A 55,909-nucleotide genomic window follows, 5' to 3' on the forward strand; every position below is an offset into this window, starting at 1 on the left:
CAGGCGCGGCGCCTGACCGGCTCGGCGCGCTGCGGCAACAGGACGATCAGCGCCAGCATGCACGCGCCCAAGGCCGCCGAGGCCGAGAACCGGTCCATCGCCAGGCCGCCGTTCGCCACCGGCTTGTCGAGGAAGTCGCCGACCGTCGCGCCGAGCGGGCGGGTCAGCACGAAGGCGGCCCAGAACAGGACCGTATGCGACACCTCCGTCCAGAAATAGGCAGCGGCGACCAGCGCCAGGCCGGCCGCGAACAGCAGGGCGCCGTCCTGGTATCCGAGGCCCAAGCCGGTCAGCGGATCGGCCACCCAGTCGCCGAGGGCGGTGCCGAGCGTCTGCGAAAACAGGATGGTGATCCAGTAGAAGATCTCGGCTTGTCGCGAATCGAGCTGTTCGACCGCCACGCTGCCCAGCGTCCGCTGCCAGGCCAGCAGGGAGGCCGCCAGCAGCGCCGCCAGGATCGCCGAGCCGCCCAGGTAGCCGATCCCGAGCGAGCGGTCGCAAAAATCGGCGAGCGTGGTGCCGACCGTGGTGGTGGCGACGATGACGCTCCAGAACAGCATCGGCTGGAATCGCTCGGCCCGCAGCTGCATGCCCAGTGCGCACAGCAGGATGACGGCGAACACCAGGGTGCCGACCAGGTAGCCGAGGTTCATCGACATCGTCAGGGCGTCGCCCGCGGTCTCGCCCAGCGTGGTCGCGGCAATCTTGATCAGCCAGAAGCCGAACGTCAGGGCCGGCACCTTGCCGAGGGCCGGCGCCGGCGCCGCGTATCCATGATGATCGTGTCTTGTCATGCCTTGTCCTCGATGGTGGTGGCCCGGCTGTCCCCGTTACCGCGCTTGCGTACCCAGGCGATCAGGCCCGGCACCAGGGACAGCGCGACAATGCCGAGCATGACCAGGGTCAGGTGCCCGCCGAGCCAGGGCAGCTTGCCGAATGCGTAGCCGGCACCCAGCAGCGCCGCCACCCATGCGGCGCCGCCGATGGCGTTGTAGGCCAGGAAGCTGGCGAAGGGCATGTGGCCGAGTGCCGCGACGAAGGGCGCGACGCTGCGCACCACCGGCACGAAGCGGGCCAGCACGACGGTCTTGCGCCCATGGCGCTCGAAGAAGCCTTCGGTGCGCGTGAGGTATTCGCGCTTGATCAGGCGCAGCCGGTGCCCGTCCGCCACCCTTCTGCGCAGCAGGGTGGCGGCCGCGATCAGCAGCGGCACCAGCACCGGCAGGGCGAAGCTGCCCTGGGCCGCCAGCGCGCCCGCCATGCGCGATCCGCGTAGCTCGAATATCGTTCCTGCCCTGGCATGTCGTGGATGGTCCTCGTCGTTCGTCCGGTCCGCCAAGGATAACGTCCAACCGGGAGCGCACGGGCTATGTAACGGAAATTTAATGTTCAGGACGGCATGCCCTCATCCGCCCGGGGTCGATGGGTGCAATTTTCCGCTCTTCGGTACACAATGCTCGTGTTCAACCGGGAGACCAGCATGCGCGATGCGATCGTTGTCGGTGGCGGCCATAATGGCCTGGTGTGCGCCTTCTACCTGGCCCGCGCCGGGCTGAAGGTCACGGTGCTGGAACGGCGCGGCGTGGTCGGCGGCGCGGCGGTGACGGAGGAATTCCATCCGGGCTTCCGCAACTCGGTGGCGTCCTACACGGTGTCGCTGCTGAACCCCAAGGTGATCCGCGAGATGGACCTGGCCGCCCACGGGCTGCGCGTGGTCGAGCGGCCGCTCTCGAACTTCCTGCCGCTCGACGATGCGCGCTACCTGAAGCTCGGTGCCGGCCGCACGGCTGCCGAAGTGGCGAAATTCTCGCAGCGCGACGCCGACCGGCTGGACGCCTATGCGCAGCACCTCGATGCTGCGGCCGACCTGTTGCGCGCCCTGGTGCTGGAGACACCGCCGAACCGGGTAGAGGGTGGCTGGCTCGGTGCGCTGCCGGAGCTGCTCAAGGCCGGCAGGATCGGCAAGCGGCTTGCCAGGCTGCCGCTGCCGGCCCAGCGCGGGCTGCTCGACCTGTTCACCAAGTCGGCCGGCGATGTCCTCGACGGCTGGTTCGAGAGCACGCCGATCAAGGCGGCCTACGGCTTCGACAGCGTGGTCGGCAACTATGCCAGTCCTTACACGCCGGGTTCCGCCTACGTGCTGCTGCATCATGTGTTCGGCGAAGTGAACGGCAAGAAGGGCGCCTGGGGCCACGCCATCGGCGGCATGGGCGCCATCACGCAGGCGATGGCGAAGGCGGCGCGGGCGCGCGGCGTCGAGATCCGCACCGATTGCGCGGTCAGCGAGATCCTGCTGGACAAGGGGCGCGCCACCGGCGTCGTTACGGCAAAGGGCGAACGCCTCGCTGCGCGCGTGGTGGTGTCGAACCTGAATCCGCGCCTGCTGTACACCCGCCTGGTCGACCCGGCCGCGCTGCCCGACGATTTCCTGCGCCGCATGCGGGCCTGGCGCTGCGGCTCCGGCACCTTCCGCATGAACGTGGCGCTGTCCGAGCTGCCGGACTTCAGCTGCCTGCCGGGCACGGAGGCGGCCGAGCACCATGCCAGCGGCATCATCATCGCTCCCAGCCTGCAGTACATGGAGCGCGCCTACCACGACGCCCGCGCGCACGGCTGGGCGCGCGAACCGATCGTCGAACTCCTGATCCCGTCGACGCTGGACCCGACCCTGGCGCCGGCCGGCCGGCACGTGGCCAGCCTGTTCTGCCAGCACGTGGCGCCCGAGCTGCCCGGCGGCGCCAGCTGGGACGATCACCGCGAGCGCGTGGCCGACCTGATGATCGATACCGTGGACCGTTATGCGCCGAATTTCAAGCGCGCGGTGCTGGGACGGCAGATCATGAGCCCGCTGGACCTGGAGCGTAGCTTCGGCCTGGTGGGCGGCGACATCTTCCACGGCGCGCTGGGGCTCGACCAGCTGTTCTCGGCGCGTCCGATGCTGGGCCACGCCGACTACCGCGGCCCGGTGGCGGGCCTGTACACCTGCGGCGCCGGCACCCATCCGGGCGGCGGCGTCACCGGGGCGCCGGGGCACAACGCGGCGCGCGAGGTGCTGCGCGACGTCGCCCGCCGCGCCCGGCGCCACGGCGCCGGGAGCTAGCCCCTACATGCCCATCTCGACGAACTGCGGCGGCTTCCACTTCAGCAATCTGTTTTCGACGGCCGTCAGCAGATATTCGGCCGCCAGCGCCACGACGGCCAGGACGATCATGGCTGCGAACACGCCGGCAGCGTTGAAGGTGCCCTGCGCCGTCGAGATCAGCAGGCCGATGCCGTGGCGCGCGCCGAGAAATTCGCCGACCACGGCGCCGACGAGCGCGAAGCCGAAGCTGACATGCAGGCTGGCCAGGATCCAGCTCAGCGCCGAAGGCAACACGACCGAACTGGTCACCTGGCGCGCGCTGGCGCCGAGAATGTAGGCGTTCGCGATCATGTTGCGGTCCGCTTCGCGCACGCCCTGGAAGGCGTTCCCGAACACCACGAAGAACACCATCACGACGGCCAGCGCCACCTTCGAGCCCATGCCGAGACCGAACATGATGATGAAGATGGAACCCAGCACCACGCGCGGTATCGCATTGGCGACCTTGATGTAGATGCTGAAGACGTCGGCCGCCAGCTTGTTGCGACCCAGGGCGATGCCGCAGACGATGCCCAGCACGCTGCCGATCAGGAAGCCAAGCACGGTTTCCTCCATGGTTACCAGCAGTTCGCTCCACAGCGGACCCTGTCCCGTTCCTTCGGTGAGCCAGGCGGCCAGCTGCTGGTAGATCGCACTCGGCTGCGAAAAGAAGAAGGGGTCGAGCCAGCCGATCCGGACCGAGAGTTCCCAGGCCGCGATCACGGCCACCGCCAGGCCGGCCCGCAAGCCGAGCACCAGGCGCCGGTAATGCTGTGCGCGCTGCACTGCCCGGCGTTCTTCCGCGCCGGGCATCGCCGGCGTACTTGTAGATATTGTCGTGTTCATGTTGTGCTTCGCTTAGATGCTGACTTCTGCCTTCAGATCGGCCCAGATCTGCCGGGACAGGGCGACGAACTCGGGGGTGTAACGCGCTTCCGCGGCGCGCGGACGCGGCAAGGGAATGTCGTACACGCTCTTGACGGAACCCGGCCCCCTGGTCAGGACGACCACGCGGTCGGCCAGTGTGATCGCCTCGTCGATGTCATGGGTGACGAAAACGACCGATGCCTTGCGCTCCGACCACAGGCCGAGCAGCTCTTCCTGCATCATCGCGCGCGTCTGCACGTCCAGGGCAGAGAAGGGCTCGTCCATCAGCAGGATGGCCGGTTCGTTGATGAAGGTCTGCGCCAGTGCCACGCGTTTGCGCATGCCTCCCGACAGCTGGTGCGGATAATGGTGTTCGAAGCCGGCCAGGCCGACCCGGCGCACCCAGTCGGCCGCCTTGTCGCGCGCGGCGCTCGGGTCCAGGCCGCGGAAGACCGGGCCGCTCGCCACGTTGTCGAGCACGCTCTTCCAGGGGAAGACCGCATCGGCCTGGAACACGAAGCCGATCCGCGGGTCGATGCCGGTGACCGGCTTGCCGAATACCTTCACCGAGCCGGACGAAGGCGGATTCAGCCCGGTGATCATGCCCAGGGTGGTCGACTTGCCGCAGCCGGTCGGGCCGACGATGGCGCAGAATTCGCCTTCCTTCACGGTCAGGCTGAAGTCGCGCAGGGCCTGCGTGACTTCGCCCTTCGGGCTGACGAATTTGCGTCCGACATTAATTAGTTCGATGACGGGCATGCTCATCACTTGACGGCTTTCACGAATTCCGTCGTATAGGTGCCGGCCAAGTTGATCGACTTGCCCTCGACTGCCTTGTCGAAGCTCGCCAGGACCTTCAGCACGGTCGCGGGACCCTCGGCCGGCATCACGCCGTCGGGGGTGAACATCTGCTTGCCCGTCTCGAGCGCTTCGATGTAGAGCTGCTTGTTGCCCGCATAGTATTCCGGCGGCAGTTTGTCGGCGATCTCCTTGGCGCTGTGGGTGTTGATGTAGCGGAGCGTCTTGACGAAGGCCGTCGCGATCTTCTGCACCTGCTCCTTGTGGCTGTTGACCCAGGAGGTCTGCATGTACAGCGAAGCGGCAGGGTAGGGGCCGCCCAGCGCGGCCGTGGTGCTCTTCAGGCTGCGCAGGTCGACCAGTACGCTGGCCGCATTGGTCGATACCAGACGCGCGATGGTCGGTTCGGTGGTCATGCCCGCATCGATCTTGCCTTGTGCCATGGCGGCAATGAAGGTCGAGCCGGCGCCTACCGGCAGCGTCGTGAATTCGCTGTACTTGACGCCGGCGCGCGAGGCCAGGTACTGGGTCAGGAAATTGGTCGACGAACCCAGGCCGGTGACGCCCAGGGTCTTGCCCTTGAAGTCGGCCGGCGACTTGATGCGCCCGGCCGCCGCTTTCGACACCAGGATCACTTCGCCGGGAGCCTGGCTGAACTGGACCACCGACTCCACCATCTTGCCGCGCGCCTGCAGGTCGATCGTGTGATCGTAGAAGCCGATCACACCCTGGGCCGCGCCGGACAGCATTTCGGTTTCGGCGTTGACACCGGCCGGCTCGCTCAGCAGCTCGATGTCCAGCCCGGTCTCCTTCAGGTAGCCGAGTTGTTCGGCCAGCTTGGCCGGCAGGTAGATCTGCTTTTCCATGCCGCCCACCATGATGGTGATCTTCTCGGCGGCGCAGGCCTGTCCGGCCAGCAGTGCGAAGACGACGGCGGGCAGGATCTTGTACGGAACGTTCATGATGTCTCCTTATTCATTATTCTCGAGGCCGGGATGGCGTGCGCCGATTCTGCCGCCGCCCACCCAGCCCGTCTATACGTAAATACCGTCGTCTCAGAAGCGGAAGCGCAGGCCGGTTGCGAGTTCGAACTGGGAATCGGCGCCATGCGCCTGCGACGCCTTGTAGCTGCCGTCGGTGTTGAGGTAGTCCGAGGCCAGGTACAGTTCGGTACGCTTGTCGAAGTGGTAGAACACCGAGCCGTACCAGGTCTTGCGCTTGCCGGTCGCCGTCTTTTTGGCGGCCGAGGTGTCGGCATAGGCATTCAGGACGTAGCCGCCGCCGTTGACGGCCGCGTTGGTGGCGTTCATCGTCTGCCAGCCCAGTTCGTAGTCGAAGTGGCCGCCGGGCGCGAACTTGGCGGAGATCGTGTAGGCATTGTCATGGCGGTCGCCCAGTGCCGCCGGCTGCTCGGCCGTGTAGTGGACATAGCCGGTATTCAGGCGCACCATGCCGATCTTGTAGTTGCCGCCGATCGACCAGGAAGTGTGGGTGAAGTCGCTGACCACGGCGGTGTTGTAGAAGCCGGAGACATTCAGGTCGCCGCCGTTGTAGGCCAGGGCGATCGACTTGGTGGTGGCCTCACGGTTGTTGCCTGGTTCGCCGCCCACCTGGTAGGCCAGGCCCGCCATCAACTTGCCGTAGCTTTTCTTCCACACGATCCCCTTGTCGTAGCGGGTACCGGTGGCACTGCCCGAATAGAAGATGAATTGCTTGAAGTTGTTGTTGTTAGTATAGCCGCCCTCGTCGTAGGTCACGCCGGCGCTGCCGTAGGCATCGCCGTAGATCTTCGAAAATTCGCGCGCCAGGGTGTTCTGGCGGCCAAAGGTCAGCTTGCCCAGGGTCGGGCTTTCCAGGCCCAGCCAGGCGTCGCGGTTGAACAGGGTGCCGGGCGTGTCCATGTCGCCGGTCGGGAGTTCGAATTCGCTTTCGAGCTTGAAGATCGCCTTCAGGCCGCCGGTATCGGGCAGCAGGTGTTCGCCCTCGAGACCCCAACGGTTGCCGCTGAACCAGGCCACGGACATGTCGTTCTGGGTGTGGCCGGCAGCGTCGGCGTTGGTCTTGCGGCTCATGCTGAGGTCGATCAAACCGTACAGGCGCACGAGGTCGCCGCCGCGCCGATAGACCAGCCCTGCGGATCCCGCGGAGCTGGCGCCCAGCGGGTCGCTCTGGCGGCCGGTCTCGTCGCTGGCGGTGGCGGCACCGGTCGTTGCGGCCGTGTGGCCGGGAGCCCCGTTGTCGGCGACCGCATGGCTGTCATGCGCGGCCATGGCTTGCTGCACCTGTACCAGTGCGTCCTGGGCCTGCTTTGCCGCGAACTGCGCATCGGCGGCCGCCTTTTGCGCCTGCGCCAGGGCAGTCTGCAATTCCTGAACGGATTGGGTTTGTGCCTGCGCGGCGGCGCCCAGCGTACCGAGAACGGCGATTGCCATCAGCTTTTTCATACGGACTCCATCGTTGTTATAAGGTGAGCAACCGACTATAGAGATGGCAACCCTACTAAATGCCTACAATCAACTTCCTTTCAAAAAAGTAATGTTCAGCAGCTTGCTGCAAGTGTCCGTAAGCTGGATGATTGTCGAGATGAAGCTCTTACTCACCGAAGACAATCGCGATCTGTCGGCCTGGCTGACCCGTCTGCTGAACCAGTCCGGCTATGTCGTGGAGCAGGCGTTCAGCGGCGAGGAAGCCGACCTGCTCCTGCGCACGCAGACCTACGACGCGATCCTGCTCGACCTGACCCTGCCACTGCTGAGCGGGCAAACCCTGCTGCGCCGCCTGCGCAGCGAGGACAATGGCGTGCCGGTGCTGATCATCAGCGCCCAGGATTCGCTGCAGGACATCGTCGAGCACCTGAACCTGGGTGCGGACGACTATCTCGCGAAGCCATTCGACATCCAGGAACTGGAGGCACGCCTGCGCTGCCTGCTGCGGCGGGCCAGCGGCAAGGCCAATCCGGTATTCAATTGCGGCAGCCTGTCCTACGACAGCAATTCAAAGATCTTCCGGGTCCGCGAACAGGTCCTGCAGCTGACCCCGCGTGAACATGCGGTGCTCGAGACACTGATGCGCAAGGTCGGCAAGACGGTATCGAAGCGCGACCTGGCCGATAGCCTGGTGATCCTGAACGACATGGTCACGCCGAAGGCGCTCGAGGTGTACATGGTGCGCCTGCGAAAGAAACTTGAGGACAGCGGTGTTGCCATCATTACCTTGCGCGGGCTTGGCTACATGCTGAGCGCGGTCGAGGCCTGAAACGATGCACAGCCTCAAATCTCGCCTGGCGGCATGGATTTTCGTGCCGATCCTGGGGTGTTCGGCGATCGACCTGGTGGTCACCTACCGCAGCACCGACCGGGTCGCGGCCGAAGTCCAGCGGCAGTTGCTGAAAGGATCGGCCCGCATCATCGCCGAGCAGGTGGCCGCTGACGGCGGCACCAGCCCTGCCGGAGTTCCGCCGGCCGCGTTCGAATTGTTCGCCGACGAACATCAGGACCGTGTGTTCTACGCGGTGCGCAGGGCGGACGGCCGCCTGATCGATGGCGACGCCGCGCTGGCTGCGCCTTCGCAGCTCGGCCAGGGCGAGCAGGAAAGCTATTTCAAGAGCAGGGTCCGCGGCCAGCCCGTGCGCGTCGTCGCCTACGCCCAGGACCTGCGCGACGGCGGCCGCATCACGGTCGAAGTGGCGCAGACCATGCGTGGCCATGCCGCATTCCGCAAGCGCCTTTTCCTGATCACCGCGCGCGAACACCTGATACTGCTGACGCTGGTGCTCGCGGCACTGGTGGTCGCCTTCCGGTCGACCTTGCGCCCCCTGATGCGTTTCAGCGAACGGGTCGCCCAGCGCCAGCCGGGCTCGCTCGAGCAGCTCGACGCCGAGGCCGTGCCGAGCGAGCTGCTGCCCGTCATCGGCGCCCTGAACGGCTACGTGGTGAGGCTGGACCAGACCTTGTCGGCCTATGAGCGTTTCGTCGCCAGCACGGCGCATCATCTGCGTACCTCCTTCGCCATCCTCACCTCGCAGCTGAATTACGGCATGCGCGACGAGCGCGTGACGCCAGAACAGAAGATGCTGCTGGCCGCGATGCAGAACACTACGCTGCAGGGTGCCAAGGTGATCAACCAGCTCCTGATGCTGGCCAGTATCGAACAGGGGCGCCAGCACGCCGCCCGTGCGCCGGCTTCCAGCACCACCGCGCTGGGGGAGATCGTGACCTCGGTGATCGAGGAACTGGCCCCGCTGGCACAGCGCTTCGACGTCGAGCTGGGCCTGGACGCATCCGACGACAGCCTGGCGCTGTCGACACCCTCGCACCTGCTGCGCGAGATCACCTTCAATCTGATCGACAACGCCATCAAGCACATGGGCGGGCCAGGACTGGTCAGCGTGCAGGTACAGCGCGCCGGGGAGTTCGCACTGCTGCGCATCGTCGATACCGGCCCCGGCATCGCGCCCGTGCATCTGGACCGTGTGTTCGAACGCTTCTACCGTGCCGATCCGGAAAAGCCGAACAGCTTCGGCCTCGGTCTCTCGATCGTCAAGGAGATATGCGATTCGCTGCAAGGCGATATCCGCCTGTGCACCCCGGACCAGGGCCGTGGACTGCAGGTCGACGTGCGGCTGCCGCTGGCGGCTGCCATGGCGGCATAGTCAGGCGCGCAGCCGGTCCAGGCGCAATCGTTGCCGCTCGTCGCTCAGCGCCCGCACCGCCAGCAGCGCCGCGCCCACCGACGCCAGCCCGCTGGCGCCCGCCAGCAGGAACATCAGCAGGATCTGGTACTTCACCGCTTCCATCGGGTCCATCCCCGCCAGCAGCTGGCCGGTCATGATCCCGGGCAGGGTGATGATGCCGGCGGCCGACATCTGGTTCGCCACCGGGATCATGCCGCGCCGCGTGGCATTGCGCACTAGCGGGCCGATCGCTTCGCGGAAGGGCGTGCCCAGCGCCAGCCGCGCCTCGATGCGCCCGCGCTCGCGCACCACGCCGTCCAGCACGCCGTCGAGCGCGAGCGAGGCCGCGTTCAGCACACTGCCCAGCACGATGCCCATCAGCGGGATCGCATAGCGCGGCGCATACCAGGGATCCGGCCGCACCGCCGTCGTCAAGGCCAGCAGCACGGTGGCGAAGCCGGCGCAGGCGACCACCGCGGCGCTGATCTGGTAATTCATGTGGCGCTTCAGGCGCTGCTTCGGCCGGGTCGCGACTTCGCGGGCCGCGGCGGCGATCATGAACAAAATCACGGCGGCGGTGGCGCCGGCGGAGGCGCTGGCGAACACGGCGCGCAAGACCATGCCGACGATCGCCAGCTGCACCACCATCCGCACGGCCGCGACCAGGATCTGGCGATGCACGCCGAGCCGCAGCGCCAGCGACAGCGCGGCATCGAGCAGGATCAGCAGCGCCGCCGCCAGCAGGTCCCAGGGGCCGAGGTGGATCGCGTTCATGTGCTGCTCAGTCTTCCGTGTTCGAGCCGGAAGATCCGCTGCGCCAGGCGCCGCGCCTGCTCGGCGGAGTGGGTCACGATCAGCACCGCCATGCCGTCCGCCAGGCGCGCGGCCAGCAGGGCTTCCGCGCGCGTCACGGACTCGGGGTCGAGCGCGGCGGTCGGCTCGTCGAGCAGCAGCACGCGCGGCGCGCGCGCCAGCGAGCGCACCAGGGCCAGGCGCTGGCGCTCGCCGGTGGACAGGCGCTCGATCTCGGTGTCCAGCAGCGCGGGCGCCAGCCCGAGCGCGGCCATCGCGCCGGCCACGAAGCCGCGCTGCGCGGCCGTGAAGTGCGCGCCGGCGCTCGCTTCCCACCACGCCGGCTCGGCCGCCTGGTAGACCACCTGCGCGCGCCATGCGGGCGCCGGCATCGCGCTGCTTGCCTGCCCGTCGAGCAGGACCTCGCCCTCGTGCGGATCGAGGTCGGCCAGCATGCGCAGCAGGACGCTCTTGCCGGCGCCGGACGGGCCCTGGATCGCGACGCATTCGCCGGCCGCGAGTTCGAAGTCGAACGGGCCGCCAAAGCGCGAGCGCAGGCCGCGCGCGGACAGGCGCGCGCAGGCAGCCCGGTCCGCGTTCAACGCAGCCATGCGCGCAGCACGTCGGCGCTCTGCTCCATGCCCGACTTCAGGCGGCGCTCGGCGAGTGCCGCGCATTGCTGGGGACTGCCGCCGCCCTGGTCGGACGCCTTGGCGGCGATCGCCTTGGCCGCGATCCCGAAGGCCAGGATGGCTTCGTCCCAGCTCAGCCCCGACGCCAACGCGTGTTCGACGACGTGCGCCGCCAGCGCGCCGAGGCGTTCGACCCGCTCGGCATCCATGTTCCCAAGTGTGAGCATCTGCTTCCCTCCGGTCAAAATGGGGCGGACCCCGACCGTGCCCTTGTATCACGGCGCGGCCCCGCGTTCCGTGCGTTTCAGCGCGTAGGTGCGCAAGCGCGACTTGCCTGCGACACCCCAACCCAGGATCGCGCTGTTGTCAGCCGGGCTGCGCGCACTCGTGCGGCGCCGGCAGGAACCAGTTCATCAGCACCGCGCAGATGCCGCCGGTCGCCACGCCCGATTCCAGCACATTGCGCAGCGCCGACGGGATGTGGGCGAGGAATTCCGGTACCTGCGACACGCCCAGGCCCAGCGCCAGCGAGACGGCAATGATCAGCAGGGCGCGCCGGTCCAGGTGCACGCTGGCCAGGATGTTGATGCCGGCCGCGGCCACCGCGCCGAACATGACCATGGCGGCGCCGCCGAGAACCGGCTCCGGCACCGCCTGGATCACCCCGGCCACGCCGGGGAACAGGCCGAGCACGACCAGGAACAGGGCGATCCACATGCCGACATGGCGGCTGGCGATGCCGGTGAGCTGGATCACGCCGTTGTTCTGGGCGAAGATCGAGCTGGGGAAGGTGTTCAGGAGCCCGGCCAGCAGCGAGTTGGCGCCGTTCACCAGCACGCCGCCCTTGATGCGGCGCATCCACACCGCGCCTTCGACGGGCTCGCGCGAGACCTTGCTGGTCGCGGTGACGTCGCCGATGGCTTCGAGCGAGGTGACGAGGTAGATCACGATCATGGGAATGAACAGCGACCACGAGAAGCTGAGGCCGAAGTGCAGCGGCCGCGGCACCTGGAACCAGGCCGCCTGGTGCATGCCGGTAAAGTCCAGCCGGCCCAGCGCGCCGGCCAGCGCATAACCGACCGCCAGCGCGATGATGATGGCGGCGCTGCGCATCCACACCACGGGAACGCGGTTCAGCGCGACGATGATGGCCAGCACGACGCCGGACAGCAGCAGGTTCTCGCCGTTGGCAAAGGTCCCGTTCGACATCGCCGCGAAGCCGCCGCCCATGCTGATCAGGCCGACCTTGATCAGGGTGAGGCCGATCATCAGCACCACGATACCGGTGACCAGCGGCGTGATCACGCGCTTCAGGAAAGGCAGGACGCGCGACACGCCCATCTCGATGAAGGAGCCGGCCACCACCACGCCGAAGATCGCGGCCATCACGGCTTCGACCGGGGTGCCCTGCTTGACGAGGAGTGTCCCGCCGGCGATCAGCGGGCCGACGAAGTTGAAGCTGGTGCCCTGCACGATCAGGAGTCCGGCGCCGAAGGGGCCGAAGCGGCGGCACTGGACGAAGGTGGCGATGCCGGACACCACCAGCGACATCGAGACGATCAGGTTGGTGTCGCGCGCCGACACGCCCAGCGCCTGGCAGATCAGCAGGCCGGGGGTGACGATCGGGACAATGATCGCCAGCAAGTGCTGCAGAGCGGCAAGGATGCCGATGGTGGCGGCGGGACGGTCTTCGAGTCCGAGCACCAGGTCGGGGACGGCGGGCGTGGAGGCGGGCAGCGGCGGGCGTGTGGTCATGGGCGCGAGCAGGGCAAAAAGCGGATTCTACCGTGATAAGCGCGCCGGCAGGTGACGGGCTTTCGCGTGATCAATTTCCCAGACCCGGGCCAGCGCACGCTTGCAGTGTTCAGCTGACCGGAAGTTCTGGATGTTCTAGAATTGTCTGCCTGCCGGTGTCCGCCGCCCTGGAGGATGACGCATGAACCTGCTTGATGCCATCGATGATCCGGCCGCGCTGCGCAAGCTGCCGCGCGCGCAACTCGCACCCCTGGCCCGCCAGCTGCGCCAGTTCCTGCTCGATTCCGTGTCGCGCACCGGCGGCCACCTGTCCTCGAACCTGGGCACGGTCGAATTGACGATCGCGCTGCACTACGTGTTCGACACCCCGCGCGACCGTCTGGTGTGGGACGTCGGCCACCAATCCTATGGCCACAAGGTGCTGACCGGGCGGCGTACGCGGATGCACTCGCTGCGCCAGCAGGGCGGGCTCTCCGGCTTCCCGCGGCGCGCCGAGAGCCCCTACGACTGCTTCGGCACCGCACACTCGTCGACCTCGATCTCGGCCGCCCTAAGCATGGCCGAGGCCGCGAAGCTGGCCGGCACGGATGTGCTCTCGGTGGCGGTGTGCGGCGACGGCGCCATGAGCGCGGGGATCGCCTTCGAGGCCCTGAACAATGCCGGCCACGACAAAGAGCTGCGCCTGCTGGTCATCCTGAACGACAACGGCATGTCGATTTCCCCCGCGGTGGGCGGATTGAGCCGTGCACTCGGCCGCGTCTCCGATCCCTCGGGGCCGGCGCCGGCCCTGTTCGCCGAACTCGGCTTCGAGTACAGCGGCCCGCTGGACGGCCATGACCTCGACGCGCTGGCTCCGGCACTGGAAAGCATCGGCCGGCGCATGGGCCCGCAATTCCTTCACGTGGTGACCCGCAAGGGCAAGGGTTACGGCCCGGCCGAGGCCGCGCCCACCCTGTACCACGGAACCGGCAAGTTCGACCCGCTGCAGGGCCTGCCCCCGCCGGCGCGCGGCAAGCCGACCTACACCGAGGTCTTCGGCGACTGGCTGTGCGACATGGCCGCCGCCGACGGGCGGCTGGTCGGGATCACCCCGGCGATGCGCGAGGGCTCGGGCATGGTGCGCTTCGAGCAGCTGTTCGCGGATCGCTATTTCGACGTCGGCATCGCCGAGCAGCATGCCGTGACCTTCGCCGGCGGGCTGGCGGCCGAGGGGATGAAGCCGGTGGTCGCGATCTACTCGACCTTCCTGCAGCGTGCCTACGACCAGCTGATCCACGACGTCGCCCTGCAGAACCTGGACGTGACCTTCGCGATCGACCGCGCCGGCCTGGTGGGGGCGGACGGCGCCACCCATGCGGGCAACTACGACATCGCCTTCCTGCGCTGCATCCCGAACATGGTGCTGATGGCCGCTTCGGACGAAGGCGAGTGCCGGCGCATGCTGAGCACCGCCTACCGCCACCCCGGCCCGGCCGCGGTGCGCTACCCGCGCGGCAGCGGGGCCGGCGCCGCGGCCGGAGCGGAACTGGACGGGATTCCGTTCGGACAGGGCGAGATCAGGCGGCGCGGACGCGGCACCGCGATCCTCGCCTTCGGCTCGATGGTGGCGCCCAGCTTGGCCGCCGGCGCCGAGCTGGGCGCGACGGTGGCCAACATGCGTTTCATCAAGCCGCTCGACCTCGAGCTGCTGGCGCGGCTGGCGCGCGAGCACGACCAGCTGGTGACGGTGGAAGAGGGCGCGGCCATGGGCGGTGCCGGCGCGGCGGTGGCCGAGGCGCTGGCGGCTGGCGGCATCGTCAAGCCGCTGCTGATCCTGGGCCTGCCCGACGTCTTCATCGAGCATGGCGACCCGGCAGACCTGCTGGGCGCGGCTGGCCTGGACGCGGCCGGCATCGCGGGCGCGATCCGCCGGCGCTTCGGGGTCGGCGCCTCGCGCCTGGTCGCCAACGCCAACTGAGGCCAGGCCATGCGCACCGATACCGAGATGGCCAGCCAGCGGGCAGCGCGCCGCGCCAGCTCCTTCGACATGGCGATGCGGATCCTGGCGCCGCCGCAGCGCGCCGCCATGTTCGATATCTACGGCTTCTGCCGCGCGGTGGACGACGTCGCCGACGGCGACATGGCGCCGCAGCAGAAGTGCGCCGCGCTGGAGCGCTGGCGCGAGGAGGTCGACGCCTGCTGCGCGGGGGCGGCGCCGGCACACCTGCGCTCGCTGGCGTGCCACATCAAGGCCTACGGACTGGCGCGCGAGGACTTCCACGCCGTGATCGACGGGATGCTGATGGACGCCCAGGCCAGCCCGATCTGCGCGCCGCCGGCGGCCACCCTCGACCTGTATTGCGACCGCGTCGCCAGCGCCGTCGGGCGGCTGTCGGTGCGGGTGTTCGGCATGCCCCCCGGCGACGGCATCCTGCTGGCCCACCACCTGGGGCGCGCGCTGCAGCTCACCAACATCCTGCGGGACATCGACGAGGATGCCGCCGTCGGCCGCGCCTACCTGCCGCGCGAGCTGCTGCTGGACGCCGGGATCGGACCGATCACATGTTCCTGGGGCGCCCGGGCGATCGCCGCCCATCCATCGCTGCCGGCCGCCTGCACGGGCCTGGCAGCCCAGGCATGCGGGCACTACGGCGAAGCGCACGCGATCCTGCGCCGCCAGAGCGCCGCGTGCGCGCGGGCGCCGCGCCTGATGGGCGCGGTCTACCAGGCGCTGCTGGCGCGGCTGGTGGCGCGCGGCTGGGATCATCCGCGCGCCGCGGTCAGGGTCGGGAATATCGAGCGCATCGGCATCCTGCTGCGCCATGCCTTCGTATAGGCATACCGGATCGAGCGGTTCGGGCGCGAAGGCTAGTTCGACTTGAGCGCCTGGCTGCGCCCCTTCCACTGCCCGCCGCGGCCGTGCAGGTGGCGCCAGGCCGAGGCCAGGGTGGCGCCGAGGTAGAACAGGGCGACCAGCGGCAGCGCCGGCGCCTGCAGCAGCGGGCGGCCGTAGTAGCGCAGCATGGGGCAGTAGATCGCCGCCATGATCAGCCAGGCCGCGCCGGCCATCGCGCCCGCTGGCGAACCGGGGCCGAGCAGGAGCAGCAGCGCCGGCGGCGCGGCGTACAGCAGCAGCATGCCGGCCGCGGTTGCGGCCAGGCGCCAGGGCGAGTGCCGCAACTGGGTGTAGGCGCTGCGGGCGATCATGTTCCAGAACGCGCGCCAGCCATAGGCGCGCAGCGAGCGGCTGCTGTCGGCCAGGTCGAGCCGGATCGGCCCGCGGCGCTTCAGGGCCGCGGCCAGCGCGCAGTCGTCGATCAGGGCGCCCCGGATCGCCGCCAGCCCGCCGATGGCCGCCAGCGCGTCGAGGCGCGCGAGCATGCAACCGCCGGCTGCCGCCGCGCTGCGCGAGCCCGGCTGATTGACCCAGTCGAAGGGGTACAGCATCGCGAAAAAGAACACGAAGGCCGGCACCAGCGCCCGTTCGGCCTTGGAATCGCAGCGCAGCCGCACCATCAGCGAGCTCAGTACGCGCTGCTCCGCCTCGGCCCGGGCAAGCAGTTGCCGCAGCATTGACGGCGCGTGGGCGATGTCGGCGTCGGTCAGTAGCACGTAGACCGTGCCGGGAAAGCGCTCCGCGAGCACGGCCATGCCCTCGGCCTGGGCCCACACCTTGCCTGCCCAGCCGGGCGGGAGCGGGCGCGCGCGGACCACGGTCAGGCGCCGTTCGAGTCCGAGCCGGCGCGCGGTCGCGCCGGCGACGGCGGCGGTGCCGTCGCTGCTGTGGTCGTCGACGACGATCACGTGCCATGCACCCGGATAGTCCTGGGTCAGCAGCGAGCCGAGCGCGGCGCCCAGGAGCTCGGCCTCGTCGCGCGCCGGGACCACGGCCACGACCGGGGGCCAGCGGGCCGGTTCGGAGCGGGGCGCGGGCAGGCGGACCCGCCAGAAGCCGCCGCGCAGCAGGGCCAGCACCAGCCAGGCCAGCAGGATCGCGCAGGACAGCGCCGCCATCGCTCAGCGCCGTATGAAGGAACGCATCAGGCGCAGGGCGCCTGGTACCAGCTGTTTCACATCGAACACATCGGCGGCGTACGCATCCATGCTGGCTCCCGGCGGCACTTGCGGATCACCCGGCGATGATACTCCCTCAGTCCTCGGGGGCGCGCGCGACCGGCAGGTGCCAGTCCCAGCGGATCGCCGCCATGCGCAGGCAGAAGCACAGGGCCGCGCCGGCGCAGGCCATCGGCGTCGACGGCAGGCCCAGGACGTGGCCGATCACGACCACGCAGGCGCCGGCCAGGGCCGCCACCGCGTAGACGTCGGCGCGGAGGACCGTGGGCACTTCGGACAGCAGCACGTCGCGCGCGACGCCGCCGCCGATGCCGGTCAGCATGCCGAGCAGGGCGGCCATCTCCGGCTCCAGTCCGAACACCAGGGCCTTCTGCGCGCCGGCGACGCAGAACAGCGCCAGGCCGGCGCCGTCGAACACCAGCACCAGACTCTTCAGGTGGCGCAGCTTCGGGTACCAGAAGAAGATCAGCAGGCCGGCCAGCACCGAGACCGCCAGGTAGCGCCAGTCGCTGATGGCGGCCGGCGGCTTGGCTCCGATCAGCAGGTCGCGCACGATGCCGCCGGAGTTGGCGGCGACGAAGGACAGCACCAGCACGCCGAAGATGTCCAGCCTCCGTTTGACCCCGGCGGTCGCCCCGCTCAGCGCGAACACGAAGGTGCCGATCAGGTCGAGCGTCAGGACGAGCGTCTTCAGGGCCGCCGCCACGTCGAGGGAAACTGCCGGGAACATCGGATGTCTTTACTCTGCAATGAAAGTGACCGGACAATATAGCACCGGCACCGCGAAATCAAGCGCCGGCATAGCCATGCGGCCGTGTTTCGTCGTACACTGGTCAGTAAGACAAGAATTGCAGCCGGCAAGCCTGCCAAGACCCATGATCATCTCATCCGCAACCGATTTCCGCGAAGCCGCACGGCGCAAGCTGCCGCCCTTCCTGTTCCACTACCTCGACGGCGGCGCCGGCGCCGAACAGACCCTGCGCGCCAACGTCGGCGACCTCCAGACCGTCAAGCTGCGCCAGCGCGTACTGCGCGGCTCCGAGCAGCTCGACCTGACGACCGACTGGTTCGGCCAGCAGCATTCGCTGCCGATCGCCCTGGCCCCGATCGGCCTGGCCGGCATGTATGCGCGCCGCGGCGAGGTCCAGGCGGTGCAGGCGGCGGGCCGCGCCAACATCCCCTTCATCCAGTCGACGGTGTCGGTCTGTTCGCTGGCCGAGGTGGCGGCCAAGGCCGCAAAACCGATCTGGTTCCAGCTGTACGTGCTGAAGGACCGCGGCTTCATGCGCGACATCATGCGCCGCGCCAGCGAACTGGGTGCGACCACCCTGATCTTCACGGTCGACATGCCGGTGCCCGGCAACCGCTACCGCGACCTGCACAGCGGCATGAGCGGCGACGCCGGCCCGCGCCGCCGCATCCTGCAGGCGATGATGCACCCGCGCTGGGCCTGGGACGTCGGCGTGCACGGCCGTCCTCACGACCTGGGCAACATCTCCACCTACCGCGGCTCCGCGACCGGGCTCGAAGACTATATCGGCTGGCTCGGTTCGAACTTCGACCCCGGCATCAGCTGGCAGGACCTGCAGTGGATCCGCGACGAGTGGAAAGGCAAGCTGGTCCTGAAAGGCATCCTCGACACCGAGGACGCGCGCGACGCCCTGGCCTTCGGCGCCGACGGCATCGTGGTCTCGAACCACGGCGGCCGCCAGCTCGACGGCGCGCCGTCCTCCGCCAGCGTGCTGCCGGCGATCGCGGACGCGGTCAAGGGCAAGATGACGATCTTCGCCGACGGCGGCGTGCGCACCGGCACCGACGTGTTCCGCATGCTGGCGCTCGGCGCCGACGGCGTCCTGATCGGCCGTGCCTTCATCTATGCGCTGGCCACCAGCGGCCAGGCCGGCGTCGAGCGCCTGCTGGCGATCATGGAGAAGGACATCCGCACCAATATGGTCCTGACCGGCGTGAAGTCCCTGCGCGAGATCGGTCCGCAGGTCTTGGCGGCCTGAGGCGGAGCGGCGATGCTGCTGCTCGTGGTCTTCCTGGCCGGTCTGTGGGCCGGCGTCCAGAACACCCTGGCCGGCGGCGGGTCCTTCGTCACGCTGCCGGCGCTGATCCTGTCCGGCATGTCGCCGCTGGCCGCCAACATCACGTCCACCGTGGCGCTGTTTCCCGGCCAGATCACCGCGGGCTATGCCGGCCGCAAGCTGGTGAGCGGGGCGGCGGGCCTGTCCTTCCGCACGCTGTTCGTGCTGAGCATCCTGGGCGGCGCGGCCGGCGGACTCCTCCTCCTGCATACCTCGCCCAAGGTGTTCGCACGCCTGGTGCCTTGGCTGGTGCTGTTCGCTACCGCCGTCTTTACCTGGGGCAGCTTTTTCCGCAAGGCTTCCGCCGAGAAAGCAGCGCACCTCGGCCAGTTCACTACCGGCGCCGCGCAGTTCCTGATTGCGGTCTACGGCGGCTACTTTGGCGGCGGCATCGGCATCCTCATGATGGCGGCGCTGACCATGGCCGGGCTGTCGGCACGCAACGCCGGCGGCACCAAGAACGTGCTGGCGGGGGTGATGAACGCCTCGGCGGTGGTCCTGTTCATCACCTCGCCCGAGTTGCATTGGCTACAGGCGGGGGTGCTGGCCGTGGGCGCCATCCTCGGCGGCCTGGCCGGCACCTGGGCCTTGCACCGCGTCAACGAGAAGGCGCTGCGCGTGGCGATCGTCGGCATCGGCATCGCCCTCACCGTGGGCTTGTTCCTGCGGCCTTTGTAGATGGCTGCGGGGAGCCGCAGGTCCGCCTTTCGGAGCCGGCTTGTTGCTGCGTGTCTTTTGAAAATCTAATATTTAACAATCTCGGTAGAATTGCCTTTCATTGCAAAGGAGGGCGTATGCCAAGGAAAGACGTACCGGGAATCGGAGAATACGGCGGCCCTGCGGGCGGCTGGGGCGCACTGCAGGCGGTAGCCAAGGCGCTGCGTGGCGAGATGTCGGCCAACCGTACCACGATCATGCTGCAGGTAAACCAGCCTCAAGGATTCGACTGCCCCGGCTGTGCATGGCCCGATCCGCGCGAAGGATCGTCGTTCGAATTCTGCGAAAACGGCGCCAAGGCGGTATCGTGGGAAGCGACCAATAAACGCGTGACGCCCGAATTCTTTGCCCGGCACAGCGTCAGCGAACTGTGGGAGAAGGAAGATTTCTATCTTGAGTGGGAAGGACGGCTGACCCACCCGATGGTCTACGATGCGGCCACCGACCACTACGTGCCGATTTCCTGGGACGACGCGTTCCGCCGCATCGGCGAGCAACTGCGCAGCCTCCCGGACCCGAACATGGCGGAGTTTTATGCCTCCGGCCGCGCTTCCAACGAGTCTGCCTTCCTGTACCAGTTGTTCGTGCGCGAATACGGCACGAATAACTTTCCCGACTGCTCCAACATGTGCCATGAGGCCACCAGTGTCGGCCTGCCGCAGTCGATCGGCGTCGGCAAGGGCACCGTGACGCTGGAAGATTTCGATCATTGCGATGCGATCTTCTCATTCGGCCATAATCCCGGCACCAACCACCCGCGCATGCTCGCCACCCTGCGCGAAGCTTCGCTGCGGCACGCTCCGATCGTCGTCTTCAATCCGCTCAAGGAGCGCAGCCTGGAGCGCTTCAAGTCACCGCAGAGCCCGGTCGAAATGACGCTCGGTAAGGCGGTGCCGATCGCGAGCCATTACTACCAGGTGAAAATCGGCGGCGACGCCGCGGTGCTCAAGGGCATGATGAAGACCGTGCTGGCGATGGATGCGGTGGACCACGACTTCGTCCGCGAGCACACCAGCGGCTTCGAAGACCTGGTGGCCGACCTCGATGCGACCTCGTGGGACGAGATCGTGGATGTCGCCGGCCTGTCGCGCGCCGACATCGAGGCCGCCGGCGCCATCTATGCCAAAGCCGAGCGTCCGATCATCTGCTACGGCATGGGCATCACCCAGCACCGGCACGGCACCGGCAACGTGCAGCAACTGGCCAACCTGCTGCTCCTGCGCGGGAATATCGGCAAGGAAGGCGCCGGCATCTGCCCGCTGCGCGGCCACTCCAATGTCCAGGGCGACCGCACCGTCGGTATCACCGAGATCCCGAGCCAGGACTTCCTGGATGCGCTTGAACGGGTGTTCGGTATCGAGGCGCCGCGCGAACACGGACATGGTGCGGTTCATGCGGTCGAGGCGATGCGCGACGGCCGCTCGAAGGCACTGATCTGCCTCGGCGGCAACCTGCCGACGGCGATGCCCGACCCGCAGGTCTGCTATGAGGCGATGCGCAATCTCGACCTCTCGGTACACATCGCCACCAAATTGAACCGCTCGCACCTGATGGTCTGCAAGAACACGTTCATCCTGCCCTGCCTGGGCCGTACCGAACTCGACATGCAGGAAACCGGCCCGCAGTCGGTCACGGTGGAAGATTCGATGTCGATGGTGCATGCCTCGCGCGGCAGCCTGCCGCCGGCCTCCGAACTGCTGAAGTCCGAGCCCGCGATCGTGGCCGGCATTGCGAAGGCGACGCTGCCCGAAACCAAGGTCGACTGGGATTACCTGATCGCGGATTACAACCGCATTCGCGACGCCATCGAGGCGGTCTTCCCCGACTTCGACAATTACAACGAGCGGGTGCGCGTACCGCGCGGCTTCCGCCTCGACATCCCGGCCGGGCGGCGCGAGTGGCGCACGGCGTCGGGAAAGGCCAACTTCATCGTCTTTGACAGCAAACGCCAGCGCCCGCTCGCGCGGCAGGATGCAAAGGACGCGCTGGTACTCGCCACGGTGCGCAGCCACGACCAGTACAACACGACCATCTACGGCAAGAACGATCGCTACCGCGGCATTACCGGCCGGCGCGACGTCGTCTTCGTCAACGAGGCCGACCTCGCCGAACGCGGCCTGGAGCACGGCGACCTGGTCGACATCGAGGCGGTGGCGGAATGCGAGAATGCCAGCGAGCCGCGGATCGTGAGGAATTTCGTGGCAGTGGCTTTCGACATCGCGCGCGGGTCGGTCGCAGCGTATTACCCGGAAGCGAACGGGCTGGTCGCGCTGGCCAACTACGACAGGCAAAGCGGGACGCCGTCGTACAAATCCGTGCCGGTGGTGCTGCGACGCGCGGCGTCCGGGGGCAAGGCGAGCCACGTCGACCGGCAGGAGGCTGAAGCATGACGTCGTACAGCTTGAGATCGCGAGCCCCGCTTTCGCGAGCTTGAAGGAGCGGCGCCGCAGCCTGGCCGGACGCGCCGGCTGCGGCCTATGTGGCGTCGCCCTACCAGGTATCCAGCCAGTCGAAGACCGCCGGCCAGATCCTGGCATGGGCGGTGCGGCCGACCAGCACGCCGACGTGCTGCAGGTTGACGCCGACGTCGCCCTCATAGTGCAGTACCTGCTTGCGCGGACTCGCCGCCGCTTCGTGGAAGGGCAGCACGGCGGCCGGCGGGATCAGCTTGCTGCGCGGGTCGATCACGCTCAGCAGCGGCGTGCGCAGCCCGGCCGGGCCGACGCGGCGGCCGCCGATGTCCAGCTGGCCCTGCATCAACTCGTCCCTGCGGTACAAGGATTCGACGAGGTCGATGAAGAGCCGCCCCGGCAGCGCGAACTCGTCGTGGGTCCAGCGTTCCACCTGCATGTGGGTGGCGAGGGCTTGCGGGTCGCCCAGCGACAGCCAGCGGTCGGTCCAGCGCTCCCACTGGAAGGCCTGCGGCTCGGCCATCGCGCTCATGGTGTTCAGGAACACGCCGGGGACGTGGCCGAAGGTCGCGGCGATGTCGCGCGCATCGGGCGCGGCCCGCACCAGCCGGTTGAAGCAGCAGGAACCAGGCTCGAAGTGCAGCGGCGATTCAAGCAGTATGGTGGCGCGCAACTGCTCGGGGTACAGGCAGCTGTGGATCGCCGCCAGGATGCCGCCCAGCGAGTGGCCGGCGATGACGGGCCTGGCGTGGGCTTCGTCGGCATCGGCGGCGATGGCCTGGCGGCAGGCGCCGAGCAGGCGGTCCGCGTAGTCGGCCAGGCCAAAGTCATGTTTCTCGTCAGAATCGTCCAACGGTACCCATTCCGCCAGGTAGACCCGGTAGCCGCGTTCCAGCCAGCGCTGCACCACGCTCACTTCGGGCGCCAGGTCCCAGATATAGGCCCGCTTGATCGGTGCCGGCACCAGCAGTACCGGCGGGCCCTCGGCGAGCTGCGGGCCGAAGCGGCGCAGGTTCAGGCCGGGTTCCGCGTGCAGGATGGTGGATGGGGTCGGCCGCGGGCCGTAGCCCGCACGTTCCAGCATCTGGCCGCGTGCCTGGCGGCTGCGATCCATCTGCTTGAGGGCCATGGCACCAAGGGTGCCCATGGAGTTCCAGTTCGTTGCGTACATGGCGGTCTCGTCTCATTCAGGAAGACTGCAATGTACGCCAATGCTGCGTGTGTACCAATGCCGCACGGGAGAAATGATGCGCCCGTTTGCGGCCGGCCAAACGCCTGTTCGCAAGGATATTTCTATTTGCCCAGGACGGTCCGCAGGGCGTCGGCCTGGGTGTTCTTCTCGGTGCTGTCGATCGTCTGCAGCGCCGACATCGTCTTGCCGTAATAGGCATCGTTCAGCCTCTGGTTGAAGCGGATGTCGTTGATCGCCAGCGTCGCGGCGTTGCCGAACAGGCCCTTGCTGCCGGACCAGGCGACCACGTCGCCGGTTGCCATCCCCGCCGCCAGGCGGCTGAAATTCACCACGGTGAGGCCGGCGTCCGCGCTCAGCGAGAAGTTGTTGCGGTTGCGAAAATGATCGACGGCCTTCTGGTTCATCAGCAACAGGGCAAAGGGACCGCCCTCGACGCCGGCCTGCAGGCCGACGCTGATGCCGCCGATGTTGAAGAAGGCGGGATTGCCCCAGCTGTCGTCGGCGCGCCTGACCATCAGCACCCCGGAGCCGCCTTCGCCGCCGACCCCGAGCGCGGCGCGGCCGTAGGTGGGCACCAGGTAGACGCCGCGGGCCTTCGCCAGCAGGTCCTGCATGCCGGTTTCTTTTGCCATGGCATTGACCACGCCGACCGCGTCGCTGACGCGCGTGAAGGCGGCTTGCTGGCGCCGCGTGGGATTGTCCTTGCTGCCGCTGTTGCCGGTAGCGCCCTGGCTGGCCGGCCGGTCCTGCACGGCAGCCGCTGGCGCCGTGGCGACGGGCAGCGCGCACAGCAACAGCAGGGCCGCGGCGGCCGGACAGGCGGTCCGGCGGAATACCTTGTTGGATGGCATATTCTTCTCCTTCTAGCGGTTCACATGCAGAATAGGTGGGTGACATGCCTGGGGTTTGATCTCGATCAGTCGTTCATTCCACTCTCCTTAAACTATGCTCTACCGATTTCTCGCCGATGCCGTCCTGTTGCTGCACCTCGGCTTCATTTTGTTCGTGGTGTTCGGCGCGCTGCTGGTGGCGCGCCGGCGCGGCTGGCTGCCGGTGCAACTGGCGGCAGCCGGCTGGGGCGTCCTGGTCGAAGCGAGCGGCGCCGCCTGTCCGCTGACCTGGGCCGAGCTGTATTTCCGCCGGCTGGCCGGGGATGCCGGCTACCAGGGTGGTTTCATCGACCACTACCTGGTGCCCTTGATCTATCCGGCAGGCCTGACCCGCGGCCTGCAGGTCGGGCTGGGCCTGGGTGTGATCGCCATCAACGCGATCCTGTACACATGGATCCGGCGCCGCCGCGCCCGCGCGCCGGCCTGAGGCATTGCTGCCCGGTTCTCAGTGCACCAGCAGGGCCGGGATGCGCGCCTCGGCCAGCACGGTGCGGCTGGCGCCGCCCAGGCACAGTTCGCGCAGGCGGCTGTGGCCGTAGCAGCCCATCACCAGCAGGTCGGCGCCCAGTTCGTCCGCCACGGACAGCAGCGCATGGCCGGTATCGCCGCCATAGCCGGCCACGCAGTCGCGCACCAGCACGTCGGCGCGCACCCGGTGGCGCCCCAGGAAGCCGAGCAGTTCGTCCTGCTGGGCCGCACAGTCGTCCGCCGGCAGCGCAGGGCCGGACAGCATCGCCACCGTGACCGCGTCGGCGCGGCGCAGCAGCGGCACCGAGGCGCCCATCGCGGCCGCGGCTTCGCGGCTGCCGTCCCAGGCCAGCATGATGCGGCGCCCCAGGCCGGCCTCGGGCATTGCCGCGCCGCGCGGGATCACCAGCACCGGCCGCGGGCTGTTCAGGATCACGTAGTCGGGCATGCGCAGCACGCGGTCGGACACCGACTCGTCCGGGTCGTCCTGGCTGACCACGACCAGGTCGGCGAAGCGCGACAGCATCGCCAGGCCGTCGTCGGCGTCGTCCGGCACCAGCCGGGTGTCGTACGGGACCCCGCGCGCACTGGCGATGGCCTCGAAGCGCTCCAGTGCGAGGCGGGCGTTCTCCGCCAGCGGATCGAAGCAGGCCGCGCTCAGGGAGCCGGGGCGTTCCTGGTAGCCGTCCGGGAAGATGGCACGCGAGACCCCCATCATGGCGGCCCCCAGCAAATGGGCGCCGTGCTCGCGCGCCAGCAGGGCGGCGGCGTGGATGCGCGCCGGCGCGTGGCGCGACAGGTCGGCATGGACGAGGATGGACTGCAGCGACATCGGGACCTCCATGGGGAAGGCAAAGCGTTCGGATTCGCTGCGCTCGCGCGCACGGCGCGGCGGGCGCGGCGGCGCCGGACGGGGCGTACGCGCGGCGCGTCCGCGCATGCGCGGCGGCCCGGACGGCGCCGGCAGCCGGTGCGGCAGTGCCAGGTCGGCGCTGATGCGGTGCAGCGACAGGATGTCGGTGAGCGCCGCCACCAGCTGGCGCGCGGTCTCGAACCGGCCGCGCTCGACCTGGGGCAGGGTGTGGTGCAGGGCGGAGAGGATGGCCGCGTTTTCCTGGCGCTGTTCGTGGACCCGCTCCTCCACCCGCTTGACGCGGCAGGCTTCCATGACGGTTTCCTCGTGCCGCAGATGGGCTTCGACCTCGGCGACGATGTCGGCGTAATCGCGCGCGAAGCGCTCGTCCGGCGCGCCGGCGGTGCGCGACAGGTGCAGGCACAGCTGGCGGCGCGCATGGCGCAGCGCGGCGGTATAGGCAGGCGGCTGGATGGGCGGGCGATGCGGTGTCATGGCTGCAGCACGAAACGGCCGGGCGCCGCGCCCAGCCCGGCCGCCGGCGGCGGCGGCGCGCCCAGGGGGCCGGCGTGGCGCGCCAGCCAGGCTTCCCATGCCGGCCACCAGCTGCCTTCGTGCGCCGGCGTCGCCGCCTGCCAGCTGTCCGGATCGACGTAGGGATCCTCCGGGGCATGGGTGGCGAGCTGGTAGCTGCGCCTGGGCGTGCCGGGCGGCGACACCACGCCGGCATTGTGGCCGCCCGAGGTCAGCAGGAAGGTGACTTCGGTGTCGCTGAGCGTCCCGATCTTGTACACCGAGCGCCACGGCGCCACGTGGTCGGTGCGGGCGCCGACCGCGAACACCGGCACGTGGATATCGGTCAGGGCCACCGGGCGCCCGTCGACCAGGTAGCGCGCGCTCGCCAGGCTGTTCTTCAGGAACAGCTTGCGCAGGTATTCGGAATGCATCCGGTAGGGCATGCGGGTGGCGTCGGCGTTCCAGGATGCCAGGTCGTTGTCCTTGTCCGGGATGTCGAGCAGGTAGTGGCGCAGCCGGCGCGACCACACCAGGTCGTTCGAGCGCAGCAGCTGGAAGGCGCCCGCCATCTGGCGCGTGTCGAGGTAGCCCTGCTGCCACATGGCGGCTTCCAGGAAGCTGACCTGGCTGTCGTCGATGAATAGCGACAGTTCGCCCGGCTCGGTGAAGTCGACCTGGCCCGCCAGCAGGGTCATGCTGGCCAGGCGCCGGTCGCCGTCGCGCGCCATCGCCGCGGCCGCGATCGCGAGCAGGGTCCCGCCCAGGCAGTAGCCGCAGGCGTTCACCTGGCGCGCGCCGGTCTGCGCGGCGATGGAGTCCAGCGCCGCCATCACGCCGAGCCTGCGGTAGTCCGCCATCGACAGGTCGCGGTCCTCGGGACCCGGGTTCTTCCAGGACAGCATGTAGACCGTGTGCCCGTGCTCGACCAGGTAGCGCACCAGCGAGTTGTGCGGCGACAGGTCGAGGATGTAGTACTTCATGATCCACGCCGGCACGATCAGCAGGGGCGTGGCATGCACGCGCGGCGTGGCCGGGTCGTAGCGCAGCAGCTCGGCGAGCGGGTTCGCCATCACCACCTTGCCTGGCGTGACCGCCACTTCGTGTCCGGGCCGGTAGAGCACGCGCGCGATGGCGCCGGACGGGGGCGGGACGCCGGCCAGCGCGCTGCGGGCATCCTCGAAGGCGCGCAGCATCCCGTGGGCCAGGTTCAGGCCGCCGCTGGCGATGGTGGCCTGCTGGGCGACCGGATTGCTCCACACGAAATTCGAAGGCGCCACGCTGTCGAGCATCTGGCGCGCGACGAAGGTGACCACGTCCGCATGGTGCGGCGACACGCCGCGCACGCCGCTGGTGGCACGGTGCCACCACTGCTGGCTGAGGAGGAAGGCCTGGCTGAGCGGGTACCAGGGCCAGGCCTGCCAGGCCGGATCGGTGAAGCGCTTGTCCTGGGCCAGCGGCTGCACCGGGTCGGCGGAGGCGCCCGGCGGCGCGGCGGCGCACTCCCACCAGCGGCGCAGGTTGTCGATCGCATGCAGGCCGAGTTCGAACTGCTTGTCCGGCGACAGCAGCAGGTGGCTGGCCCAGTCCTGCCAGGCGACCGCCAGCGCGGCCGGCGACACGTAGCCGGTCATGCGGCCCAGCCAGGCGTTCAGCGCCAGGTCGGCGCCGCCGTGTTCGACGCCGGTCTCGGGATAGCGGGGACGGGCGCCGCCCTGCCAGGCACTGGCTTCCCGTGTCTGCTCACTGGGCGGCACGCCGGCCGGCGCCGCTTGCGGGACGCTTGCCATGGTTCAATGCGCGATCAGCAGCGGTACCCGGGCGCGCTCGAGTAGCTCGCGGGTGGTGCCGCCCAGCATCCACTCGCGGTAGCGGCTGTGGCCGAAGGCACCGGACACCATCAGCCCGGCGCCGCAGCCGCGTGCCAGGCCGCACAGGGCGTCGCCGACGGTCGCCCGGGTTTGCTCGACGACGACCTCGACCTTCACGCCGTGGCGCGCCAGCCACAGCGCCATGTCGGCACCCGGCTGTTCGCCGTGCATTTCGGACAGCGCGTCGGGGTTGACCACGGCCAGCTTGACGCTTGCGGCCAGCCTCAGCAGCGGCAGCGCGGCCGTGATCGCGCGCAGCGCCTGGTTGCCGCCGTCCCAGGCCGCCACCGCGGTGCCGGGGATCGGTTCGCCCTGGTAGCCGGCGGGCACCACCAGCACCGGCCGCGCACCGCGCAGGGCCACATGCTCCGGCAAGCCACGCGTGCGCAGGGACTGGCCGGGATCGGCGTCGCTGTCCTGGCTCAGCACGATCAGGTCGGCATAGCGCGACTGCAGCAGCAGGGCATAGCGTGGATCGTCCTCGATCAGGCGGCTTTCGGGCGCGTTCACGCCCAGATGCTCGGCGGCTTGCCGGAAGGCTTCCAGGTGCCCGGCGGCGGCATCGCGCATGCCCTGGAACTCGTCGCCGATGACCGGTGCCGCCATCGAGCCGGTCAGCAGGCTGTAGTCCATCCATGAGATGCCGGTGGCGCCGCTGCCGACCAGGTGGGCGCCGTGCTTGACGGCGAGCAGGGCGGCTGCGCGCAAACGGCTTTCCTGGCGGGCCCCGCCATCGATGTGGACGACGATGGTCTTGTACATGGCTGCTCCTCCCAAAGAGGTAAGGCAGGTAGTACTTTATGCCTTGTGGACGCAGCTGTCACCACCGGATTTCCTCAAGCCGGGCGGAACATCCGGAACAGCTGTTCCGGGCCGATCGTGAAGTAATCGGCCAGGCCGCCGCCGCGCTGCGGCTGCAGCAGCTGGGTCAGGCGGCATTCTATCGACACCGGGGTCTCGGCCACGCGCGGCTCGTAGAAGTGAAACATGCCGCACTGATAGCGCATCCGTGCCGGCTCCAGCGCCGGGTTCGCCGTGCTGGCATAATCGTCTGCTCTATCTTCAACTGAACGAAAGGAAGCGACATGGTGCTGGAAAGTGCGGAAATCCTGGTGAAAGAGGGCATGGAACAGGCGTTCGAGGAAGGCGTGCGCCAGGCCGCGCCGCTGTTCAGGCGCGCGCAGGGCTGTACCGGCATGCGGCTGCAGCGCGGCGTCGAGAACCCGCGTGCCTACCGGCTGCTGGTGGAGTGGGCGACGCTGGAAGACCATACCGTGCATTTCCGCGGCAGCGAGGATTTCCAGGCATGGCGCGGCCTGGTCGGGCATTGCTTCGACGGCGCCCCGCAGGTCACGCATCTGAGCAGCGTACTCCAGGCTTTCTGAGCGGCAGGCCGCGCCCACCACGGCCGTGCCGAGCGCGGATCGGCCATTTCTGCGACCATAGTGTCCTCTTGAGAACGCAAGGAGATTCACCCATGAGCACCGAAAGCAGCCTCGATAGCGGTATCCAGGAACCCGGCAAGGACGCGCAACTGCGCGCCGACGCCCTCGACTATCACCGCAGCCCCGTGCGCGGCAAGATCGAGGTCGTCGCCACCAAGCCGCTGTCGAACCAGCGCGACCTGTCGCTGGCCTATTCGCCCGGCGTGGCCTATGCCTGCGAAGAGATCGCCCTCGATCCGGCCATGGCCGCCGAGTACACCTCGCGCGGCAACCTGGTCGCCGTCATCACGAACGGCACCGCCGTGCTGGGCCTGGGCAATATCGGCCCGCTGGCCTCCAAGCCGGTGATGGAAGGCAAGGGCTGCCTGTTCAAGAAATTTGCCGGGGTCGACGTGTTCGACCTGGAGCTGGCCGAGAACGACCCGGACAAGCTGATCGAGGCCATCGCCATGCTCGAGCCGACCGTCGGCGGCATCAACCTCGAGGACATCAAGGCGCCCGAGTGCTTCTACATCGAGAAGAAGCTGAGCGAGCGCATGAACATCCCGGTCTTCCACGACGACCAGCACGGCACCGCCATCATTTCCAGCGCCGCGCTGCTGAACGCCCTCAAGGTGGTCGGCAAGGACATCGGCAAGGTCAAGCTGGTCGCCTCCGGCGCCGGCGCCGCCGCCATCGCCTGCCTCGACATGATGGTGAGCATGGGCGTCAAGCAGGAAAATATTTACGTGACCGACTCGCGCGGCGTGATCTGGCAGGGCCGCGAAGCCAATATGGAAGCCAACAAGGCGCGCTATGCCCAGGCGACCGATGCGCGCACGCTTGCCGACATCGTCAAGGACGCCGACGTCTTCCTCGGCTGCTCGACCGCCGGCGTACTGACCGGCGAGATGGTCAAGACCATGGCCGACCGCCCGGTCATCCTCGCGCTGGCCAACCCGGAACCGGAGATCCGTCCGGAAGTGGCGAAGGCCGCGCGGCCCGACTGCATCGTCGCCACCGGCCGCTCGGACTACCCGAACCAGGTCAACAACGTGCTGTGCTTCCCCTACATCTTCCGCGGCGCCCTCGATTGCGGCGCGACCCGCATCACCGAGGAGATGAAGCTGGCCTGCGTGAGCGCGATCGCCGAACTGGCCGAGGCCGAGCCCAACGACGCCGTGGCCGCCGCCTATGCCGGCCAGGACTTGAGCTTCGGCCCCGACTACATCATCCCGAAACCCTTCGATCCGCGCCTGATGGCGGCGATCGCCCCGGCCGTGGCCGCCGCCGCGGCCAGCTCCGGCGTGGCCGCGCGCCCGATCGCCGACATGGACGGCTACCGCGAACGGCTGGCGGCGATGATCTACCACACCAGCTTCTTCATGCGCCCGGTGTTCGCCAAGGCGCGCGCCAATCCGCGCCGCGTCGCGTATGCGGAAGGATCGGATCCGCGCGTGCTGCGCGCGGTGCAGACCGTGGTCGACGAGGGACTGGGCAAGCCGGTGCTGATCGGCCGCGCCGGCGAGGTGGAAAACGCGATCCGCGCCGCCGGCCTGCGCCTGCGCCGCGATGCCGACTACACGCTGGCCGAGTGCGCCGACGACACCACCGCGCGCGGCACCGCGATGCTGGCCGCCGGCGAAGTCGACGCCCTGATCTGCGGCATGAAGGGCAGCTACGACAGCCACCTGGAGCATGTGCAGCGCGACATCGGCCTGGCCCCGGGCGCCGAGGTGATGGCGGCGATGAACGCGCTGGTGCTGGACAAGGGCACGCTGTTCATCACCGACACCTACGTCAACGACCAGCCGAGCGGACCCCAGCTGGCGGCGATCGCGCGGCTGGCGGCGGCGGAGCTGCGCCAGTTCGGCCTGGAGCCGAAGCTCGCACTGCTGTCGCACTCGATCTTCGGCTCGTCGAAGCGGCCGTCCGCGCAGCGCATGCGCGAGGCCGCCGAACTGTTGTCGCGCTCCGATCCGGAGCTGTCCGTGCTCGGCGAGGTGCACGGCGATGCCGCGCTGGACGAGAGCATCCGTTCGGTCTACCAGCCGACCGGCCAGGCCGGCTTCGAAGGCAGCGCCAACCTGCTGGTGATGCCTTCGCTGGACGCCGCCAACATCACCTTCAACATCCTGAAGGTCTCGTCCGGCAAGGGCGTGACGGTGGGGCCGATCCTGCTGGGCGCGGCGAAGTCGGTGCACATCCTCAGCCCCAGCGCCACCGTGCGCCGGATCGTCAACATGACGGCGCTGGCGGTGGCGGATGTGAAGGACGCCCAGTAAAAGCCGGCCTGCGGGCCGACGGCACGGCGCCGACCTTGTTGCCGGCGCTTACTCCACCCAGCTGTAGCCGTCGCGTGCCAGCAGCGCGAACGACTCGGCCGGGCCCCAGGAGCCGGCCGCGTAGGCATGCGGCTTTTCGCCCAGCGTGCCCCAGCCCTCGATGATCGGGTCGGCCCAGGTCCAGGCAGCTTCGAGCTCGTCGCGGCGCATGAAGTGGGTCAGGCGTCCGCGCACGACGTCGATCAGCAGGCGTTCGTAGGCTTCGGCGCGGCGCTGCTGGAAGGCCGACTGCAGGTCGAGGTTCAGCGCCACCTGCTGCATCTGCATGCCGCTGCCGGGCTGCTTGGCCATCAGCTGCAACTTGATGGCTTCCTCGGGCTGCAGTTCGATGACGAGACGGTTGGCCACGCCGCCCGGGGCGTCCGGGAACAGCGGGAACGGCGGGTTGGTGAATTCGACGACGATCTTCGACGAACGGCGCTGCATGCGCTTGCCGGTGCGCAGGTAGAACGGCACCTTCGACCAGCGCCAGGTGTCGATGAAGGTGCGCAGCGCCACGAAGGTCTCGGTCTTGCTGTCCGGCGGCACGTTCTTCTCTTCGTGGTAGCCCGGCACTTCCTGGTTGCCGCTGACGCCGCGGGTGTACTGGCCGCGCACGGTGTCGCGCGCGATGTCGGCCAGGGTGAAGCGGCGCAGCGAGCGCAGCACCTTCAGCTTCTCGTCGCGCACGGCGTCCGGCGACAGCGAGGTCGGCGGCTCCATCGCGACGATGCACAGCAGCTGCAGTAGGTGGTTCTGGACCATGTCGCGCATCGCGCCGGTGCCGTCGTAGAAACCGGCGCGGCTGCCCACGCCCACTTCCTCGGCCACCGTGATTTGCACGCTCGAGATGTTCGGCGCGCGCCACAGCGGTTCCAGGATCGAGTTCCCGAAACGCAGCACCATCAGGTTCTGCACGGTCTCCTTGCCCAGGTAGTGGTCGATGCGGTAGATCTGCGATTCCTGGAAGTGCGCGCCGACCGCCTCGTTGATCTCGACCGCGGAGGCGAGGTCGTGGCCGAGCGGCTTTTCCAGCACCACGCGGGAGTTCGCGTCGACCAGGCCGGCCGCGGCCAGCTTTTCGCAGATCGTGGTAAACAGCGACGGCGCGGTCGACAGGTAGAACACGCGCTGGGCGCCCTGGCGCGAGGCGGCGGCGAGGGCGCCGAAATCCGGGGCCTGCTGGACGTCGAGGCGGACGTATTCGAGCAGCTGCAGGAAACCATCCCAGGTCTTCTCGTTGAAGTTGTCTTCGGCGATGAAGGAGCGCGAATGCGCTTCCACGTGGGCCAGGTAGGCGTGGCGGTCGTACTCCTGGCGGCCGGTGGAGATGATGCGGGTCGAGGCCGGCAGGTTGCCGTGCAGGTAGGCCATGTACAGGGCCGGCAGCAGTTTACGCATCGCCAGGTCGCCCATGCCGCCAAAGATGGTCATGTCGAGGGGAAGGCCGGTATCCGATTCTGTCGAGAGGGTCATGTCGTGTTCAGTCAATGAGGTTGAGGAAGCCGTCGGCAAGCTCGATACGGTAGCAGAAGGACAGCGGATGCGCTCGCAAGCGCGGCTTGTGGCCGGCGGCGGCGCCCCGGTCCGGTGTCGGCGTGCATAGCTTACAAGGTGAGCGCCATTTAGGGAACCTTCGGCTAACATGTCGCGGCGGCGCTTCCCGCCGCTTGACACAGGGAGGGCGCGCTCATGTCGACGATGGCCGGGACACGACCGGCACTGGCCGCCGCCGGCCTGAGCTCGGTGGCGATGCTGGCCTTCGCCGCCAATTCCCTGTTGTGCCGGCTGGCGCTGCAGCAGGGCCAGATCGATCCGGCCACCTTCGGCGCACTCCGGCTGGCGGCCGGCGCGCTGGTGCTGGCCTGCGCGGTGCGCATTGGGCGCCGGCCCCGGGAAGAGGGCGGCTGGCGCTCCGCCGTACTGCTGTTCGCCTACGTGGCGCTGTTCTCGTTCGCCTACGTCTCGCTGCCGGCCGGGAGCGGCGCCCTGATCCTGTTCGGCGCCGTGCAGCTGACCATGCTCGGTGCCGGCATGCTCGGCGGCGAGCGCTTCGCGCCGCTGGGGTGGCTCGGGCTGGCGCTCGGCAGCCGTGCCGGCGGCAAGCGCGGATGACATGGGCAGCACACGTCATTCGGCGATTTGCAACTAACCGACATGAACAAACAAGACAACCCAAAAAACCAGCGACCAGCGCCACGGCCGGGCGCCGGGGCGGGTTGGGGTGCTCAGGCGCTCGCCGGATGCTTGCGCTGGAAGGCCGCGAAAGACTCCATCGGCCCGTCCAGCACCCCCGGGTCCAGCGCGAACATCGCCCAGTAGTACGGCTCGCGGCCGTGGCAGACCTGGGCCGGCGCGGTGAAGCGGTGCCATTCCTTATGCCGGACCGGCGAGTACATGCCGTCGCCGTCGCTGAAGTTCGGCACCATGCGGCGCTGCTCGAGCGCTTCCAGCAGCGAGGGCGGAGCGCCGCCGTCGAGCGCGATCTCGAAGTGGGCGTTCATGCCGTGTTCGGACTCGACGGCCAGCAGCCAGGGGCGGGCGTCGCGGTCCATCATCAGGAAGCCCGGCGGGGAGTTGTACAGGTAGTGCTCGACGATCTTGTGGCGCGCGCCGAGCTCGCGCACCAGGCCGCAGATCGCGGGATCGTTGACGAAGCTGTAGTCGTGCAGCGCGAGCAACATGCGCAGCGTCTCCGATTGGGCCAGGAAAAAGCCCTCCTGCAGCCGGGTGAGCTCGGCTTCGAGGCGGTCGAGGGCGTGCACGTCGCTCTTGCGCACGTAGCGGTCGATCAGGCCGCGGTTGAAGGCTTCGATGGCGACGCGCTCGTCGGCGACGCCGGTCAGCAGGATTTTCCGGCACGGCAGCTCACGCACCGCTTCGCAGAATGCGATCCCGTCCATGCCCGGCATCGCATAGTCGACTACCAGCACGGAGGGCGTCAGGAAGCGCTCCGGCTGGAGCCGGATCCCGCATACCTGCTCGATGTGCAGGGCGATGTTGTAGGGTTGGGGCGCGAAGGTGTAGGTGTCGACGCTGGGCGAGAGCAGGCCGGCCAGCGCGGCCGGGGCGGCGGCGTGCCGGCGCAGCCAGGCGATCGCGGCGCCGGTGTCGCTGAAGGCGATGCTGGGGAAGGCCGGTCCAAGCTGGAAGCGCAGGCTATGCAGGAAGCTGGGACTGTCGTCGACCAGGACGGTCATGGTCGGATGCTGGTAGATCGGGAGCGTCATGGGAAGCCTCGGTCATCAAGGGCTCGGGGGGAAGGCGGGGCCGGAGGCACGTCCGCCGCGCGGCGCGCGGGCGGGAACTCCAGCGAGAACACGGTGTATACGTGCTCGCGCGAGCGGCAGCGGATCTTGCCGTGCCAGGCGTGCACGATGTCCTTGCACAGGGCCAGGCCGATGCCGGAGCCGGTATGCGCCGGATACGAGTAGAAGCGCTCGAAGATGTAGGGGAGTTGCCTGGCCGGGATGCCGCAGCCGCTGTCCATCAGCAGCAGGCGCGGGCGCTTGCGGGCGCCGTCGATGATGATCCGCACCTTGCCCTTGCCGGCGCGCTGCAGGGCCTTGAGCGCATTGCGCAGCAGGTTGAGCAGCACCACCGCGCCCAGTTCCTGGCGGCCGAGGAAGGCGAAATCGCTGCGCACCACCACGTTCACCTGCAGCCGCTGCTCCTCGGTCACGAAGGGGTAGCGTTCGATCACCGCATGCACCATCTCGGACATCCAGACCCGCTCGGTGGGCGCCATCTGCTGGTTCATCGCCGCCGCCGACAGCAGGAACAGGTCGATCATCTGGTTCATGTGGCGCACCTCGAAGCGGATCCGCGCCAGCGCCCCCGGCACGCCGGCCTCCCAGCCGGAGGCCGCGCGCTCGATCCCGCGCACGTTGGCGGAAATGCTGATCAGGGGCGTGCGCAGTTCGTGCGACACCATCCCCAGCGCCTGCGCCATGCCGGCCAGCTTTTCGCGCGCCACCACCCGGCGCCCGACCTTGGTGAGGGCCACGATCACGATCGTGAAAACATAGATCGGCGCCTGCTCCAGCGCCAGCGGAAAAGCGCGGAAACCGTCGGCCCCGGCGTTCGGATCGCCGCCCACGGCGTAGACGATGCAGGCGAGCAACGCCCCGGCCGTGCAGGAGGCCAGCGCCCATAGCGAATCGAATTGGAACAGCAGGATTAGGGCCAGCAGCAAGGATTCGCCCCACACCGCCGAGCCATGGTTCATCAGGAACATGTAGCTGAAAAAGAAAGGCATGACATAAGTCACGCTGGTGAACTCGTAGACGCGTAGCCAGTTGCCCTTGATTTTGCGCGGGAACAATAAAGCCGGAAGGCAAAGAACGAAACCCAGCATTCGCAGGTCCAAGCTTTCGAACTTTTGCGGGAACCAAGCTGTCCAGACGAAGTAGTACAAGGGCATACCGATACAGCCGACCCATGCCAGGAAATGCAGACGCACAAGCGCGTGCTCCTGTTGCTGCTCCTGGCGCAGCAGCCACCTCAGCAAGGCGGGCCGGGCCAAGTGATAGCGCGCCCTGATCGGCGCACTGATGCTTGCAACGCTCCAGTACAGCAGATTCTTCACTCGGTAGCTCCCGGTCGTAGACCGTTCGTTTTCTTTACTTGCCAATTCGAAATTGATCTCACTCAATTCTTGGTTGAGCTTGACGGAATTCGCTTGACCCAAATTGATTTCGGTCAACGGTGTGTCGAAGAGACGAGCTGAATCCTTGCGTATTGACACAATGTGTATTTTTGGAGAAAAAAATGACCATGCTGACCACCACCCAGATCAATGTCCGTTCCACCGTCCCGCACATGCCCTCCTTCGTCACCCGCAGGATGGATGCGCACCACGTGACCCGTATCGAGCAACTGATGGGCGGCGAACACGTCCACGTATGGAAACGGCCGGGGGCGGGTGCCGTCATGCTGGCAGGTAACGATTACCTCTGCCTGTCGAACGAGCCGAGCCTGCTCGCGGCCCAGGCGAACTGCATGCGGGCGAACGCCGGCCAGGCCCTGATGTCGGCCGTGTTCCTGCAGGCCGGCAGCCTGCAGCACCGGCTGGAACAGAAGTTCGCCGACTTCCTGGGCGCCGAGGAGACCGTGCTGGCGCAGTCGGGATGGGCGGCGAACGTGGGCCTGCTGCACAGCATCGCCGCGCCGGAGGTGCCGGTCTACCTCGACATCATGGCGCATGCCTCGCTGTGGGACGGCGTGCAGCTGGGCGGCGCCAAGGGAATCCCCTTTCTGCATAACAATATGGACCACCTGAAACGCCAGCTCGACCGGCACGGCGCCGGCGTGATCGTGGTCGACGCACTGTACAGCACCGACGGCAGCCTGGCGCCGCTGCATGACGTGGTCGCGCTGGCCGAGAAGAGCGGCAGCGTGCTGGTGGTCGACGAATCCCATTCGCTCGGCACCCACGGGCCGCGCGGGGCCGGCCTCGTGATCGCCGCCGGACTGGAACAGCGCGTGCACTTCCGCACCGCCTCGCTGGCCAAGGCGTTCGCCGGCCGCGCCGGGATCATCACCTGTTCGAGCCGCTTCAAACCCTACTTCCTGTCGGAGTCGCGCCCGGCCATCTTCAGCTCCTGCCTGCTGAACCACGAACTGGCCTGGTTCGACGCGGCCATCGATTTCGTCGAGCGCGCCGATGCCCGCCGCGCGGCGCTGCGCCGCATCACCGCGGAGGTGCGTACCGGACTGGGGCGGCTCGGCTACTGCATCGACGAGGGCAGCGAACAGATCATCGCCCTGGAAGTCGGGACCGAACCGAAGACGCTGGTGCTGCGCAAGGCGCTGGAAAACCGCGGCATCCAGGGCGCCGTGTTCTGTGCTCCGGCCACCCCGAAGAACCGCGCGCTGGTGCGCTTGACCCTGAACGCCGGCCTGGGCAAGCACGAGCTCGCCAAGCTGCTGGACGCCTGCGCCGACATGCGCGACGAGGTCGACCTCGACAGCTGGACCTCGACCACGCGCCGCCGCCGCGTGCATTGATGGGCCTTGACTCGACAAGTCAGGAACTTGGCTCCTAAAGGCAGGCACAAAATCGTCTCGCCATGAGGCTTTCGCTTACTCTTGTTCAAAATAGCCGGGAGGCAAGAATGAGAGACAAGTACAAGCTGGTAGGGCCGATCTACGACTGGCTGAGCGCCTTCTACAGCGGCAAATCGATCCACCGCTGCAAGATCGCGATGCTCGACCGGCTCCAGCCCGGCGACAGGGTGCTGTTCGCCGGCGTCGGCCACGGCCGCGATGCGGTGTATGCCGCGCGGCGGGGGGCCGAGGTGACCGTGGTCGACCTGTCCGGCACCATGCTGAAGAAGTTCCAAGCCAACCTGGAGAAGGAGGGCGCTCGGGTCTCGATCCGCCAGGTCCACAGCGACATCATGGCCGTCGAGGAGCTCGAGCGCTACGACATGGTGGTGGCCAACTTCTTCCTCAACGTCTTCCACGAAGACATGATGGTGCGCGTGCTGGAGCACCTGATCCGCCTCGGCAAGCCGGGCGCCCGGATGGTGGTCGGCGACTTCTCCTTCCCGACCGGGAACCTGCTGGGCCGCGCCGTGAAGACCCTGTACTGGTATGGCGCGGTCGGCTTCTTCTGGCTGTTCGCCGGGAATGCCTTCCACAACATCTACAACTATCCGGAGTGGATGAAGAAGCTCGGGCTGCGCATCCACGAGCAGAAGCACTACAAGCTGCTGCTGCTGGACTGCTACTGGTCGGTGCTGGCCGAAAAACCGGCCGCATGAGCGATACCGCCCTCGCGCTGACCGGACCGGCCTCCGCGCAGGCCGACGCCGCCCTGCCAGCCGACCTGGTCAGGCGGGTCGGCTGGCTGAAGCAGTACGGCAGCCACCCGATGTCGTTCTCGACCATGCAGCCGGACATGGCCTACTTCGAGCTGCCCGGCGCCGGCTACATCGCCTACGCCCAGCATTGGGGCATGCAGTTCGCGCTGGCCGATCCGGTGTGCGCGCCCCAGCTGCGCGAACGGCTGCTCGACAGCTTCCTGCAGCGTCATCCGGGGGCCGTGTTCGTCCAGGTGAGCAAGGCGGTGGTCGACCACCTGCACGGCCGCCACGGTTACTACGGCACCCAGTTCGGCAGCGAATCGAAGCTCATTCTCTCCGGCTGGAACCTGCGCGGCGCGCGCAAGCAGATCATCCGCACAGCCGTCAACGGCGCCGCCAGCTGCGGCATCGCGATCCGCGAGGGCGGCTTCGACCACGACGTCAAGCGCATCTCGGAAGCCTGGATCCGCACCCGGCGCTGCAAGAACCAGGAGATCCGCTTCCTGATCCGGCCGATGATCGTCGACTACCGCGAAGGCACGCGTTACTTTTACGCGTACAAGGCCGACGGCGAGGCGGTCGGCTTCATCTTCTTCGACCCCATGTACGCCGGCAGCCGCTTGGCCGGCTACGTCCCCAACATCTCGCGCTCGTCCGCCAACTTCCGCCAAGGCCTGTGGTACGCGCTGATGGCGCATGCGCTGGCCGTGTTCCAGGAGGAGGGCGTGCCCTGCGTCGACCTGGGACTGGTGCCGCTGCAGGTGAGCGCCGCGCTCGAGCCGCAGGAATCGCGGGCGCTGCGCCTGGCCATGGCGGCGATCCGCGAGCGCATGGACTTCCTGTACAACTTCAAGGGCCTGGAATTCGCCAAGTCGCGCTTCCAGGGCCACGTCGAAAAAACCTACTGCTGCCACCGCAACGCCATGCCCGCGCTGGCGATGACGGCCATGTTCCGCCTCACCCGCATCATCTGAACCCGCATGATCCGAACCCGCATGAGCCGACCATGAACACCAAGCCCCTGAGCGTGCCGGCCGCCCTGTCCGGCAAGCGCGTCCTGCTGACGGGCGCGACCGGCTTCCTGGCCAAGGTCGTGCTCGAAAAACTGATCCGCACGGTGCCCGAGCTCGGCGGCGTGATCCTCCTGATCCGCGGCGGCAAGCAGGGCAATGCACGCGAGCGCTTCCAGCGCCAGGTCGCGGCATCCTCGATCTTCGATACCTTGCGCGCCGAGCGCGGCGCCTGGCTGGAGCGCTTCTTCGCCGAGCAGGTCGAGTGCGTCACCGGCGACGTGACGGAAGCGCGGTTCGGCCTCGGCGAGGAGCGCTTCCGCGCACTGGCCGCGCGTACCGGCCTGGTGATCAATGCGGCCGCCAGCGTGAATTTCCGCGAGCCGCTCGACCAGGCGCTGCGCATCAACACACTCAGCCTGCAGCACCTGACGGCGCTGGCGCGCATGGCCGGCGCGCCGCTGGTGCAGGTCTCGACCTGCTACGTGAACGGCTTCCGGCGCGGCGACATCGCCGAGGACCACGTCCACCCGGGCCGTCACCACGATGCCGGCGCCCTCGCAGAGCGGCTGCGGCGCAAGATAGACCGGATCAAGGCGCGCAGCGCCGATCCGCAGGGGCTGGAGGAGAAACTGACCGCGCTGGGCATCCGCGAAGCCAGGCGCCGCGGCTGGAACGACACCTATACCTTTACCAAGTGGATGGGCGAGCAGCTCGCGATGCAGGGCATGCGGGGGCGTGCGCTCGCCATCGTGCGGCCCACGATTATCGAGAGCACGCTGCGGGCGCCGGTGCCGGGCTGGCTGGAAGGGGTGAAGGTGGCCGATGCCGTGATCCTGGCCTATGCGCGCGGCCGCACCAGCTTCTTTCCGGCGCGCTCGGAAGGCATCATCGACGTGATCCCGGCCGACCTGGCCGCCAACGCGATCCTGCTGGCGGCGGCCGAAGCGCTGTCCGCGCCTGCCGGGCAGCGGGTCTACCAGTGCGCCAGCGGCGCGTCGAACCCGATCAAGGTGGGAGCGCTGATCCGCCTGCTGCAGGGTGAGGCGCAACGCAACTGGCGGCGCTACGACAAACTGTTCCAGCAGGAGCCGAAGCACGCCTTCCGGATGGTGGGGAATGTGCGCTTCCGGCTGGCGATGGCCGGCGTGGCGCTGGGCGCGCTGGCCTGGAGCGGCCTGCGCCGCCTGGCCGGCCGGGCCAGACGGCGGCGATGGAAAAGCTGCGCACCACGCGCCTGCTGGCGATCACGTTTTCCTTCTACGCCCAACCGCGCTGCCGCTTCCGCAACGACGCCTTGCTGGCCCTGGCCGCGCGCTTCGGAGAGAGCGAGCGGGCGCTGTATCCGGTGGACGCGCGCCTGATCGACTGGGAAGACTATCTATGCAGGGTGCATATGGCGGGCCTGAACCGCTATGCCCTCAAGCGCAAGGAGGCGCGCGCGGCCGTGCCGGAACAGGGGGCCGCTTCGGCGGCGCTCCGGCAGCCGGAAGCGATGCGCTGAAGCCTAGCGGATCGCCACGCCCCAGGGCAGCTGCCCGACCGGGATGTCGGCGATGCGCTTGCCGGTGGCGGTATCGATGACGGAGGCGGTGCCGGAGCGGCCGTTGGCCACGTACAGCTTCTTTCCGTCCGGCGTCTGCGCCATGTTCCAGGGCCGCTGCCCGACCGGGATCGAGGCGCTGACGCGCTTGTCCGCCACCTCGACCACGTCGACGCGCGCGCCGCGCCCGCTCGACACGTAGACCCGCGCGCCGTCGGGCGCCACCACCACCCCGTTCGAGAACGGTCCCACGGTCACGGGCGCGCCGGGCGTATGCGTGGCGACCTCGATCGGATATACGGCGCCGTCCAGCTCGCAGGCCACCCAGGCCGTCGCACCGTCCGGCGTGAAGGCGATGCCGCGCGGGCGCCGCCCGACCGGCACCGACGCCGTCACGGTGCGGCGGGCGACGTCGATCACGTCGACTTGCGCGCCGTCCTCCGCGCTGACGTAGAGCCAGCGCCCGTCCGGGCTGAACACCGCGTGCTCGGGGTTCTTGCCCGGCACCGTCAAGCTCCAGCTGCGGTGGCCGGCGCCGGTATCGACCACCACCACGCCGTTCGCCAATTCGCTGGCCGCCGCCAGCATCCGGCCGTCGTGCGACAGGCTGATCCCTTCCGGCGACTCGCCCAGGCCGATCCGCTCGCCCACCTTGCCGCTGCCGGCGTGAATCACCAGCAGGGCGTTCGCGGTCTGCTCGCTCACGTACAGGGTCTTGCCGTCCGGGCTCACCGCGATCCCGCGCGGCTTGCCGCCGGTGGCGATGGTACGCACCACGGTGTCGCTGGCGGTGTCGATCACGCTGACCGTGCCCGACTTTTCGTTGGGAACGTAGGCGACGGGGGCGGCGCTGCAGGCGCCTGCTGCAAAGAAAAGGCTGGCGATCAATGGTCGCAGGGTCATTGCGGCTCCGACTGTGGAAGGACATCCCAGCATACCGAAATCCGCGCCGGGGCGGCTTCCGATTGCGGGTTCACTTATCGGCGATTCGTGCGTCGGCTCGTCAGAAAATACGATATGTTACAAACACTGTTGCAAATTTATTATCGGAGGCGGATCATGCGAATTCGGGGGCTGTTGGTGCACGCCGTGCTGGCGGCAGCGGCCATGGCGGGAATGGAGGCGCGGGCCCAGCTGGCCAACGATGGGGAATGGCCGATGGCGGCCCGGGATTACGCCAGTACCCGCTTCAGCCCCCTCGACCAGGTGAATACGGCCAACGTGCGTAATCTGAAGGTCGCCTTCACTTTCTCGACCGGGGTCGACCGCGGCCAGGAAGCCGCTCCGATCGTGGTCGGCAACACGATGTACGTGGTGGCGCCGTTCCCGAACTACCTGTATGCACTCGACCTGACCAAGCCCGGCGCGCCGATGAAATGGAAGTTCGAGCCGAATCCGGACGCCCAGTCGCAGGGCGTGGCCTGCTGCGACCTGGTCAACCGCGGCGTCGCCTATGCCGACGGGCGCATCTTCATGAACACCCTCGACGGCCAGACCATCGCGGTCGATGCCAGCAGCGGCAAGGAGATCTGGCGCACAAAGCTGGGCAACATCAAGAAGGGCGAGACGATCACGATGGCGCCGCTGGTGGTCAAGGACAAGGTCCTGGTCGGCAACAGCGGCGGCGAACTCGGCGTGCGCGGCTGGCTGGTCGCCCTCGATGCGAAGAGCGGCAAGGAAGCCTGGCGCGCCTGGAGCACGGGTCCGGACAGCGAGGTCCTGATCGGGCCGGATTTCAAACCCTTCTATGCCGCCGACCGCGGCAAGGACCTCGGCAAGACCAGCTGGCCGGGCGAAACCTGGAAGATCGGCGGCGGCAACGTCTGGGGCTGGATCTCCTACGATCCGCAGGCCGACCTGATCTACTATGGCACCGGCAATCCCGGCCCCTGGAACCCGGAGCAGCGCCCCGGCGCCAACAAGTGGACCTCGGGGATCTTCGCGCGCCGCCCGAGCGACGGCCAGGCGCGCTGGTACTACCAGTACAGCCCGCACGACCTGCACGACTACGACGGCGTCAACGAGAACGTCCTGCTCGACATTCCGTTCAAGGGCAAGCAGCGCAAGGTGCTGGTGCACCCGGACCGCAACGGCTACGTGTACGTGATGGACCGCCTGAACGGCCAGGTGCTGTCGGCCGAGCCCTTCGTCCACATCACCACCACCGAGGGCGTCGACCTCTCCACCGGGCAGCTCAAGTACAACCCGCAGAAGGAGCCGCGCACCGGCCAGGTGGTCCGCGACATCTGCCCGGTGTCCCCGGGCGGCAAGGACTGGCAGCCCTCGGCCTGGTCGCCACGCACCCAGCTGCTGTACATCCCGCACCAGAACCTGTGCCAGGACTCCGAGACCTATGACGTCTCCTACATCGCCGGCACGCCCTACGTCGGCCTCGACAACAAGATGTATCCCGGGCCGGGCGGCAACCGCGGCCTGTTCACCGCCTGGGACGTCGCCGCCGGCCGCAAGCGCTGGCAGATCCCGGAGCGCTTCCCGGTGTGGAGCGGCGCGCTCGCCACCGCCGGCGACGTGGTCTTCTACGGCACCATGGACGGCTGGTTCAAGGCAGTCGACGCGCGCAGCGGCGCGCCGCTGTGGCAGTTCAAGACCGGCTCCGGCATCATCGGCCAGCCGGTTTCCTACCGCGGACCGGACGGCAAGCAGTACATCGCGATCCTGGCCGGCGTGGGCGGCTGGGCCGGCGCGATCGTATCCGGCGGCCTCGACCCGCGCGACGGCACCGGCGCCGCCGGCTTCGTCAACGCGATGAAGGATCTGCCCCAGTACACCGGCAAGGGAGGGACGCTGTATGTCTTCGCATTGCCTTGATCCGCGCATCGGCGTCGCGGCCCTGATGCTGGCATGCGCGGCCGCGCAGGCCGCCGCGCCGGCGCCCGCATCGCCGCAGGCCAGCGAGCTGCGCGTCTGCGCCGATCCGGCCAACCTGCCGTACTCGCAGCGCGACGAATCCGGTTTCGAGAACCGCATCGCGCGCCTCGTCGCCAACGACCTCGGCATGCGCCTGTCCTACTTCTGGCAGGAGCAGACCCGCGGCTTCGTGCGCAAGACCATGGGGGCGGGCGAGTGCAACCTGTTCATCGGCGTGCCGGCCGGCTTCGACCGGGTACTGCGGACGAAACCCTATTACCGTTCGACCTATGTGGCGGTGACGCGGCGCGGCACGCCGCCCTTCGCCGGCTTCGAGCCCGCCGAGCTGCGCGCGCGCCGCTTCGGGGTCCAGTTGATCGGCAACGACCTTGCCGCCAGTCCGCCCGGCCATGCGCTGGCCGGGGGCGGCGCGGTCGAGAACGTGACCGGCTTCCTGGTCTACGGCGACGGCCCGGCCGGCAAGCGCATGGTCGACGCGGTGGCCGGCGGCAGCATCGACGTGGCCCTGGTGTGGGGACCGCAGGCGGGCTGGTTCGCACGGCGCGCGGCGGTGCCGCTGGAGGTGGCGCCGGTGAAGCCGCCGCCTGGCATGGGCATGCCTTTCGAGTTCGCCATTGCGATGGGCGTGCGCAAGGGCGACACCGCGCTGCGCGACCGCCTCGATGAAGTGCTGGCGCGACGCAAGACCGACATCGAGGCGATCCTCGACGAGTACGCGGTGCCGCGCGCGCATGGCACCGCCCCCGTTCCCGCAAGCACCGCCGGAGGCCAGCCATGAAAACGCACCGTCACCACCTGAGCGTCTGCCTGCCGGCTTGCCTGCTCGTCGCGCTGGCGCTGGCCGGCTGCGAACGCGAACAGCGGCCGACCAAGGCGCCGGCGGCGGCGTCCGGCATCGCCGACCCGTCGTACGCGGCCGGCGGCAGGACCCCGGTCAGCAACAAATACGAAGAGAACGCGTACGCGGTCTCGCAGGGCAAGACCTGGTACCGGGCCTATAACTGCAACGGCTGCCACGCGGCCGGCGGCGGCAACATGGGCCCGCCGCTGATGGACGCCAAGTGGCGCTACGGCTCCGACCCGGGGGCGATCTATTCCACCATCGCGCACGGCCGCCCGAACGGCATGCCGGCTTTCGGCGAGCACGTGCCGGAAGACCAGATCTGGCAGCTGGTCGCCTACGTGCGCTCGATGAGCGGGCAGCTGAGCGGCTCGGTGGCGCCGAACCGCAGCGACACGCTGCAGGCGGCCGAGCCTGAAAACCGGCGCAAGAAGGAAAAGCCGGTCCACGAAGCCACCCCGGCGGCGGAGCAGTGAGGATGCGCGACGTCTCCCTCATCACCAGGCCGATGCAGGACGCGCTGCGCCCGGCCGGCATACAGGCCGAGCACATCGGCAGCCTGTGGAACCTGACCCTGGGCCTGTGCAGCGTGGTGTTCGTGCTGGTGCTGGCGGCCTGCCTGTTTGCCGTGTGGCGCGCGCCGCGTGCGGGTGCCGGCACGGAACCGGATGTGTCCTCGCTGGCCGGCCCCGAACCGCGCACCTGGCGCACGATCAAGTGGGCCACCGGCGCCGCCGCGCTCGGCCTGGTGGGGCTGCTGGTCGGCGACGTGCTGACCAGCCGCGCGCTGGCCCGCCTGCCGCTGCAGGACGCCGTGAATATCGAACTGGTCGGGCACCAGTGGTGGTGGGAAGCGCGCTACCGCGACGCCGATCCCTCACGCGAATTCAGTACCGCGAACGAACTGCACATCCCGGTCGGACGGCCGGTCGTGCTCACCCTGCGCAGCAACGACGTGATCCACAGCCTGTGGATTCCCAACCTGCAGGGCAAGAAGGACCTGATTCCGGGCCGCACCGCGACCCTGCGCCTGCGCGCCGACCGCGCCGGCACCTACCGTGGCCAGTGCGCCGAGTTCTGCGGCCTGGAGCACGCGCTGATGGCCCTGCTGGTGGAGGCCGAGCCGAACCAGCGCTACGAAGCCTGGGCCGCGCAGCAGCGCCGGCCGGCCGCGCAGCCGACCGACCCGGTGGCGCAGCGTGGCCTCGCGGTCTTCCTCGGCAAGTCCTGCGTGATGTGCCACGCCATCACCGGCACCACCGCCAACGCGCACCTGGGGCCGGACCTGACCCACCTGGCCGGGCGCCGCACCATCGCCTCCGGCATGTTCCCGAACAACCGCGGGCACCTGGGCGGCTGGATCGCCGATCCGCAGTCGATGAAGCCGGGCGTCAACATGCCGGCCAATAATCTGCCGCCCGACGACCTGCAAGCCCTGCTGGTTTATCTGGAGACCCTGAAATGACCGTCCGCGACACCTTGCATGGGACCTGGCCCGACCGTGAAGGCCCCGGCCTGCCGCCCGGCGCCGCGCACACCCTCGAACAGACCTGGAGCGACCCGCCCGGCATCATCGGCTGGTTCGCGGCGGTCAACCACAAGACCATCGCCAAGCGCTTCATGGTCACCACCTTCATCTTCTTCCTGCTCGGCGGCCTGCTGGCGATGGCGATCCGCCTGCAGCTGGCGCAGCCGAACGGCAAGCTGCTCAGCGCGGACCTGTACAACCAGGTCTTCACGATGCACGGCTCGACCATGATGTTCCTGTTCGCGGTGCCGGTGATGCAGGCGGTGGCGATGTACCTGGTGCCGCTGATGATCGGCGCGCGCAGCGTCGCCTTCCCGCGCATGAACGCCTTCGCCTACTATATCTTCACGTTCGGCGGGATCATGCTGTACGCCGCCTTCGCCCTCGACATCGGCCCCGACGCCGGCTGGTTCGCCTACGTGCCGCTGTCCGGACCGCAGTATTCGCCCGGCAAGCGGGTCGATTTCTGGGCCCAGATGATCACCTTCACCGAACTGGCGGCCCTGATGGAAGCGATCGTCCTGATCACCACCATCCTCAAGATGCGCGCCCCCGGCATGACGCTCAACCGCATGCCGCTATTCGTCTGGACCATGCTGGTGACCTCCTTCATGGTGCTGTTCGCGATGCCCGCCGTGATGCTGGCCAGTACCGCGCTGATCACGGACCGCCTGGTCGGCACCCACTTCTACAATCCGGGCGAGGGCGGCGACCCGCTACTGTGGCAGCACCTGTTCTGGTTCTTCGGCCATCCGGAGGTCTACCTGATCTTCATCCCGCCGCTGGGCTTCATGTCGAGCATCATCGCCACCTTCTCGCGCCGCCCCGTGGTCGGCTACCCGGCGATGGTGCTGGCCTTGATCGGCACCGCCTTCCTCGCCTTCGGCCTGTGGGTCCACCACATGTTCGCGACCAACCTGCCGGAGCTGGGCAAGACCTTCTTCACGGCCGCCAGCCTGATGATCGCGATCCCGACCGCGGTGCAGATCTTCTGCTGGATCGCGACCCTGTGGACCGGCCGCATCAACCTCAAGACGCCGCTGCTGTTCGTGCTGGCCTTCTTCGCGATCCTGCTGCTGGGCGGCCTGACCGGTCTGATGCTGGCCTCGGTGTCGCTCGACTACCAGTTGCACGATACCTTCTTCGTGGTGGCCCACCTGCATTACGTGCTGCTGGGCGGCGCCGTGTTCCCGTTGTTCGGCGCCTTCTATTACTGGTTCCCCAAGTTTACCGGCCGCATGCTGAGCGAGCGCCTGGGACGCTGGAACTTCTGGCTGTTCTTCATCGGCTTCAACGTCGCGTTCTTCCCGATGCACATCCTCGGGCTGCAGGGCATGACCCGCCGCATCTATACCTATCCGAAGGAGATGGGCTGGGGCGACCTGAACCTGGTGGCCACCATCGGCGCACTCACCATCGCCGTGAGCGTGCTGCTGTTCATCATCAACGTGCTGCGCAGCCGCCGGCATGGCGAGATCGCGCCGAGCGACCCCTGGGGCGCCGGCACGCTGGAATGGAGCGTGGCCTCGCCGCCGCCGATGGGGAATTTTCCGCTGGTGCCGGTCGTGCACGGCCGCTACCCGCTGTGGCAGGAATCGGCCGCACCCTACCACGTGAGCGGCCTGAGCAACGAATACCGCGAAGTGCTGGTTACCTCGGTGGCCGACGCCAAGCTCGATCACCGCCTGTGGCTGCCCGGCCCGACGGTCTGGCCCTTCCTGTCGGCGGTGGCGACGACCATCTTGTTCATCGGCTCGATCTTCACGCCCTGGGCGGTGGTGTGGGCGGCGATTCCGGTGGCGATCGCCACCACGGCCTGGTTCTGGCCCAAGCGCGACATGGTCGGCCGCCGGGTCGATTCGGAGCTGCTCCCATGAGCGCGCCGGATCCGAAGCGCGACGGCCGCCTGCTGGAGGACGGCCGGGTGCTCGACATCTCGACCCTGCCGACCTTCGCCTTCGGCCAGCGCAGCCCGATGTGGTGGGGCACGATGGGCCTGATGCTGATCGAAGGCACGGTGTTCGCGCTGACCATCATGGCGTATTTCTACCTGCGCAGCCATGCCAGCGCCTGGCCGATGTCGCGCTTCCCGCCCGACCTCGTCTGGGGCACGATCAACACCGGGGTGATGCTGGCCAGCGTCATCCCGAACCAGTTTGCCAAGCAGGCCGCCGAGCGGCTCGACCTGCAAAAGGTCAGGCTGTGGATGGTGGTGTGCCTGCTGTTCTCGTTCGTGTTCCTGGGCGTGCGCGTGCTGGAGTTCACGGCGCTCAACACGCGCTGGGACAGTGACGCCTACGGTTCGGTGGTGTGGATGCTGATGGCCCTGCACACCACGCACCTGGTGACGGACGCCTACGATTCTGCGGTGCTGACGACGCTGACCTTCACCGGGCCGATGGAGGGCAAGCGCTTCGTCGACGTCAGCGAGAACGCCGCCTACTGGTACTTCGTGGTGCTCAGCTGGCTGCCGATCTATGCCGTCGTTTATTGGGGCGCCCGGTTCTGAGCGTGCCGTAACTGAAGAAAGGGAGATATGGGAAACTGGCCGGCCCTGCTGGTAGCGCCATCGCTGGCGCTGACGAACCTGTCCGTGACATACGCGCTGGTGACGCCGGCGTGCTCGCGCCAGAGCACGCTGGCGCCGAACCTGGTGAGTGCGATCTTGCTGCTGATTTGCGCTTGGATGAGCTGGGGTGCCTGGCGCAACTGGACCGTTGCACGTGATGAACGCGGCCGCGCCGAGGGGGCGGCGGCCGGCGAAACCGACGCCGTGCCGGACCGTCCGCCTTTCCTGGCGCTGGTGGCGACCATGGTCGGGGCGCTGTCCTGCCTGGTCGTGCTGGCCCAGTGGTTTCCGCAATGGGTGCTGTCGCCATGCGCAAGCTGAGTCCCTTCCTGTTGCTGGCGCCGGCCCTGGCGAGCGCACACGACGTCGAGGGCCAGTACACGGCGGCCGACGCGCTGTCCTGGGGCGCCGAGCCCTGGGTGCTGTTCCTGCTGGCGCTCGCGCTGCTGCTGTACGCGGCCGGCCTGCGCCGCCTGTGGCCGCGCTCGCGCCAGTCGCGCCGGCCGCTGGCGCGCCAGGCGGCCTGGTTCGGCGCCGGCTGGATCGCGCTGGCGCTGGCCCTGGCCTCGCCGCTGGACTCGGCCGGCAGCTTTTCCTTCGCCGCCCACATGGTGCAGCACGAATTCCTGATGATCGTGGCGGCGCCGATGCTGGTGCTGGGGCGCCCGCTCGGGATCTGGGTCTGGAGCCTGCCCGCGGCCTGGCGCCGGCGCACCGGCGCGGCGAGCCGCAACGCCGCGGTGGGCGCCGCCTGGGATGCGCTCACGCGGCCGCTGAACGCCTGGCTGCTGCACTTCGCCGCGCTGTGGATGTGGCATGTGCCGGCGACCTTCCAGGCCGGTCTGGCCAGCAACGGGGTCCACGCGCTGCAGCACGCCAGCTTCCTGTTCTCGGCCCTGCTGTTCTGGTGGGCGGTGCTGGGACGGCAGGGCGGAGCGCAGGGGCGCGGCGCCGCCATCGTCTACCTGTTCACCACCATGATGCATACCGGCGCCCTCGGCGCGATGTTCACGATGTCGGAAACGATCTGGTACCCCTACTATGGCAGCAAGGCCCAGGCCTTCGGCTTGAGCGCGCTGGAAGACCAGCAGCTCGGCGGCCTGATCATGTGGATTCCCGGCGGCCTGGCCTATGTCGCGGCCGGCCTGGTGCTGTGTGCGCGCTGGCTGGCGCGCGCGCCGCAGGGTGCGACGGCGAAGGGGCGGCCATGAAGCACATAGTGAAGTGCGCGACGCTCTTGCTGCTCGCCGCGCTGGCCGCATGCTCGAGGCAGCCGCCGACCTCCGAGCCGCTCAGCGGCGGCAATCCGCGCGTCGGCCAGCAACTGGTGGCCCGCTACGGCTGCGCCGCCTGCCACGAGATCAAGGGCATCGCCCATGCCGACAGCAAGGTCGGGCCCTCGCTGACCGAGATCCGCGATCGCAGCTACGTCGGCGGCGTGCTGCCGCACAGCGCCGGCAACCTGGTGAAATGGATCATGCACCCGCGCGCCTACAGTCCCAACACGGCCATGCCCGAGCTGGGCGTGAGCGAGGGCGAGGCGCGCGACATGGCGGCGTATTTATATAGTCAGTAGGGGGCCGGATTGTTCGAACAAGTCGAGGGACAGGTACGCAACTACGTCGAATGGCTGCGCCTGCTGGTGGAGTCGCTCGGTGCGCTGATCATCGCCACTGGCGTACTGGTCGTCATCGTGGCGCTGATCCGCCACCTGCTGGTGCATCGCAGCAGCAGCTTCATACCGATCCGGCTGGCGTTTGCGCGCTACCTGACCCTGGCGCTGGAGCTGCAGCTGGCGGCCGACATCCTGTCGACCTCGGTGGCGCCGACCTGGGAGCGGATCGGCAAGCTGGCGGCGATCGCGGTGATCCGGACCGCGCTCAACTACTTCCTCAGCAAGGAATTGAAGGACGAGCGGGCCAGCGAGGAGCCGGCGCTCAAGAAGCCGGGCGGTGGCGGCTCGGTTCCCGGCGCGAAGGACTGAGCATGGATACGCCGGACAAGCCTTCGCGCCGCAGCCGCATCGGCCTGCGCCGTGAGCTGCTGCTGGCGCTGGCCCCGACCGCGACCGTGCTGCTGGTGCTGGCCTTGGTCGAAGCCATCAGCAGCCAGCGCCTGCTGTTCGCTTCGCTGGCATCGAGCGCCTTCCTGGTCTACCTGGACCCCGGCCACGCGGCCAACCAGACCCGTACCCTGATCCTGGCCCAGCTCGGCTCGGCCGTGATCGGCATGCTGGCCTTCCTCGCGCTCGGCCCCGGCTATGTCTCGGCCGGGGTGGCGATGGTGGCGGCGATCGTGGCGATGGTGGTGTTCGACGTCGTCCATCCGCCATCGATCGCGACCGCGCTCAGCTTCGGCCTGAAAGCGGGCGACGCCGGCAACCTGGTGCTGTTCTGCCTGGCCCTCGCGATCACGGTCGTGCTGATCGGCCTGCAGAAGCTGAGCATGTGGATGATCGGGCGCTGGGCGAAGTGAGAGGGCGTCGCGCCGACGGCGGCGGATTTGGTACACTTTGCCTTTTTCGCACCGACCGACGACCCGATGTCCGCACCGCCCGAGCTGCGCGCAGGCGCACTGATTTCCCTGCTTGAAACGGACCCGCGCCGCAAATGCGAGGGCGTGGCGGCCCTGGCGCGCGCGCACGCTGCCGGCACGCTGCCCGTGGACCCGGCCGCCGTGCTGGAGCCAGGCGGCACCATCCCGGGCCGCCCGGATAAACCCGAGCTGGTGCCGCCGCGCCTGGTCGGGCGGCGCTCGATGGCCACGCCGGAAGGACGCGCGATGCTGGTCCACGCGCTGGCGCACATCGAATTCAACGCCATCAACCTGGCGCTGGACGCCGTCTGGCGCTTTCCCGGGATGCCGCCCGCGTACTACGCCGACTGGCTGCGCGTGGCGAAGGAAGAGGCCTACCACTTCTCGCTGCTGGATGCGCACCTGGGGACGCTCGGCCATGCCTACGGCGACTTCCCCGGCCACGACAGCCTGTGGGAGATGGTCGAGAAGACCCGCGCGGACATCCTTGCGCGCATGGCCCTGGTGCCGCGCACGCTGGAGGCGCGCGGGCTGGACGCGATCCCGCCGCTGCGCGCCAAGCTGGCCCAGGCCGGCGACCCGGCGGCTGCCGCGATCCTCGACATCATCCTGCGCGACGAGGTCGGCCACGTCGAGATCGGCAACCGCTGGTACCTGGGCCTGTGCCAGGAACGCGGGCTGGAACCGGTCGTCACCTACGAGGCGCTGGCGCTCCACCATAAAGCGCCGGTGCTGAAGGGGCCCTTCAACCTGGAGGCGCGCCGCCGCGCCGGTTTTACGGAGGCCGAACTGGCGCGCTACCGTGGCGACAGCGTTTCCTTCGACGCCTGAGAATGGGAAGATGGACGAGGCAAGCGATTCCACCCCGCGCGCTCCTCTGCGCGGCTTCCTGCTGACCCGGCACTGGCGCGATCTCGACGCCGGCGTCGAGCTGGAGTTCTGGCTGGCAACCGAGGACGGCCCACGCCGCGTGCGCGTGCCGGGCCAGAGCGCGGTCGCCTTCATCCCGGCCGAGCAAAGGGAACCAGCCGAGTTCGTCCTGCGCGGCGAACGTGGCTGCGAGCTACGCGCCCTTTCGCTGACCGACTTCCATCACCGCCCCGTGCTGGGCCTGTACTGCCGCCACTACCGCAAGCTGCTGGCGCTGGAAAAACGCCTGCGCCAGCACGGCGTCGACGTCTACGAGGCCGACGTGCGCCCGCCGGAACGCTACCTGATGGAGCGCTTCATCAGCGCGCCGGTGCTGTTTGCCGGCGTGCCCGCCGAGAACGACACCCGGCTGCTGCTCGACGGCCAGCTGAAACCCGACGGCGACTACCGGCCGCAGATCCGCACCGTCTCGCTCGACATCGAAACCACGATGCAGGGCGAGCTGCGCTCGATCGCGCTGGAGGGCTGCGGCCGGCGCCAGGTGTACATGCTGGGGCCGCCCAACGGCGACCCGGGCGGCCTCGATTTCGATTTCGAATACTGCGATACCAGACTTGCCCTGCTGGACAAGATGGAGGAGTGGTTCCGGGTGCACGATCCGGATGCCGTGATCGGCTGGAGCCTGGTCCAGTTCGACCTGCGCGTGCTGCAGAAGCATGCCGAGCAGCTGCACCGGCCGCTGCGCCTGGGACGGGACGGCAGCGCGATGGAGTGGCGCGAGCGGGCCGGCGGGCAGGAGCATTACTTCGCCGGGATCGCCGGCCGCCTGGTCATCGACGGCATCGAGGCGCTGCGTTCGGCCACCTGGAGCTTTCCTTCCTTCAGCCTGGAATCGGTGGCGCAAAGCCTGCTGGGCGAGGGCAAGGAGATCGACAATCCCTACGACCGCATGGCCTCGATCGACCGCATGTTCGCGCAGGACAAGCCGGCGCTGGCGCGCTACAACCTGAAGGATTGCGAGCTGGTCACGCGCATCTTCGAAAAGACCGGCCTGATGTCCTTCCTGCTGGAGCGCGCCAGCGTGACCGGGCTGGCGGCCGACCGCAGCGGCGGCTCGGTGGCGGCTTTCGAGCATTCCTACATTCCGCTGATGCACCGCCAGGGTTTCGTGGCGCCGAACATCGGCGACGTGCCCGGCGCCGACAGCCCGGGCGGCTTCGTGATGGATTCGCGCTCCGGCCTGTACGATTCGGTGCTCGTGCTCGACTACAAAAGCCTGTACCCGTCCATCATCCGAACCTTCCTGATCGACCCGGTCGGGCTGGTGCAGGGCCTGGCCGAGCCGGAGGACGCCACGGTGCCGGGCTTTCGCGGCGGGCGCTTCTCGCGCACCAGGCACTGCCTGCCCGGCATCGTCACGCGCGTGTGGGCGGGCAGGGAAGCGGCCAAGCGCGAGAAGAACGCGCCGCTGTCGCAGGCGCTGAAGATCATCATGAACGCCTTCTACGGTGTGCTCGGTACCACCGCCTGCCGCTTCTTCGACCCGCGGCTGGCCTCGTCGATCACGATGCGCGGCCACCAGATCATGCACCGCACCCGCGAGCTGATCGAGGAGCGCGGTTACCAGGTGATCTACGGCGACACCGACTCCACCTTCGTGTGGCTCGGGCGCGCGCACGCGGACCAGGACGCGCAGCGGATCGGCCGCGCGCTGGTCGAGCATGTGAACGCCTGGTGGCGCGCCTCCCTGCGCGACGAGCTGGGGCTGGAGAGCGCGCTGGAACTGGAATACGACGTGCACTTCCGCCGCTTCCTGATGCCGACCGTGCGCGGCTCGGAAGAGGGCAGCAAGAAGCGCTACGCCGGCCTGGCGACCGCAAGCGACGGCGGCGACGAGATGATCTACAAGGGACTGGAGACGGTCCGCACCGACTGGACTCCGCTGGCCCAGGAATTCCAGCAGGGACTGTACGAGCGCGTCTTCAAGCGCCAGCCCTACGAGGACTACGTGCGCGACTACGTGGCGCGCACCCTGAGCGGCGAGCTCGATGAGCTGCTGGTGTACCGCAAGCGCCTGCGCCGCGCGCTGGACGAGTACGAGCGCAACGTCCCGCCGCACGTGCGCGCGGCGCGCATCGCCGACGAGTTCCACATCCGGCAGGGCCGTCCGGCCCAGTACCGCAACGGCGGCTGGATCCGCTACATGATGACCCTGAACGGACCGGAACCGATGGAGGCGCTGCAGTCGGCCATCGACTACGAGCATTACCTGAGCAAGCAGCTGGAGCCGGTGGCGGATGCGATCCTGCCGTTTTTGGGGGATAGTTTTGCTCGGCTGACCAGTCCGCAGGGCGCGTTGTTCTAGAGGAGGGGTCAGAGCCCGGTGTTGGTGATTGGGCTCTGACCCCGGTGGTCAGTGGCAGCGGGAGGGTCAGGGCAGCGGGAGGGGTCAGAGTCCGGTTCTTCTTTTCGGGACTCTGACCCCGGTGCTACTGACCCCGGTGCTAATACGCGGCGCGTCATAACACCAGGGTCAGAGTCCAACCATCAACACCGGACTCTGACCCTATGCGTAGCGGCGGTGAAACCGCCCGCCCAGCCGGGTCAGCACCTCATACCCGATGGTGCCACCCTCGCGCGCCACATCGTCCACCGTCTGCTGCGCGCACAACAGATCGACTTCCTGTCCCGGCGCGACGCGCTCCTCGGGAATGCCGGTCACGTCCAGCGTAATGCTGTCCATCGACACCGTCCCCGCGATCGGCACCGCCACGCCGTCGATGAAGGCGTGGCCGCGGCCGGACAGGCTGCGCAGCCAGCCGTCCGCATAGCCGATCCCGATGGTGGCGATGCGGGCAGGGCCGGTGACGGCATGGCGCGCCCCGTAGCCGACGAAGTCGCCGGCCTGCACGCTGCGCGACTGCATGATGCGGGCCCGCAGCCCGACCGCCTGGCGCAGCGGATTGGGCGTGCCCGGCTGCGGATTGATGCCGTACAGCGCGGCGCCCGGGCGCACCAGGTCGTGGCGGAAGCCGTCGCCGAGGAACACGGCGGAGGAATTCGCCAGGCTGCCCGGGATTCCCGGGAAGCGGGTGCGCAAGGCAAGGAAGCGCTCGCGCTGCAGCGCATTCATCGGATGCTCCGGCTCGTCGGCGCAGGCCAGATGGCTCATCACCAGCACCGGCCGCAGTTCGTCCTTCCAGGCCGGGTCGGCCAGCAGCCTGTCGACAGCCGCCGGGGCCAGGCCCATGCGCGACATGCCGGTATCGAACTGCAGCGCGGCCGGCAGGCGGCGCTGCAGCAGCCGGCAGGCGCGGCGCCAGTCCTCGAGCTGGGTCGGGTCGTTCAGCACCGGGATCAAGTCGTACTGGAAAAACTCGGCGGTGGCGCCGGGCGGCGGGCCATGCAGCACGTAGATTGCGCTGTCCTCGGGCACCACCTGGCGCAGGCGCATGCCTTCTTCCAGGTGGGCGGTAAAGAACACGCGGCAGCCCTCGAGCGCCAGCGCGGGCGCCACGATGTCCATGCCGAGGCCATAAGCGTCGGCTTTCATCACGGCGGCGCAGCTAGCCCCGGCCGCCGTCTCCCTCAGCAGGCGATAATTCGCCCGCACCGCATCCAGGTCGATCGTCAGCACCGCTCCGGCACGGGCCGAATCGGCTCCATTCGCGACTGCATTCGCCACGCCATGCATCTCAGGCCTTCGCGAAGTCGGGTCGGGTGCCCGCCGCACGCGCGCCGGCGTAGCGGAAGATCGCCAGGTCGTCGGTAGGGATGGCCGGGACCTTGCCGCTGACCAGGTCGGCGATCACGCTGGCCGAGCCGCAGGACATGGTCCAGCCCAGGGTGCCGTGGCCGGTGTTCAGGAACAGGTT

Annotated in this window: 52 protein-coding genes and 2 pseudogenes (1 of these 54 cut by a window edge); 30 read left to right on the forward strand and 24 right to left on the reverse strand. The window is 68.5% G+C overall.

The features are described from left to right. Together ACI48D_RS16285 and ACI48D_RS16290 are read right to left on the reverse strand one after the other, a co-directional pair. On the reverse strand, positions 1–794 hold a 794-nt coding region (locus ACI48D_RS16285), incomplete at its 3' end, for a COG4705 family protein (protein WP_435572284.1). Then, positions 791–1,261: a VTT domain-containing protein gene (locus ACI48D_RS16290; RefSeq protein ID WP_435572285.1), complete on the reverse strand. Its 471-nt coding sequence runs from the start codon at positions 1,259–1,261 to the stop codon at positions 791–793. The genes ACI48D_RS16285 and ACI48D_RS16290, both read right to left, overlap by 4 nt. 219 nt (positions 1,262–1,480) lie before the next feature. Here ACI48D_RS16290 and ACI48D_RS16295 point away from each other — a divergent pair, with 219 nt between their 5' ends. Beyond that, positions 1,481–3,100, forward strand: a complete 1,620-nt coding sequence (locus tag ACI48D_RS16295; RefSeq protein WP_435572286.1) for a phytoene desaturase family protein — start codon at positions 1,481–1,483, stop codon at positions 3,098–3,100. Positions 3,101–3,103: 3 nt separating this feature from the next. Here ACI48D_RS16295 and ACI48D_RS16300 read toward each other — a convergent pair whose 3' ends face one another. The 4 genes from ACI48D_RS16300 to ACI48D_RS16315 form a co-directional block, all read right to left on the reverse strand. Further along, positions 3,104–3,967, reverse strand: coding sequence for an ABC transporter permease (locus tag ACI48D_RS16300; RefSeq protein WP_435572287.1), 864 nt, complete (start codon positions 3,965–3,967; stop codon positions 3,104–3,106). A 12-nt stretch (positions 3,968–3,979) separates the two neighbouring features. Further along, the gene (locus tag ACI48D_RS16305; protein ID WP_435572288.1) at positions 3,980–4,753 is read right to left on the reverse strand and encodes an ABC transporter ATP-binding protein; all 774 of its coding nucleotides are present in this window, start codon (positions 4,751–4,753) and stop codon (positions 3,980–3,982) included. Then, a complete protein-coding gene (locus tag ACI48D_RS16310) occupies positions 4,753–5,748 on the reverse strand; it encodes an ABC transporter substrate-binding protein (protein ID WP_435572289.1) in 996 nt (331 codons plus the stop codon). Before ACI48D_RS16310 ends, ACI48D_RS16305 begins: the two co-directional genes overlap by 1 nt. A 93-nt stretch (positions 5,749–5,841) precedes the next feature. Beyond that, a complete protein-coding gene (locus ACI48D_RS16315; protein ID WP_435572290.1) occupies positions 5,842–7,230 on the reverse strand; it encodes a porin in 1,389 nt (462 codons plus the stop codon). Positions 7,231–7,369: 139 nt separating this feature from the next. Here ACI48D_RS16315 and ACI48D_RS16320 point away from each other — a divergent pair, with 139 nt between their 5' ends. Both ACI48D_RS16320 and ACI48D_RS16325 read left to right on the forward strand, forming a co-directional pair. Next, positions 7,370–8,041: a response regulator gene (locus tag ACI48D_RS16320; protein ID WP_435572291.1), complete on the forward strand. Its 672-nt coding sequence runs from the start codon at positions 7,370–7,372 to the stop codon at positions 8,039–8,041. Positions 8,042–8,045: 4 nt separating this feature from the next. Then, positions 8,046–9,437 carry a sensor histidine kinase gene (locus ACI48D_RS16325; protein WP_435572292.1) on the forward strand — a complete coding sequence of 464 codons (1,392 nt, stop codon included), beginning with the start codon at positions 8,046–8,048 and terminating at the stop codon, positions 9,435–9,437. On the opposite strand, the gene ACI48D_RS16330 is transcribed toward ACI48D_RS16325, so the two are convergent. From ACI48D_RS16330 to ACI48D_RS16345, 4 genes are all read right to left on the reverse strand, one after another. Beyond that, positions 9,438–10,232 (reverse strand): ABC transporter permease, encoded by a 795-nt coding sequence (locus ACI48D_RS16330; RefSeq protein ID WP_435572293.1) that lies wholly within the window; start codon positions 10,230–10,232, stop codon positions 9,438–9,440. Next, a complete protein-coding gene (locus ACI48D_RS16335) occupies positions 10,229–10,861 on the reverse strand; it encodes an ABC transporter ATP-binding protein (RefSeq protein ID WP_435572294.1) in 633 nt (210 codons plus the stop codon). The genes ACI48D_RS16330 and ACI48D_RS16335 overlap by 4 nt, the downstream gene beginning before the upstream one ends. Next, positions 10,849–11,109: a hypothetical protein gene (locus ACI48D_RS16340; protein WP_435572295.1), complete on the reverse strand. Its 261-nt coding sequence runs from the start codon at positions 11,107–11,109 to the stop codon at positions 10,849–10,851. The genes ACI48D_RS16335 and ACI48D_RS16340 overlap by 13 nt, the downstream gene beginning before the upstream one ends. Before the next feature lie 139 nt (positions 11,110–11,248). Beyond that, positions 11,249–12,637, reverse strand: coding sequence for a nucleobase:cation symporter-2 family protein (locus tag ACI48D_RS16345; RefSeq protein WP_435572296.1), 1,389 nt, complete (start codon positions 12,635–12,637; stop codon positions 11,249–11,251). Positions 12,638–12,818: 181 nt separating this feature from the next. On the opposite strand from ACI48D_RS16345, the gene dxs reads away from it, so the two are divergent. Together dxs and hpnD are read left to right on the forward strand one after the other, a co-directional pair. Next, complete coding sequence (dxs, locus tag ACI48D_RS16350; RefSeq protein WP_435572297.1) at positions 12,819–14,594, forward strand: 1-deoxy-D-xylulose-5-phosphate synthase; 1,776 nt, start codon at positions 12,819–12,821, stop codon at positions 14,592–14,594. Positions 14,595–14,603: 9 nt separating this feature from the next. Next, complete coding sequence (gene hpnD, locus ACI48D_RS16355) at positions 14,604–15,452, forward strand: presqualene diphosphate synthase HpnD (RefSeq protein ID WP_435572298.1); 849 nt, start codon at positions 14,604–14,606, stop codon at positions 15,450–15,452. Positions 15,453–15,484: 32 nt separating this feature from the next. Here the strand turns inward: hpnD and ACI48D_RS16360 are convergent, their stop codons facing one another. Both ACI48D_RS16360 and ACI48D_RS16365 read right to left on the reverse strand, forming a co-directional pair. Continuing rightward, on the reverse strand, positions 15,485–16,630 hold the full coding sequence (locus tag ACI48D_RS16360; protein WP_435572299.1) for a glycosyltransferase: 1,146 nt from the start codon (positions 16,628–16,630) through the stop codon (positions 15,485–15,487). A 136-nt stretch (positions 16,631–16,766) separates the two neighbouring features. After that, the gene (locus ACI48D_RS16365; protein WP_435572300.1) at positions 16,767–17,420 is read right to left on the reverse strand and encodes a trimeric intracellular cation channel family protein; all 654 of its coding nucleotides are present in this window, start codon (positions 17,418–17,420) and stop codon (positions 16,767–16,769) included. 145 nt (positions 17,421–17,565) lie between these two features. On the opposite strand from ACI48D_RS16365, the gene lldD reads away from it, so the two are divergent. The 3 genes from lldD to ACI48D_RS16380 all read left to right on the forward strand — a co-directional run bounded on the left by lldD (position 17,566) and on the right by ACI48D_RS16380 (position 21,884). Beyond that, entirely contained in the window at positions 17,566–18,699 is a 1,134-nt protein-coding gene (gene lldD / locus ACI48D_RS16370) for an FMN-dependent L-lactate dehydrogenase LldD (RefSeq protein WP_435572301.1), read from the forward strand. Between the two features lie 12 nt (positions 18,700–18,711). Further along, positions 18,712–19,455 (forward strand): sulfite exporter TauE/SafE family protein, encoded by a 744-nt coding sequence (locus tag ACI48D_RS16375; RefSeq protein WP_435572302.1) that lies wholly within the window; start codon positions 18,712–18,714, stop codon positions 19,453–19,455. A 116-nt stretch (positions 19,456–19,571) separates the two neighbouring features. Then, entirely contained in the window at positions 19,572–21,884 is a 2,313-nt protein-coding gene (locus ACI48D_RS16380; protein WP_435572303.1) for an FdhF/YdeP family oxidoreductase, read from the forward strand. 100 nt (positions 21,885–21,984) lie between these two features. On the opposite strand, the gene ACI48D_RS16385 is transcribed toward ACI48D_RS16380, so the two are convergent. After that, positions 21,985–23,076: an alpha/beta fold hydrolase gene (locus tag ACI48D_RS16385; protein ID WP_435572304.1), complete on the reverse strand. Its 1,092-nt coding sequence runs from the start codon at positions 23,074–23,076 to the stop codon at positions 21,985–21,987. Positions 23,077–23,198: 122 nt separating this feature from the next. Next, complete coding sequence (locus ACI48D_RS16390; protein WP_435572305.1) at positions 23,199–23,948, reverse strand: lipid-binding SYLF domain-containing protein; 750 nt, start codon at positions 23,946–23,948, stop codon at positions 23,199–23,201. Positions 23,949–24,042: 94 nt separating this feature from the next. On the opposite strand from ACI48D_RS16390, the gene ACI48D_RS16395 reads away from it, so the two are divergent. Beyond that, complete coding sequence (locus ACI48D_RS16395) at positions 24,043–24,414, forward strand: DUF2784 domain-containing protein (RefSeq protein ID WP_435572306.1); 372 nt, start codon at positions 24,043–24,045, stop codon at positions 24,412–24,414. An 18-nt stretch (positions 24,415–24,432) separates the two neighbouring features. Here the strand turns inward: ACI48D_RS16395 and ACI48D_RS16400 are convergent, their stop codons facing one another. The 4 genes and pseudogenes from ACI48D_RS16400 to ACI48D_RS16415 all read right to left on the reverse strand — a co-directional run. Next, the gene (locus ACI48D_RS16400) at positions 24,433–25,803 is read right to left on the reverse strand and encodes a universal stress protein (RefSeq protein ID WP_435572307.1); all 1,371 of its coding nucleotides are present in this window, start codon (positions 25,801–25,803) and stop codon (positions 24,433–24,435) included. After that, positions 25,800–27,611: a PHA/PHB synthase family protein gene (locus tag ACI48D_RS16405; protein ID WP_435572308.1), complete on the reverse strand. Its 1,812-nt coding sequence runs from the start codon at positions 27,609–27,611 to the stop codon at positions 25,800–25,802. Before ACI48D_RS16405 ends, ACI48D_RS16400 begins: the two co-directional genes overlap by 4 nt. A 3-nt stretch (positions 27,612–27,614) precedes the next feature. Continuing rightward, positions 27,615–28,454 carry a universal stress protein gene (locus tag ACI48D_RS16410; protein WP_435572309.1) on the reverse strand — a complete coding sequence of 280 codons (840 nt, stop codon included), beginning with the start codon at positions 28,452–28,454 and terminating at the stop codon, positions 27,615–27,617. A gap of 74 nt (positions 28,455–28,528) precedes the next feature. Then, positions 28,529–28,663 (reverse strand): annotated as a pseudogene (locus ACI48D_RS16415) (flavin reductase family protein); the annotation flags it as partial. A 114-nt stretch (positions 28,664–28,777) separates the two neighbouring features. On the opposite strand from ACI48D_RS16415, the gene ACI48D_RS16420 reads away from it, so the two are divergent. Together ACI48D_RS16420 and ACI48D_RS16425 are read left to right on the forward strand one after the other, a co-directional pair. Continuing rightward, positions 28,778–29,077, forward strand: a complete 300-nt coding sequence (locus ACI48D_RS16420; protein ID WP_435572310.1) for an antibiotic biosynthesis monooxygenase family protein — start codon at positions 28,778–28,780, stop codon at positions 29,075–29,077. A 92-nt stretch (positions 29,078–29,169) separates the two neighbouring features. Then, complete coding sequence (locus tag ACI48D_RS16425) at positions 29,170–31,401, forward strand: NADP-dependent malic enzyme (protein WP_435572311.1); 2,232 nt, start codon at positions 29,170–29,172, stop codon at positions 31,399–31,401. A gap of 48 nt (positions 31,402–31,449) precedes the next feature. On the opposite strand, the gene zwf is transcribed toward ACI48D_RS16425, so the two are convergent. Continuing rightward, positions 31,450–32,916 (reverse strand): glucose-6-phosphate dehydrogenase, encoded by a 1,467-nt coding sequence (gene zwf / locus ACI48D_RS16430; protein WP_435572312.1) that lies wholly within the window; start codon positions 32,914–32,916, stop codon positions 31,450–31,452. A gap of 216 nt (positions 32,917–33,132) precedes the next feature. Here zwf and ACI48D_RS16435 point away from each other — a divergent pair. Continuing rightward, a pseudogene (locus ACI48D_RS16435) lies at positions 33,133–33,528 on the forward strand (EamA family transporter); the annotation flags it as partial. A gap of 140 nt (positions 33,529–33,668) precedes the next feature. Here ACI48D_RS16435 and ACI48D_RS16440 read toward each other — a convergent pair. Further along, positions 33,669–34,670, reverse strand: a complete 1,002-nt coding sequence (locus tag ACI48D_RS16440) for a response regulator (protein ID WP_435572313.1) — start codon at positions 34,668–34,670, stop codon at positions 33,669–33,671. Next, complete coding sequence (locus tag ACI48D_RS16445; protein WP_435572314.1) at positions 34,667–36,028, reverse strand: sensor histidine kinase; 1,362 nt, start codon at positions 36,026–36,028, stop codon at positions 34,667–34,669. The genes ACI48D_RS16440 and ACI48D_RS16445 overlap by 4 nt, the downstream gene beginning before the upstream one ends. A 182-nt stretch (positions 36,029–36,210) precedes the next feature. Here ACI48D_RS16445 and cqsA point away from each other — a divergent pair, with 182 nt between their 5' ends. From cqsA to ACI48D_RS16470, 5 genes are all read left to right on the forward strand, one after another. Then, complete coding sequence (cqsA, locus tag ACI48D_RS16450) at positions 36,211–37,449, forward strand: alpha-hydroxyketone-type quorum-sensing autoinducer synthase (RefSeq protein ID WP_435572315.1); 1,239 nt, start codon at positions 36,211–36,213, stop codon at positions 37,447–37,449. Positions 37,450–37,511: 62 nt separating this feature from the next. Continuing rightward, a complete protein-coding gene (locus ACI48D_RS16455) occupies positions 37,512–38,207 on the forward strand; it encodes a class I SAM-dependent methyltransferase (protein ID WP_435572316.1) in 696 nt (231 codons plus the stop codon). Further along, a complete protein-coding gene (locus ACI48D_RS16460) occupies positions 38,204–39,223 on the forward strand; it encodes a DUF2156 domain-containing protein (protein ID WP_435572317.1) in 1,020 nt (339 codons plus the stop codon). The genes ACI48D_RS16455 and ACI48D_RS16460 overlap by 4 nt, the downstream gene beginning before the upstream one ends. Positions 39,224–39,255: 32 nt before the next feature. Further along, a complete protein-coding gene (locus ACI48D_RS16465; protein ID WP_435572318.1) occupies positions 39,256–40,623 on the forward strand; it encodes a fatty acyl-CoA reductase in 1,368 nt (455 codons plus the stop codon). Further along, on the forward strand, positions 40,506–40,763 hold the full coding sequence (locus ACI48D_RS16470) for an acyl-CoA reductase C-terminal domain-containing protein (RefSeq protein ID WP_435572367.1): 258 nt from the start codon (positions 40,506–40,508) through the stop codon (positions 40,761–40,763). The genes ACI48D_RS16465 and ACI48D_RS16470 overlap by 118 nt, the downstream gene beginning before the upstream one ends. Positions 40,764–40,766: 3 nt before the next feature. On the opposite strand, the gene ACI48D_RS16475 is transcribed toward ACI48D_RS16470, so the two are convergent. Continuing rightward, positions 40,767–41,705 carry a beta-propeller fold lactonase family protein gene (locus ACI48D_RS16475; protein WP_435572319.1) on the reverse strand — a complete coding sequence of 313 codons (939 nt, stop codon included), beginning with the start codon at positions 41,703–41,705 and terminating at the stop codon, positions 40,767–40,769. 156 nt (positions 41,706–41,861) lie between these two features. On the opposite strand from ACI48D_RS16475, the gene ACI48D_RS16480 reads away from it, so the two are divergent. From ACI48D_RS16480 to ACI48D_RS16540, 13 genes are all read left to right on the forward strand, one after another. Continuing rightward, the gene (locus ACI48D_RS16480) at positions 41,862–43,631 is read left to right on the forward strand and encodes a methanol/ethanol family PQQ-dependent dehydrogenase (RefSeq protein WP_435572320.1); all 1,770 of its coding nucleotides are present in this window, start codon (positions 41,862–41,864) and stop codon (positions 43,629–43,631) included. Further along, positions 43,612–44,469 (forward strand): quinoprotein dehydrogenase-associated putative ABC transporter substrate-binding protein, encoded by an 858-nt coding sequence (locus tag ACI48D_RS16485; RefSeq protein WP_435572321.1) that lies wholly within the window; start codon positions 43,612–43,614, stop codon positions 44,467–44,469. Before ACI48D_RS16480 ends, ACI48D_RS16485 begins: the two co-directional genes overlap by 20 nt. Beyond that, positions 44,466–45,008, forward strand: a complete 543-nt coding sequence (locus ACI48D_RS16490) for a c-type cytochrome (RefSeq protein WP_435572322.1) — start codon at positions 44,466–44,468, stop codon at positions 45,006–45,008. Before ACI48D_RS16485 ends, ACI48D_RS16490 begins: the two co-directional genes overlap by 4 nt. A 2-nt stretch (positions 45,009–45,010) precedes the next feature. Beyond that, a complete protein-coding gene (gene coxB / locus ACI48D_RS16495; protein ID WP_435572323.1) occupies positions 45,011–45,997 on the forward strand; it encodes a cytochrome c oxidase subunit II in 987 nt (328 codons plus the stop codon). Further along, positions 45,994–47,937, forward strand: coding sequence for a cytochrome c oxidase subunit I (gene ctaD / locus ACI48D_RS16500; protein ID WP_435572324.1), 1,944 nt, complete (start codon positions 45,994–45,996; stop codon positions 47,935–47,937). The genes coxB and ctaD overlap by 4 nt, the downstream gene beginning before the upstream one ends. Further along, positions 47,934–48,569 carry a cytochrome c oxidase subunit 3 gene (locus ACI48D_RS16505; RefSeq protein ID WP_435572325.1) on the forward strand — a complete coding sequence of 212 codons (636 nt, stop codon included), beginning with the start codon at positions 47,934–47,936 and terminating at the stop codon, positions 48,567–48,569. Before ctaD ends, ACI48D_RS16505 begins: the two co-directional genes overlap by 4 nt. A gap of 27 nt (positions 48,570–48,596) precedes the next feature. Further along, on the forward strand, positions 48,597–48,950 hold the full coding sequence (locus tag ACI48D_RS16510) for a hypothetical protein (RefSeq protein WP_435572326.1): 354 nt from the start codon (positions 48,597–48,599) through the stop codon (positions 48,948–48,950). Beyond that, the gene (locus tag ACI48D_RS16515) at positions 48,938–49,840 is read left to right on the forward strand and encodes a cytochrome c oxidase assembly protein (RefSeq protein WP_435572327.1); all 903 of its coding nucleotides are present in this window, start codon (positions 48,938–48,940) and stop codon (positions 49,838–49,840) included. The genes ACI48D_RS16510 and ACI48D_RS16515 overlap by 13 nt, the downstream gene beginning before the upstream one ends. After that, complete coding sequence (locus tag ACI48D_RS16520) at positions 49,837–50,205, forward strand: c-type cytochrome (RefSeq protein WP_435572328.1); 369 nt, start codon at positions 49,837–49,839, stop codon at positions 50,203–50,205. The genes ACI48D_RS16515 and ACI48D_RS16520 overlap by 4 nt, the downstream gene beginning before the upstream one ends. A gap of 9 nt (positions 50,206–50,214) precedes the next feature. Further along, positions 50,215–50,613 (forward strand): DUF1622 domain-containing protein, encoded by a 399-nt coding sequence (locus ACI48D_RS16525; protein ID WP_435572329.1) that lies wholly within the window; start codon positions 50,215–50,217, stop codon positions 50,611–50,613. A 2-nt stretch (positions 50,614–50,615) separates the two neighbouring features. Beyond that, positions 50,616–51,104 carry an HPP family protein gene (locus ACI48D_RS16530; protein ID WP_435572330.1) on the forward strand — a complete coding sequence of 163 codons (489 nt, stop codon included), beginning with the start codon at positions 50,616–50,618 and terminating at the stop codon, positions 51,102–51,104. A gap of 66 nt (positions 51,105–51,170) precedes the next feature. Beyond that, complete coding sequence (locus ACI48D_RS16535; RefSeq protein ID WP_435572331.1) at positions 51,171–51,995, forward strand: ferritin-like domain-containing protein; 825 nt, start codon at positions 51,171–51,173, stop codon at positions 51,993–51,995. 10 nt (positions 51,996–52,005) lie between these two features. Further along, positions 52,006–54,399: a DNA polymerase II gene (locus tag ACI48D_RS16540; RefSeq protein WP_435572332.1), complete on the forward strand. Its 2,394-nt coding sequence runs from the start codon at positions 52,006–52,008 to the stop codon at positions 54,397–54,399. 201 nt (positions 54,400–54,600) lie between these two features. On the opposite strand, the gene alr is transcribed toward ACI48D_RS16540, so the two are convergent. Both alr and ACI48D_RS16550 read right to left on the reverse strand, forming a co-directional pair. Beyond that, positions 54,601–55,719 carry an alanine racemase gene (alr, locus tag ACI48D_RS16545; RefSeq protein ID WP_435572333.1) on the reverse strand — a complete coding sequence of 373 codons (1,119 nt, stop codon included), beginning with the start codon at positions 55,717–55,719 and terminating at the stop codon, positions 54,601–54,603. Between the two features lie 10 nt (positions 55,720–55,729). Continuing rightward, on the reverse strand, positions 55,730–55,909 hold the 3' end of the coding sequence (locus ACI48D_RS16550) for a D-amino acid dehydrogenase (protein WP_435572334.1). Its footprint extends 1,113 nt past the window's final position; the window shows 180 of its 1,293 coding nt (coding positions 1,114–1,293); the start codon falls outside the window, past its right edge; the stop codon is at positions 55,730–55,732.

It is taken from the genome of Massilia sp. LXY-6 (genome assembly GCF_051233485.1).
Classification (GTDB): Bacteria; Pseudomonadota; Gammaproteobacteria; order Burkholderiales; family Burkholderiaceae_D; genus Telluria.

Coding starts and splice junctions, on each gene's coding strand:
- ACI48D_RS16290 (WP_435572285.1), bottom strand. CDS start 1,261: ATGGCGGGCGCGCTGGCGGCCCAGGGCAGCTTCGCCCTGCCGGTGCTG.
- ACI48D_RS16295 (WP_435572286.1), top strand. CDS start 1,481: ATGCGCGATGCGATCGTTGTCGGTGGCGGCCATAATGGCCTGGTGTGC.
- ACI48D_RS16300 (WP_435572287.1), bottom strand. CDS start 3,967: ATGAACACGACAATATCTACAAGTACGCCGGCGATGCCCGGCGCGGAA.
- ACI48D_RS16305 (WP_435572288.1), bottom strand. CDS start 4,753: ATGAGCATGCCCGTCATCGAACTAATTAATGTCGGACGCAAATTCGTC.
- ACI48D_RS16310 (WP_435572289.1), bottom strand. CDS start 5,748: ATGAACGTTCCGTACAAGATCCTGCCCGCCGTCGTCTTCGCACTGCTG.
- ACI48D_RS16315 (WP_435572290.1), bottom strand. CDS start 7,230: ATGAAAAAGCTGATGGCAATCGCCGTTCTCGGTACGCTGGGCGCCGCC.
- ACI48D_RS16320 (WP_435572291.1), top strand. CDS start 7,370: ATGAAGCTCTTACTCACCGAAGACAATCGCGATCTGTCGGCCTGGCTG.
- ACI48D_RS16325 (WP_435572292.1), top strand. CDS start 8,046: ATGCACAGCCTCAAATCTCGCCTGGCGGCATGGATTTTCGTGCCGATC.
- ACI48D_RS16330 (WP_435572293.1), bottom strand. CDS start 10,232: ATGAACGCGATCCACCTCGGCCCCTGGGACCTGCTGGCGGCGGCGCTG.
- ACI48D_RS16335 (WP_435572294.1), bottom strand. CDS start 10,861: ATGGCTGCGTTGAACGCGGACCGGGCTGCCTGCGCGCGCCTGTCCGCG.
- ACI48D_RS16340 (WP_435572295.1), bottom strand. CDS start 11,109: ATGCTCACACTTGGGAACATGGATGCCGAGCGGGTCGAACGCCTCGGC.
- ACI48D_RS16345 (WP_435572296.1), bottom strand. CDS start 12,637: ATGACCACACGCCCGCCGCTGCCCGCCTCCACGCCCGCCGTCCCCGAC.
- dxs (WP_435572297.1), top strand. CDS start 12,819: ATGAACCTGCTTGATGCCATCGATGATCCGGCCGCGCTGCGCAAGCTG.
- hpnD (WP_435572298.1), top strand. CDS start 14,604: ATGCGCACCGATACCGAGATGGCCAGCCAGCGGGCAGCGCGCCGCGCC.
- ACI48D_RS16360 (WP_435572299.1), bottom strand. CDS start 16,630: ATGGCGGCGCTGTCCTGCGCGATCCTGCTGGCCTGGCTGGTGCTGGCC.
- ACI48D_RS16365 (WP_435572300.1), bottom strand. CDS start 17,420: ATGTTCCCGGCAGTTTCCCTCGACGTGGCGGCGGCCCTGAAGACGCTC.
- lldD (WP_435572301.1), top strand. CDS start 17,566: ATGATCATCTCATCCGCAACCGATTTCCGCGAAGCCGCACGGCGCAAG.
- ACI48D_RS16375 (WP_435572302.1), top strand. CDS start 18,712: ATGCTGCTGCTCGTGGTCTTCCTGGCCGGTCTGTGGGCCGGCGTCCAG.
- ACI48D_RS16380 (WP_435572303.1), top strand. CDS start 19,572: ATGCCAAGGAAAGACGTACCGGGAATCGGAGAATACGGCGGCCCTGCG.
- ACI48D_RS16385 (WP_435572304.1), bottom strand. CDS start 23,076: ATGTACGCAACGAACTGGAACTCCATGGGCACCCTTGGTGCCATGGCC.
- ACI48D_RS16390 (WP_435572305.1), bottom strand. CDS start 23,948: ATGCCATCCAACAAGGTATTCCGCCGGACCGCCTGTCCGGCCGCCGCG.
- ACI48D_RS16395 (WP_435572306.1), top strand. CDS start 24,043: ATGCTCTACCGATTTCTCGCCGATGCCGTCCTGTTGCTGCACCTCGGC.
- ACI48D_RS16400 (WP_435572307.1), bottom strand. CDS start 25,803: ATGACACCGCATCGCCCGCCCATCCAGCCGCCTGCCTATACCGCCGCG.
- ACI48D_RS16405 (WP_435572308.1), bottom strand. CDS start 27,611: ATGGCAAGCGTCCCGCAAGCGGCGCCGGCCGGCGTGCCGCCCAGTGAG.
- ACI48D_RS16410 (WP_435572309.1), bottom strand. CDS start 28,454: ATGTACAAGACCATCGTCGTCCACATCGATGGCGGGGCCCGCCAGGAA.
- ACI48D_RS16420 (WP_435572310.1), top strand. CDS start 28,778: ATGGTGCTGGAAAGTGCGGAAATCCTGGTGAAAGAGGGCATGGAACAG.
- ACI48D_RS16425 (WP_435572311.1), top strand. CDS start 29,170: ATGAGCACCGAAAGCAGCCTCGATAGCGGTATCCAGGAACCCGGCAAG.
- zwf (WP_435572312.1), bottom strand. CDS start 32,916: ATGACCCTCTCGACAGAATCGGATACCGGCCTTCCCCTCGACATGACC.
- ACI48D_RS16440 (WP_435572313.1), bottom strand. CDS start 34,670: ATGACGCTCCCGATCTACCAGCATCCGACCATGACCGTCCTGGTCGAC.
- cqsA (WP_435572315.1), top strand. CDS start 36,211: ATGACCATGCTGACCACCACCCAGATCAATGTCCGTTCCACCGTCCCG.
- ACI48D_RS16455 (WP_435572316.1), top strand. CDS start 37,512: ATGAGGCTTTCGCTTACTCTTGTTCAAAATAGCCGGGAGGCAAGAATG.
- ACI48D_RS16460 (WP_435572317.1), top strand. CDS start 38,204: ATGAGCGATACCGCCCTCGCGCTGACCGGACCGGCCTCCGCGCAGGCC.
- ACI48D_RS16465 (WP_435572318.1), top strand. CDS start 39,256: ATGAACACCAAGCCCCTGAGCGTGCCGGCCGCCCTGTCCGGCAAGCGC.
- ACI48D_RS16475 (WP_435572319.1), bottom strand. CDS start 41,705: ATGACCCTGCGACCATTGATCGCCAGCCTTTTCTTTGCAGCAGGCGCC.
- ACI48D_RS16480 (WP_435572320.1), top strand. CDS start 41,862: ATGCGAATTCGGGGGCTGTTGGTGCACGCCGTGCTGGCGGCAGCGGCC.
- ACI48D_RS16485 (WP_435572321.1), top strand. CDS start 43,612: ATGTCTTCGCATTGCCTTGATCCGCGCATCGGCGTCGCGGCCCTGATG.
- ACI48D_RS16490 (WP_435572322.1), top strand. CDS start 44,466: ATGAAAACGCACCGTCACCACCTGAGCGTCTGCCTGCCGGCTTGCCTG.
- coxB (WP_435572323.1), top strand. CDS start 45,011: ATGCGCGACGTCTCCCTCATCACCAGGCCGATGCAGGACGCGCTGCGC.
- ctaD (WP_435572324.1), top strand. CDS start 45,994: ATGACCGTCCGCGACACCTTGCATGGGACCTGGCCCGACCGTGAAGGC.
- ACI48D_RS16505 (WP_435572325.1), top strand. CDS start 47,934: ATGAGCGCGCCGGATCCGAAGCGCGACGGCCGCCTGCTGGAGGACGGC.
- ACI48D_RS16510 (WP_435572326.1), top strand. CDS start 48,597: ATGGGAAACTGGCCGGCCCTGCTGGTAGCGCCATCGCTGGCGCTGACG.
- ACI48D_RS16515 (WP_435572327.1), top strand. CDS start 48,938: ATGCGCAAGCTGAGTCCCTTCCTGTTGCTGGCGCCGGCCCTGGCGAGC.
- ACI48D_RS16520 (WP_435572328.1), top strand. CDS start 49,837: ATGAAGCACATAGTGAAGTGCGCGACGCTCTTGCTGCTCGCCGCGCTG.
- ACI48D_RS16530 (WP_435572330.1), top strand. CDS start 50,616: ATGGATACGCCGGACAAGCCTTCGCGCCGCAGCCGCATCGGCCTGCGC.
- ACI48D_RS16535 (WP_435572331.1), top strand. CDS start 51,171: ATGTCCGCACCGCCCGAGCTGCGCGCAGGCGCACTGATTTCCCTGCTT.
- ACI48D_RS16540 (WP_435572332.1), top strand. CDS start 52,006: ATGGACGAGGCAAGCGATTCCACCCCGCGCGCTCCTCTGCGCGGCTTC.